Below are 57,671 nucleotides of genomic sequence, written 5' to 3' on the forward strand. Positions count from 1 at the left end.
TGATCATCCCGAACTGACAGACATCGCGCAAGCTTATAACAAATCCGTCGCGCAAATCATTTTACGCTGGGATTTACAGCACGGCATCATCACCATTCCTAAATCAACAAAGGAACATCGAATTAAAGCGAACGCGAACATATTTGATTTTGAATTATCACAGGAAGACATGAACCGTATTGATGCGTTGAATGAAAATCTGCGCGTCGGTCCTGATCCGGACAATTTCGATTTTTAATCACAAAAACACCGTTCATCAATGAACGGTGTTTTGTTATGCCCAGCAGCTGAGAATTTCCTCAAGCTGCTGTTTTGTCTCTTCGAGTGTGCCGCTGTTGTCTATTACGTTATCCGCTCTTGACACTTTTTCCTCTAATGGCATTTGGGAGCGGATCCGGCTAAGCGCTTCTTCTTCCGTTAATTGGTTGCGCTTGATCAGACGCTCAAGCTGAAGCTCTTTTGTCACACTGACCACAATAATTTTATCAACTAAAGACTCCAATTTGCTTTCGAACAATAGCGGGATATCTAATACCACAAATGTCTCCTGATTTGCAATGGACTCATCACGCCGCTTGAGCATTTCCTCTCTGACCGCAGGATGAACAATTGAATTCAAAGCAAGACGCTTCTGTTCATTTGTAAAGACCATTGCTCCAAGCTTTCTTCTGTCTATATCACCATTTTCGAGCAGAATGTCTTCACCAAATTCGTCAATGATCTGCCGGTAGGCCGGCATCCCTTTTTCTACCGCTTGTTTTGCAATGATATCCGCATCTATGACAGTGATTCCTTTATCTATCAGCATATTGGCAACCGTACTTTTGCCGCTTGCTATTCCTCCCGTTAAACCAATGACTAAGGTCAAGAGATCCACTCCTTTTTACAATTTCCAGAGCCCGATCGTGATCAGCAAAAGCCCCGGCAAAAATGCCATTTTATCAATCCATCTCCATTTAGACAGAATATGTCCGGCATTAATGCCGACTGACACAAACAGCGAACTCATAATCGCGACGGTTATGCTCATCGCAATGGGAGAAAAACCGAGAATGGCCGCTCCCATTCCTGCTCCGAAGGCATCAATCGACAGGGCGAATCCCAATAACACCGCTTCAATTCCAGTAATCACACCAGATTTGTCGATATCCGCACTCATCGGTTTTCTCAAAATATGGATCACAATGCCCAATGACCGAACCTCTAAATTAAGCAGTGTTTTTTCATGCAATAGGTATTCTTTGTCTTTTGCCGGCCTGAAAAATTGGTATAAAACCCATACGCCGATTCCAACCAATATTAACCCGCCAAGCTTCTCAGTCACATATACGGGAAAAAACTTGGTGAGAAAGCTTCCGATCAGCATGGAAATAAACATAACAGTGCCGGAACAGAAGGCAATGACGATAATGGCCTTTAGCGGTATCTTCATTTTTCGCAATCCATACGTAAATCCGACTGAAAAACTGTCCAAGCTGACAGCTAACGCCAGCAGCAGTATAGAAACCATTTGCATATTCGTTTCTTCCTTTCTGTTGGTGCTCTTGTATCAGATGTTAAATGCCCGGAGAATCATCACAATCATGTATATGGAAAAGTGATAAATCCGTGTTTCCGAAAAACGGCACTTCCTCTATAACAGAGCTACTGATATATGCACCGACAGCTTGGACGATGAAGCATTATTCTATTTTTTCTGGCACTTGGCGCAAAAATGCGTGCCTCTGCCTCCGACGACAATTTTTGTAATCATTGTTCCGCAATTTTTGCAGGGCTCATCTTTTTTTCCGTACACAAAATGCTGCAGCTGAAACATTCCGATTTCTCCTTGGGAATTGATATACGACCGGACAGTGCTTCCGCCGGCATCAATCGCTTCCTGAAGGGTATTTTTAATTTCAGCATGAAGTTTTTTGATTTTTTGATCTGACAGCTGATTTGCTTTTGTCTCGGGATGAACGCCCGCTCTGAACAGAGCCTCGTCCACATAAATGTTTCCGAGTCCGACGACCGTTTTCTGATCCAGAAGAGCAGTTTTGACAGCTCGGTTTGTTTTCTCCAGCCGCGCTTTCAAATACGCACTCGTAAATTCTTCTGCATCCGGTTCGGGTCCGAGCTGAGAAAGCGGCAGCTCCCCTGCTTCCTCTCCCGGTTTAAATAAATGCATGGTTCCGAATTTCCGAACATCCCTGTAACGCAGCTGGGTTCCGTCCGTCATCGTAAAAATGACATGCACGTGTTTATCGTCCGGCTCCTCCTCTTGGTGAAGGCCGTACTTTCCTTCCATACGAAGGTGGGAGACCATGACATAATGATCCAAGTTAAACAGTAAAAACTTTCCCCGTCTTCCGATGGACTGGATGGTTTCTCCTGCTAAGTTTCGCGCAAATTCCTCCGGTTCGGCAGGCCGTTTGATGATATTCGGCCATCTGATCTCTACCGATTTGATTGTTTTTCCTCTTACAAGCCCGGTCAGAGTGCGCCGGACGGTTTCAACCTCTGGTAATTCCGGCACATCCATCACTTCCTTTATCTCTGTTTATTTCGCATCGTACCAGGATGGGCCTGAAGCAAAGTCCACCTTTAACGGCACATCTAATGCAAGCGCATGCTCCATCACTTCTGGAACAAGCTTTTCAAGTATTTCAATTTCTTCCTTCGGCGCTTCAAAAATCAGTTCATCGTGCACTTGAAGCAGCAACCTTGTCTTCAGCTGCTTTTCTTTCAGCTTGGCTGCCATATCAATCATGGCTTTTTTAATAATATCCGCGGCACTTCCTTGAATTGGTGTATTCATTGCCGTCCGCTCCGCAAAGCTGCGGATATTAAAGTTTCGGCTCGTCAGTTCAGGGATATAGCGGCGGCGATGCAGCAGCGTGGTTACGTAGCCTTTTTGCTTCGCGTCCTGCACCGAGTCCTCCATATACGCTTTGACACCCTTGAAGCTTTCCAAATATCGGTCGATGAATGCCCCGGCTTCTTTCCTCGTAATGCCGAGATTCTGTGAAAGCCCGTAATCACTGATGCCGTATACGATCCCGAAGTTGACCGCTTTCGCCTGGCGTCTCATCGCCGATGTCACTTCATCCTCAGCGACATGGAACACATCCATTGCTGTTTTTGTGTGAATATCCATATCGTTTGTAAAGGCTTCGATCAAATTTTCATCCTTTGAAATGTGGGCAAGCACCCGCAGCTCGATTTGCGAGTAATCAGCCGCAAAAATGAGCCAGTCTTTTTCAGACGGAACAAAGGCCTGGCGGATCTTGCGCCCTTCCTCAAGCCTGATCGGTATGTTTTGCAGGTTTGGATCAGTCGAGCTGAGGCGCCCTGTTTGCGTTAAGGCTTGGTTAAAGCGTGTATGCACCTTGTGTGTATCTTTTTTTGTCACCTTTAAAAGCCCTTCGATGTATGTCGATTGCAGCTTGCCGATTTGTCTGTACTGTAAAATATAGTCGACAATATCATGTTTGTCAGCCAGCTTTTCAAGCACATCAGCAGATGTTGAATAGCCTGTTTTCGTTTTCTTCACAACTGGCAGGCCGATCTTTTCAAACAATATGACACCGAGCTGTTTAGGAGAATTGATATTAAACGGTTCGCCCGCAATCTCATGAATTTTTTCTTCATATTCCTTCAGCTTGGCGCTCAGTTCTTCTCCCATTCGTTTTAAGCGGTCAACATCAACCTTAACGCCTGTTGATTCCATTTCTCCGAGAATAAGCGCCAGCGGCATTTCCAGCTCCTCAAACAGCTCAAGCTGATCGTTGTTGTCCAGCTCCTGAACGAGCTTTTCCCGGAGGCTTTGAATGGCTAAAGCCTTTCTGACGAGATGCTCAGACAGTTCGCCTTCTGCCGGCACAGCGCGTTTTGCTCCCTTGCCGTAAACTGATTCATCACTTGAAACGATATGCAAGCCGTAATCCTTAGCCACACTGGCAACGTCGTCATACGAATTGCCCGGATTAATGATATAAGCGGCAAGAACCGTATCAAACTCCGCACCTTTCAGCTCAATGCCCTGCCAGCGCAAAGCCACGACAGCCCGCTTGCTGTCAAAGACCCATTTTTTCTGATCGTCATTTTCCACCCATTCTTTAAACACATCAGACTCGACAGCAACGTCTTTTGGAATAAAGTAGGCTCCCGTTTCGTTCACTATCGAAAATCCGAGAATTGGCACTTCATGATAATTATCGCCAATCTGTTCAACGACAAATGAAGATGGAGAAACCAATATATCGCTAGTCACGTCGGTGACTGTTTTAACATCAATTTCTTCTAAGGACTGATCTTGCTCCGCCTCTACACCGTCTTCCCCGAGCCGTTCAAGAAGCGTATTGAACCCAAGGTCCTTAAAGATGGCAATGACCTGTTCACGATTAAAGCCTTGATATTCCAGGCCCGAAACGGATACCTCAATCGGCGCATCGGTCATAATTGTCGCCAATTCCTTGCTCATCAAGGCCTGATCCTTAAATTCTTCAAGCTTTTCCTTGAGTTTTTTTCCGCTTACCTCATCAATTGATTCGAGCAGCTTTTCAACAGAATGGAATTGCTTTAACAGCTTAATCGCGGTTTTTTCCCCGACACCCGGCACACCCGGGATGTTGTCAGAGGAATCCCCCATTAAACCCTTCATATCAATAATTTGGTCAGGCGTGAGTCCGTATTTCTCCTGGACGTGCTCTGGTGTGTAAAACTCAACATCGGTAATTCCTTTTCTCGTAATGGCAACCGTCGTCTGATCTGTTGCCAGCTGGGTTAAATCCTTATCTCCCGAGAAAACCTTTACCTCAAAGCCTTCCTTTTCAGCCGATTTCGCGAGTGTGCCGATAATGTCGTCAGCTTCGTATTGTTCCAGTTCGTAGCGGCTGATTTGATAGGCATCAAGCAGCTCGCGGATAAACGGCATTTGTTCTGAAAGCTCAGGCGGGGTTTTCTGTCTTCCGCCTTTATACTCTTTAAATGTGCCGTGACGAAACGTCGTTTTCCCGGCATCAAACGCAACCAGCATATGCGTCGGCTTTTCATCCTCAAGCATTTTCATCAAAATCATCGCAAAACCGTAAACTGCATTTGTATGAATTCCTTTATCATTGCTTAACAGCGGCAATGCGAAAAACGCCCGGTAAGCCAGACTGTTTCCGTCTACAAGCACTAATTTTTTTCGTTCCGTCATTCAATATCCTCCTAAGAAGCAACAGCTCCTGCTTCCATTCATCTTATAATAATAGTCTATAGCTTCTCTTATTTTAACAAAGTTCAATTTGAAAGGAAAATACGCGAACCGATGAGAACACACAAAAAAGGACGGGAACACAAAAAGGTTCCCGCCGTCAAAATTGGCTCCTTGGATGAAGGGGTTCTACTACATCCTACCAGCATAGGTTTAACAGTGCATGAAGATATTGTTAAAGCTTTGTAAACATTAGACAGGCTTTTCAGCAGCCCGCTTCAGCGTCACAGTAAACACAGTACCGCGGCCCGGCTCGCTAGTCACATCGATTTTTCCTTCATGAGCCTCTATTAAATGCTTTACAATTGCAAGACCGAGACCGGTCCCTCCCGAGTTTCTGCTTCTATCTTTATCAACGCGGTAAAACCGTTCAAAGATGCGGGGAATTTCTTCTTTCTGGATGCCGATCCCGGTATCGGAAACTTCAATCTGAATCTCTGTTTCACCAGGCTTGACATTGATAGCTACCGATCCCTTCTCCGGTGTATAGGTTAATGCATTGTTTACGAGATTCAAAAACACCTGTTTTAGCCGGTACGGGTCGCCCGCTACATAGAGAGGGTCTTTCGGAACGTTCAGCTGTAAAGAGATACCTTTCTCCGTCGCTTTATGCTTAAGCAGCGTCTCAATATCAGCCAGCATTTTCGCTGCATCGAACGTTTCGATGCTGAGCGTAAAGTTTTGCTGCTCAATCTTAGAAAGATCTAGCAAATCCTGCACCAATGATTGAAGCCTTTTGCTTTCTTTTAAAATAATCGAGAGAAATTCTGAAAGCGCCTCTTTATCCTCCATCGCCCCGTCTAATAGCGTTTCCGTAAATCCTTTGATCGATGTAATCGGTGTTTTCAGCTCATGAGAAACGTTGGCCACAAAATCTTTTCTCATCTGCTCTAATTTTTTCGTTTCCGTCATGTCATGAAAAACGAGCACGATCCCTTTCCATTCATCATCCGGCCCCATAATAGGAACGCCGTCCACTTCAAAATAACGCCTTTCAATTTTGATCGGAAGTCTTAATAGCTTGCATTTCTTCGTCTCAGTCATAAAAATGTCTTCGACAAGCTGGATCACTTCTTCATGTTCAAATGCATCATGATAAAGACGGCGCAGCATCTGATTCGGATTGACATGAAACTGCTTCGCGTAAGACCTGTTGACGAGATTGATAAAACCTCTTCCATCAATCATAATCAGCCCGGAGCCGATGTTTTCAATCACAGTCAGCAGACGGTCGCGCTGCATTTCCTGCGTCCTCGTCATTTCCATTAGATCAACGGCAAGGCTGTTCATGGCACGGCCAAGTTTGTCAGAACGCCTGATATAACCGCCGTATGTACGGGCATCGTAATTCCCCTTGGACAGCTCTGTTGCCATGTTTGTGGCTGCTTCAATAGATCTTTTGTAGCGAGAGGTCATATTAGAATAAAAGAAAACAATAATTATAAAAGCGGTACAAAGACTGGCTGTCAGCATGCCCCACATCTCGCCATTCAGACCTGAGCTTTCTTCACGGGAAGTAAGCAGCACATACCCCGTTTTTTCGCCTTTGCTCCTAAGCGAAAGCCCATAATAAAGCATATTCTCCTCTTTCGCGAGAACTCCCTCATGACCGGAGACAAGCGCCTGCACCTGCGAAGAATCCGCCGCGCTGCCGCCAGACCCGTACAGCACCTTTCCTTCTGTATCGATTACGGAGGCTTCTACATCAAGCGCACTGCCTGCATCTTTAATGACTTTCTCATTTGCCTGGTCATTCAGATTGCCGGCATCAAGCAGCGAAGCCATGTATTTGGCTTCCTTTTCAATGTGTTCCTCCGATTTTTTTTGATCAGAAGATTCAAAGAGCTGCTGTAAAAACAGCCCGAGTACACTAAACACCACAATCATACAGACAACGAGCACAGAAAAAAGGCGCACACGATATTTAATCATTCATTTTTGGCTCCTCCAATTTATACCCCAATCCCCTAATGGTTTTAATATAGATCGGTTTTTTTGTATTCGTTTCAATTTTGTCTCGAAGATGGCTGATATGCACATCAACAATTCTCGTATCTCCGGCAAAATCGTAATTCCAGACAGCGCTCAAAAGCAGATCTCTCGTCAGCACTCTGCCTTTATGTCTGCCTAAATACAAAAGCAGCTCAAATTCTTTCGGTGTCAGCTCAAGCTGATTTTCTTTAAAATAAGCTTCATAGTGATCGGGCAGGATCTTCAAATCGCCGATAACAATCTGTCCTTCGGTTTCCTCGTTTTTCATGTCATTAGAGGGTGCAGCCATTTCAGAACGCCTTAAAATAGCTTTTACTCTTGCATTGACTTCTCGAGGACTGAAAGGCTTGGTCATATAATCATCAGCACCAAGCTCAAGCCCTAATACTTTGTCAAATTCTTCATCCTTCGCAGTCAGCATTAAAATAGGAAACATGAGTTTTTGCTGTCTCAGCTGCTTGCATACTTCAATTCCATCCAGCTTTGGAAGCATCACATCTAGCACAATCAAATCAGGATTTTCTGTTTCCGCCCTTTTGAGTGCTTCTTCTCCATCCGAAGCAGTAATAACCTCATAGCCTGACCGCTCCAAATTGTACTGCAAAAGTGTAACGATAGATTCTTCATCATCCACAACTAAAATTTTCTTGTTCATGCTGTGCCTCCAGTATCTTAATTCCCCGACATCCTATTTCTCTATTTTATGTCATCTTACCATGTTTCATGATTTTATTTTATCGAAAGCCGGACATTCCGACAATTCGCCTTTTACATCATTTTAAAAGAAAAATACAAGAGGCAGCTGAGGAATAAAGGGAAGCGCTTTCATTTGTAATAAAAAGAGAAAGGCTTCGATTAAATCAGCCTTTCTCTTTTTATTTTAGGATAATACTTTCATCACATTTTTGACAGATTCAACTGATTTATTCAGCTGTTCTTTTTCGTACTCTGTCAATTCAAGCTCAATGATTTGTTCAAGTCCGTTTCCGCCAACAATTGTCGGAACACCAAGGTAAATGCCTTCATAGCCGTATTCCCCTTCAAGATAAGCAATTGTCGGAAGGACGCGGCGCTGATCTTTTAAGATCGCTTCGATCATTTCTGTCAGAGAAGCCGCAGGCGCATAATACGCGCTTCCGTTTCCTAAAAGATTCACGATCTCGCCGCCGCCTTTTCTTGTGCGCTCCACAATGGCGTCAATCCGGTCTTTTGGAATGAGGGTTTCAAGCGGGATACCGCCAGCATAAGAATAACGTACAAGCGGCACCATATCGTCACCGTGTCCGCCGAGAACAAAACCAGTCACATCTTTCACTGACAAGTTTAATTCCTCCGCCACAAACGTTCTGAATCTTGCCGTATCAAGCACACCTGATTGGCCGATTACGCGCTCTTTCGGGAAGCCAGACTCTTTATATACTGCGTATGTCATTGCATCAACAGGGTTTGTCAAAACCACAATGATAGAGTCAGGAGAATATTTCACGATTTCTCGTGTAACGCTTCTCATAATTTTTTCGTTTGTAGAGACTAGATCATCCCTGCTCATACCAGGTTTTCTTGCGATACCGGCTGTAATGACAACAATGTCAGAACCCGCGGTATCCTCATAATTAGATGTACCCGTAATTTTCGCGTCAAAGCCTTGTACCGGGCTGGCTTCCAGCATATCAAGGGCTTTTCCTTTCGTTGGGTTCTCCAATTGCGGGATATCAACGAGAACAACGTCCGCCAGCTCTTTTTGAGCGGTTAAGAAAGCTGTTGTCGCTCCGGTAAAACCTGCTCCGATAACAGAAACTTTTTTACGAGTATTTCCCATGTCTCTCTTCTCCTTTATGGCTAATTTTAGGCTTTTTCCTAGCTTAGTCCATGTTTTTAATTAATTCTTCTCCGAACTCTGAACATTTAACTTCAGTCGCGCCGTCCATTAATCTGGCAAAATCGTAAGTTACGACTTTAGAAGCGATTGTTTTTTCCATAGATGTAATGATTAAATCAGCCGCTTCATTCCATCCTAAATGCTCAAGAAGCAGCACACCTGAAAGAATAACTGAAGATGGGTTTACCTTATCAAGTCCGGCGTATTTAGGAGCCGTTCCATGTGTCGCCTCGAAAATCGCATGTCCTGTTTCGTAGTTGATGTTCGCACCAGGAGCAATACCGATTCCGCCTACTTGCGCCGCAAGAGCGTCAGAAATATAGTCTCCGTTAAGATTCATTGTTGCAACAACATCAAATTCGCTTGGACGTGTCAGGATCTGCTGAAGGAAAATATCAGCAATGCTGTCTTTGATAATGATTTTGCCTGCTGCTTCTGCTTCGCTTTGCGCTTTATTAGCGGCGTCTTTTCCGTCTTTTTCAGCAATGCGGTCATATTCAGCCCATGTGAAGACTTTTTCGCCGTATTCTCTCTCTGCAAGCTCATAGCCCCAGTTTTTGAAGGCGCCTTCCGTGAACTTCATGATGTTTCCTTTGTGTACAAGCGTTACAGACTTGCGGCCGTGCTCAATCGCATAATCAATTGCCGCTCTGACCAGACGGCTTGTTCCTTCTTCAGAAACAGGCTTAATACCGATACCTGACGTTTCAGGGAAACGAATTTTGTTGACATTCAATTCATTTTGCAGGAAACTGATGAGCTTTTGCACTTCTTCAGAGCCTTTTGCGTACTCGATGCCTGCGTAAATATCTTCTGTATTTTCACGGAAGATGACCATGTCAGTATCTTCAGGGCGTTTTACCGGAGACGGCACTCCAGTAAAATATCTTACCGGTCTCAGGCAAACGAATAGGTCAAGCTCTTGTCTTAGCGCTACGTTCAAAGAACGGATCCCGCCGCCGACAGGTGTCGTTAACGGGCCTTTAATCGCGATGAAATATTCGCGGATGACATCTAATGTTTCAGCAGGAAGCCACTCTCCTGTTTTATTATAAGCCTTTTCTCCGGCATAAACTTCTTTCCACGTAATTTTCTTTTCACCTTTATATGCTTTTTCTACTGCAGCTTCCAAAACTTTTGAAGCCGCATTCCAAATATCAGGACCGGTTCCGTCTCCTTCAATAAACGGGATAATCGGGTTGTTTGGTACGTTTAATACTCCATTAGAGACTGTAATTTTTTCACCTTGTGCCACAATAAAAACCTCCCAGTATGTAATTCATATTTAGAAAACATTTTATTTTTCTTATATAGAAAACAAAATGATTTTTCTCAACATTCTAAAGTGTAAACTATCTTTGATGTTCTGAACAAGAGGCTAACTTCATTACCATAAGCCAGCCTCCCATGGTTCTTTAGGCTCTTTCTTCAATCGGAACAAAAGTTTGTTTGTCAGGGCCTGTGTAATCTGCACGCGGGCGGATCAGGCGGTTATTGTCGTACTGCTCAAGGATATGAGCGAGCCAGCCGGACATTCTGCTCACAGCAAAAATCGGTGTAAACAGGTCATGGTCAATTCCGAGGCTGTGATAAACAGAAGCGGAATAAAAATCAACGTTAGGCGGAAGCTTTTTTTCTGATGTCACGATTTCTTCGATGCGAATCGACATGTCATACCATTTGCTTTCGCCGGTCAGGTTGGTCAGGCGTTTACTCATTTCTTTTAAATGTTTGGCGCGTGGATCGCCATGCTTATAAACGCGATGGCCGAAGCCCATTATTTTTTCTTTCTTTTCCATCTTGGCGCGAACGAAAGGCTCGACATTCTCCACTTCGCCAATCTCTGTCAGCATTTTCATGACGCCTTCGTTTGCTCCGCCGTGAAGCGGGCCCTTCAGTGCGCCGATTGCGGCAGTAATGCCTGAATAGATATCAGAAAGTGTTGCGACGCAGACCCTTGCTGTGAACGTTGACGCGTTCAGCTCATGGTCGGCATGTAAAATCAGCGCTTTGTTGAAAGCTTCAACCTCAATTGGCGAAGGCTCTTCACCGTTTAATGTGTAGAGAAAATTCTCGGCAATGCCGTAGTCTTCTCTTGGTTCAACAGGCTCAAGACCTTTGCGGATTCTGGAAAACGCTGCAACCAGACCAGGCACCTTTGCCTGAAGGCGGATCGCCTTTCTGTAGTTGGCTTCCGGGTTCATGGTATCAGCCTCGCTGTCAAGCAGGCCTAGTAAAGAAATCGCTGTCCGAAGAGCAGCCATGGGATGAACATTTTCGAGGGAATAAGATTTGAAGTGCTCAATAATTTCTTGCGGAACGGCAGCTTCTTTTGCTAACTGCTGTTTTAACTCATCAAGCTCTTTTTTGTTTGGCAGCCTTAAGTGCCAAAGTAAGTAAATGATTTCTTCAAAACTCGCATTCTCTGTCAAATCATCGATATCATACCCCACATATGTAAGGGTATCATCAATAATCGAACTAACAGATGATGTTGTTGCTACAACCCCTTCAAGACCGCGTGTCGCTGTCATATATAACATCTCCTTTTCAATAAATTTCCCCTTTAAGAGTGTTGTAAAAACATGAGGCTAACTTAAAAAGCATGTTGTAAGTATTTCTCCCCCCAAAAGAAAATGCTTACATTTTACAGCCTGCTGGTGCTGAAACCCTTTGCTTATGAAAGAACATAACAAATTCTTATAAGCTTTTTTAAGTTTGTGCCTATTCCTATTATAAACAATAATCAGACATTTGTTAAATGTTTACCTATAATTTTTTTTTTCATTTTATGATTTTCCCGAAAAAACGCCTTTATTTGCGGGTTTTCGGCATAAAAAAAAAGCGGCAGCAAGCCGCTTTTTTTTATGAAGTGAACAGTTTTACGAGCTGCATCGCAATATAAGCAATCCCCGCTCCGATCAGCGGACCCACTGCGACTCCGCCAAAAAGCGCGACTGCAAGTATGGTTCCGATGACAAGAGCAGTGGTTATGTGAGGGTCATTTTCCAGCAGGGTCAAGCCATTTTTGGCAATCAGCGCAACGGCAATTCCCGCCCCCAATGCAATCCATGCATAAGAAGAACGCATTGCCTCACCAAGCTGTTTAAATCCAATCTCTCCTGTGGCGATTGGTACAAGAACAGCTATTGTGATAACGGTCACGCCCCAGTTGATGCCTTTTGACTGGATAGTCGGAAAAAATTTTTGGTCAAGTCCTACGATTTTGATGATCAAAAGGACGGATACAGCAAAAAGCAGCGATTGATTTTTTGCGATAAGTGCAATAGCCAAGAGTAATATTAAAAATAAATTCGCTTGTGTAAACATGCGTCATCCCTCCTTTAAAATGAATGTATTCATATTCAGCCGGACCGTGAATAAACATAACAATAGGACATGCTGACGAGAGGAGGATCGTTTTTGTGAATCAATCCTATATCACTATTTTTTTCCGAACCCTCTTTGTCGTGTCGCTTACCGCAGGATCGGCAGCTGCTGTTTATTATTCATTTCCGTTAACATATCCGTTCCTCATTGCCCTTATTCTTTCAACAGCGATTCACCCTGTTGTAGACTACTTGGACAAGGTGACCGGATTCCCGCGAACTTTAAATGTCATCGGCGTGCTTGCCTTTTTTCTGCTGGCAGCGTTCGGTGTGCTGACCATTGTGGTAGCAGAAATTGTTACAGGAACCGCGTATCTTGCAAAAACCCTTCCGCCTCATATCAGCACGTTTATCTCTTATTGTGAAGAGCTGTTTACCACTCATATCCAGCCGCTCTATCACGAACTGACAGTTTTATTTCATGAATTGGAGACCAACCAGCAGGCTTCCATCGTCACGCACATTCAGGCACTTGGAGACTCCGCTGCCAAAAATGCTGGACTGCTGCTGTCTCACATTCTGGAAATGATTCCGAAATTTTTCGCGCTGCTTCCGAATACCGCGGCTGTTTTGATATTTTCACTTCTTGCTACATTTTTTATGACAAAGGATTGGCACAAACTGAAAGCGATGCTCGTATCAGTGCTGCCCGATCGAATAACAGAAAACGGAAAGGCGATCAGCAGCGAGTTAAAAAAAGCAATGACCGGTTTTATTAAAGCGCAGGCTGTTCTTGTACTCCTTACAATGATTATTGTATTCTTTGGTCTTTCTCTCTTAAAGGTTGAGCATGCAGCAACGATTGCTTTTTTAATCGGACTAGTGGATCTTCTCCCGTATTTAGGAGCAGGATCCGTTTTTGTGCCGTGGATTTTGTATTTATCAATTACAGGCCAGCTTCCCCAAGCAATTGGAATTGGTGTTCTGTACCTTGTTGTACTTGTTCAGCGTCAGCTGACAGAGCCGAAAATATTAAGCAAATCAATCGGAATAGACCCGTTGGCAACACTCATTGCCCTTTTCGCCGGATTTAAATTGTTCGGATTTTTAGGATTGATTGCCGGTCCTGCTGTTCTCGTTGTCATACAGGCCTTTATTACAACAGGTGCCTTAAAAGAAATATGGTCCTACATCACGATCCAGCAAAAATAAAACAGCAGCCCATGATGCAGGCTGCCGTTTTTCATTTTATAATGATCCGCTTATTCTTCGACATGCCTCTCAGCCATTTGAACAGGATCGGCTTACACCAGCTGCGGGTGAACGGGATAAGCAGGCATGCGCCGGCCAGGTCTGATAAAAAGCCTGGAAGCATCAGCAAAAGGCCGCCAATAAAGATGCACAGGCCGTCAGCAATCGCTTCACCAGGCATCTTGCCATATTGAAGGTCACGCTGAACCTTGAAGTAAACTTCAGTTCCTTGTTTTTTGGCAGCTGCTGCCCCAATGATCCCGGTCAGAATCATCAAAAGGACTGTCGGAAGAATGCCGATCAGCTTGCCCGAAAATAGAAATATGCCGATTTCAATTGCCGGAAACACAATAAAAAGCAAAAATAAAAACCTCATCTCCAGCCCCCCACATGTGTAAAACGCCTTCGTTCAAAAATAGTGCCAAATAGAGAAAAAGGAAGGGAATACGCCCCCTTCCCTTTTCAGATGTGATTAAAGTACACTCGCACGGCCTTGGTAGACTGCTCCTCTAGAAGCATCAACCGTAATATCCTGGCCTTCTGTCAAAATGGATGTCGCATTTTCCAAACCAACAATAACCGGAATGCCGAGGCTTAATCCGACTACTGCAGCATGGCTTGTCAAGCCGCCCTCTTCTGTAATTAGAGCAGACGCTTTTTCAAGAGACGCGATCATGTCACGGTCAGTGCTAGTTGTAACCAAAACCGCGCCGTCAGTCATTTTTTGTTCGGCTTCTTTCGCGTTTTGCGCAATGACAACCGGACCGTAAGCTGATTTGCGTCCGATACCTTGGCCTTTAGCGATGATATTGCCGACAGTATGAACTTTCATCAAATTCGTTGTTCCTGACTCACCGACAGTGCCTGCTGTAATGACGATCAGATCACCATTTTTCACAATTCCGCTGTGTAATGATTTTTGCACAGCATCTTCCAGCATCTCATCAGTTGAGCTTGCATTTTGACCGCTTTCTGCGAAAACGCCGGATACAAGAGCGAGCTTTCTGGAAACAGACTCATTTACAGTCACAGCGACAATCGGTGCCTGCGGGCGGTATTTAGCAATCATACGCGCTGTATGGCCGCTTTCAGTCGGAGTCACAATCGCAGTAGCATTCAAGTTAATGGCTGTATGTGCAACAGATTGGCCAATTGCATCAGTAATCGTCATGCCTACTTGGTCTCTGCGTTTTGAAAGAATCTCTTTGTAATTCAGCGCCTCTTCAGAACGTGATGCGATATTGTGCATCGTTTGAACCGCTTCAACCGGATAGTTTCCGGCAGCTGTTTCACCAGAAAGCATGATTGCATCTGTGCCGTCGAAAATTGCGTTTGCGACGTCACTCGCTTCCGCACGAGTCGGACGCGGGTTGCGCTGCATGCTATCAAGCATTTGTGTGGCTGTAATAACCGGTTTGCCCAGTGCGTTGCATTTTTTGATCAGTTCTTTTTGCACAAGCGGCACTTCTTCAGCCGGAATCTCCACACCTAAGTCTCCGCGCGCAACCATTAAGCCGTCAGACACTTCGAGAATAGAATCGATGTTGTCTACGCCCTCTTGGTTTTCAATTTTAGGGATAATTTGAATATCCTGAGCGTTATGCTCCTCAAGAAGTTCACGGATTTCAAGCACGTCAGTAGAACGGCGTACAAAAGACGCAGCGATGAAATCTACCCCTTGCTCAATACCGAAAACGATGTCTCTCGCGTCTTTCTCAGTAATACCAGGAAGATTGACGCTGACACCCGGTACGTTAACGCCTTTTTTGTTTTTCAGTGTTCCGTTGTTTAGTACTTTTGTTTTGATTTCGCGTTTAGCGGCATTCACTTCAAGTACCTCAAGACCGATAAGTCCGTCATCTAAAAGAATCGTTGAGCCTTTTTCAACGTCCTCTACTAAACCTTCATACGTCACTGAAATTTTATCAGTTGTTCCAATTACCTCGTCCATTGAAACGATAAGCTCTTTGCCTGTTTCAAGCTCAATAGCACCGTTTTCCATTGTATGTGTACGGATTTCAGGGCCTTTTGTATCAAGCAGGATTCCAACGTTTTTGCCGAGCTTTTTGCTCGCTTCGCGGATATTTTTAATACGTGCTCCGTGCTCCTCAAAATCTCCGTGAGAAAAATTCAAACGAGCCACATTCATTCCTGACTCCATTAATTTCGTAAGCATTTCAATACTTTCACTTGCCGGACCGATGGTACAAACAATTTTTGTTTTTCTCAATTCGTTCACTTCCTTCTAAAATCTTCAGCCTTCTGCTGCAGTCTTAAATAGACAGTTCTTTTGAAAGCTGATACATGTTTTGCTCAACTGTGTGTTTTTTATCCAGTATTTCTATAATATCATGGTCTACAAGCTTATTGTTTTGTATACCTACACAGCGTCCGCCTTTTCCTTCAAGCAGCAGTTCAACCGCATACGCGCCAAGTCGGCTTGCCAGAACACGGTCAGCAGCACTTGGAGAACCGCCGCGCTGGATATGGCCTAATACCGATACCCTAGTTTCAAGATTTGTTTCTTCTTCAATGCGTTTCCCGAATTCAACACCGCTGCCTACCCCTTCGGCAACGATAATAATACTGTGTTTCTTCCCGCGCTCATGACCGCGTTTTAGTCGGGCAATGATTTCGTGCATGTCGTAATCAGCCTCAGGAATCAAGATTGATTCCGCACCGCCTGCAAGTCCGGCCCATAATGCAATATCTCCGGCGTGGCGGCCCATTACTTCGATCACATATGTACGTTCATGAGAAGTCGCTGTATCGCGAATCTTATCAATTGCGTCAATTACTGTATTTAAAGCTGTGTCGAAACCGATTGTAAAATCAGTACCCGGAATGTCATTATCAATTGTACCCGGTACACCTACACATGGAAACCCGTGCTCCGTTAATTTTTTCGCACCCATGTATGAGCCGTCTCCGCCGATAACGACAAGCCCTTCGATACCAAGCTTCTTCAAGTTTTCTATCCCTTTTTCACGGCCTTCAACCGTTTTGAATTCAGGACATCTTGCTGTATAAAGCTTTGTTCCTCCGCGATGAATAATATCACCTACAGAACCGAGCTCTAGCTTTTCAATCTTTCCGTTGATCAATCCTGAGTATCCGTTATAAATGCCGTAAACTTCAACGTCATGATAAATCGCTTTTCTGACAACTGCGCGAACTGCTGCATTCATTCCCGGGGAATCCCCGCCGCTCGTTAATACCCCTATACGTTTCATTCTCCATTCACCTCAGCAAACATATATGATTAAAACATAACATGATCATTGCCCTAAAAACAATGAAAAGGGATCTCCATCCTCCCTATGAAACCTTACCTATTATACAATTAAATAAATTGTTTTTAAATAAAATTTAAGGAATGTCACAAAAAATAAACGTGAGCCAAAGGCTTCACGTTTATTTAGTTTACCCCGATATATTGATCTTCAATCGATACTTTCCCAATTGCTTTGTATTTTTCATAGCGCTGCTGAATTAATTCTTCTTCATTCAGCTTCAGCAAAGTCTTTAACGATTGTGTAAGGGTTTCATCCATGTAGCTTGCCTGCAGCTTAATATCGTGGTGCGCTCCGCCTTTTACTTCTTTTATCATATGATCTATAATTCCTAATTCCTTTAAGTCTGGCGCAGTGATTTTCATGGTTTCCGCTGCTTTTTTGGCAAGACTGGAGTCCTTCCATAAGAGTGCCGCAGCACCTTCAGGAGAAATAACAGAATAAGTAGAGTTTTCTAGCATATGCAAGTGGTTGCCCACACCTAAACCCAGAGCTCCGCCGCTTCCGCCTTCGCCGATGACGATACAAATAACAGGCACTCTCAGGCCGGCCATTTCAAAGAGGTTTTTGGCAATTGCTTCGCTTTGTCCTCTTTCTTCAGCTGCTCGTCCAGGGTATGCCCCCTTCGTGTCAATAAAACAGATAATCGGTCTGTTAAATTTATCAGCCTGTTTCATCAGACGAAGCGCTTTACGATAGCCCTCAGGATGAGGCATTCCAAAGTTGCGGACAAGGTTTTCCTTCGTGTCTTTCCCGCGCTGATGACCGATAACTGTCACAGGCAGGCCGTGAAACTTGGCAATACCGCCGACAATGGCTTCATCGTCTCCGTACGCTCTGTCTCCGTGACATTCAAAAAAGTCTGTAAACAGGTATTGAATATAATCAAGTGTTGTCGGACGGTCCGGCAGACGCGCGATTTGAACCCGGTCCCAAGGCTTCAGATTTTTATAAATATCATCCTGAAGCTTAGCTAGACGGTCTTCGAGCCGTTCGATTTCTGCACTCAGATCCATTTCCGAATCCTGGGTGAATTTCTTCAATTCGGCGATTTTGGTTTGCAACTCAATCACCGGTTTTTCAAATTCTAATCTTGCAGCCACTCAATGTCACCTCCTGTTTGATGCATATCCAGCAGATTTTCTAACGTTTTTTTCATGTCGTCGCGGTGAATAACCGCATCAAGCTGTCCATGTTTTAATAAGAATTCCGCTGTTTGGAAGTCCTCCGGCAGTTTTTCGCCTATTGTCTGTTCGATAATCCTTCTTCCGGCAAAACCGATCAGCGCGCCAGGCTCCGCGAAATTGTAATCGCCAAGAGAAGCAAAGCTTGCAGATACCCCGCCGGTAGTCGGGTGCGTCATGACTGAGATAATGAGACCCTGTTCCTCACTGAATAATTTTAAGGCAGAGCTTGTCTTTGCCATTTGCATAAGGCTTAATATGCCTTCCTGCATCCTTGCACCGCCGGAAGCAGTAAAAATAATAAACGGAACTTTATCCGCTTTTGCTTTTTCAATCGCAAGCGTGATTTTTTCGCCGACGACAGAGCCCATGCTGCCCATTCGGAATGTAGAATCCATTACCGCAACAACAGCAGGAAATCCCCCGATCGTGCCCTTGCCTGTTACAACAGCCTCGTTTAAGGATGTTTTCTCGCGATCCTTTTCAAGCTTTTCCAGATATCCCGGGAAACCGAGCGGGTTTTCCGATAACATCCCCTGATTGAATTCTTCAAAGGACTTTTCATCCATCAAGCTTTCGATACGCTGTTTTGCGTTCATCGGGAAATGATAATCGCAGTTCATGCATACCCGCATATTTTTATCCAACTCTTTAGTGAGCATGATTTTTTTACACTTAGGACATTTTGTCATAATGCCTTCCGGAACATCGTGCTTCGCTTGTTCTGACGGTACGGAAGCATACTTTTTCTTTTTAGTGAATATATCCTTTAACAAATGATTACCTCCCTTTTGTGAAGGGTTCTCTTCACCGCATGCCATCCAGACAGATAGACTTGCTAATAACTTTACCGAAACTATTGTACTTTTTTTGTCAAACGCTGTCATCCTCAATTCGACAACTTTCTATCCGCAGAGGTGTGCGAACAGCTCATGGTAAACCTAAGAAGTCGTTGAAACAGCAAGGTTGGTAACGTATTCATAATTCATGTTAAACTCGGCTGAAATTTTTTTAAGACCTGACCCCAAAAAAATTTCAGCCGCAAGTTTAACTTGAGAACAGCGCGCCGGTCTCCGCCAACGCGCTGCCATTTTTGGAATGAATTAAAATTATTCGCCAATAATCGTAAGTTTCCTGGTTTTTTCTGCAACTTCTTCAGGATCTACAGTAATTCTTGCCACTCCTGTTTCCATCGCCGCTTTTGCCACAGCCTTAGCCACAGCAGGCGCAACACGTTTATCAAACGGTGCAGGGATGACGTACTCAGGGCTAAGCTCATCTTCTGATACGAGTGAAGCAATGGCTTCAACCGCTGCAATCTTCATTTCTTCGTTAATGTGAGTTGCGCGCACGTCAAGTGCTCCGCGGAAAATGCCCGGGAAGGCAAGCACATTGTTTACTTGGTTCGGGAAATCTGAACGGCCTGTTCCGATAACGCTCGCACCAGCTTCACGCGCATCTTCCGGCATAATTTCCGGATTCGGGTTTGCCATTGCGAAAATGATCGGATCTTTAGCCATGCTTTGTACCATTTCTTTTGTTAGTGCGCCTTCGACAGACACACCGATAAATACGTCAGCACCAGCGATCACATCTTTCAAAGAGCCGTCTTTACGGTCTTGGTTTGTGAATTTCGCCACTTCGTTTTTAACATCGTTCATACCGTTCGGACGCCCTTCATAAATGGCTCCTTTTGAATCGCACATCACGATGTCGCGCACGCCGAAATGGTAAAGAAGCTTGATGATCGCAATACCTGCAGCACCGGCTCCGTTAGCCACAACTTTAATGGAAGACATGGATTTTCCAGACAATTTCAGCGCGTTTACAAGGCCCGCTACTGTTACAATCGCTGTGCCGTGCTGATCATCATGGAAAACCGGGATGTTCGTTTCTTTTTTCAGACGCTCTTCAATGATGAAGCAGTTTGGCGCCGCAATATCTTCAAGGTTGACACCGCCAAATGTCGGTTCAAGCAATTTAACGGTTTCAACGATTTTATCAACATCATTTGTGCCCAAAGCAATTGGGAACGCGTCTACGCCGGCAAAGCTTTTGAAAAGAACGGCTTTACCTTCCATTACAGGGAGTGCGGCTTCAGGGCCGATATTTCCAAGGCCGAGCACAGCTGTACCGTCTGTCACAACTGCTACCATGTTCCCCTTCATTGTATAATCATATACTTTGTTAATGTCTTCATGAATATCCTTACATGGTTCTGCTACGCCCGGGGAATAAGCAAGACTTAAATCTTTCGCATTTTTAACCTCTACTTTAGATTTGGATTCGAGTTTTCCCTGGTTCACTTTATGCAGATGTAATGCTTCTTCTCTTAATGACATTCTCCTAAACACTCCTTAATGAAATTTTTTGATTCGTATGCTGCTGCATTGATTGCTGCATTCTGCGGAGTTGATCTATCAGAATATTTAAACAGAGTAACATAATTGCTCCAATTGTATAACAAAAAGAGAATGGTTACCACTGTTTTAAAACGACGTTTTTTTGCCCTAACAGCTCTTTTAAGCGGTATAATACCTGGTGATCCGCCTCGATATGGAACTCCTCAGGAAGCTTTATCGTCTGTTTTTGCCTTTCATAATAGAGATAAACGCCGGTTTCCCCCTTATGCTCCAGCAAAATGCGCTTTATCTTTGTCAGGATCTCCTGACTGTGCTGACTGCTTTCTATTTTAATATAAACCGATGGCGCTTTTTCAGCATTCATATTTTCCAGCAATTCCGCTCTGGACATAATAAACTGGGCTTTTTCCTGCCTGATTTCACATTTCCCTGCTGTGAACAATAGAGCGCCCTCTCTTAAAACGGGAGAAAGCTGTCTGAATTGTTCAGGGAACACAACGGCTTCCATCTCACCGGTCTCATCGCTTAACGTTAAAAACGCCATGTTTTGACCTGTTTTTGTCCGAATCGTTTTGATTTTCGTCAGCAGGACACCGAGTGAAACCTGCTTTTTAACAGTCTGCTGAGCCTGCTGAATGGATACCGCTCCGCGCGCTGTCAGCTGGTTTCGGAAGGCAGAGAGCGGATGATTTGAAAAATAAATACCGAGCGTTTCTTTTTCAAATGCAAGAATATCCACAAGCGGGAGCTCCTCGGTCTCCACATACTTCGGTTTAATGGAAAACGATTCATCTAAAAACAATCCCATTTGGTCATCGTCCGCGGCGAAAAGCTCGGCATGCTCTAACGCAACGTCAATCGATGCGAGCAGTGTGGCCCGGTTTTGAGCGAATTCATCCATTGCACCAGAAAATATGAGCGCTTCAAGCGTTTTGCGGTTTACGCTTTTTGACGGCACACGAAAGCAGAAATCGAAAAGATCTTCGAATGGTTTCTCTTTTCTGGCTTTATATATATCTTTGACTGCTGAGACGCCTACACTTTTTATCGCACGGAGGCTGTACCTGACAGCTCCGCCTTCAACTGTAAACGGATAACTGCTTTTGTTCACTGACGGAGGAAGGATACGAATCCCGCTCCCCTTCGCTTCGTATAGATATTGAGCTATTTTATCCTCATTGCCAATGACGCTTGTAAGCAATCCGCACATAAAATATAAAGGATAATGAGCCTTCAAATAAGCAAGCTGGCAGCCGATCATGCTGTATGCCACCGCATGGCTTCTGTTGAAGCCATAGTTTGCGAATTTGACGATTAAATCGTAGACTTCATTTGCAGTGTCTACAGAATACTCCTTTTTTAAGCACCCTTCAACAAAATGGCTTCGCTCTCGGTCAAGAATGTCTTTCTTTTTTTTGCTGACTGCACGTCTGAGCAGGTCCGCCTCTCCTAAAGAAAATCCTGCCATACGTGACGCAATCACCATAATTTGCTCTTGATAAACGATGACGCCATACGTATCTTCCAATATCTCTCTTAAATCCTCATGGGGATAATGGACCGGCACCCGCCCATGCTTACGGTCGATAAATAACGGAATGTTTTCCATCGGACCGGGCCGGTACAGCGCGTTTACCGCGACAATATCTTCTAATCCTGAGGGCTTAAGCCTTTTCAGAACGCTTCTCATTCCTGAGGATTCAAGCTGAAAAATCCCTGTCGTATCCCCTTTTGACAGCAGAGAGAATGTTTTTTCGTCTTGATAAGAAATACTCGAAAGATCTATTTTCATATTTTTTTCTTTTTCAATCATTGAAGTGATGGACTCGATGAGTGTCAGGTTGCGCAAGCCTAAGAAATCCATTTTCAAAAGGCCCAGATCTTCGAGGTGATCCATCGCGTATTGCGTTAAATAGATCCCTTCATGTCCTTCCTGAAGCGGGACAACATCTGTTAACGGTTCCTCACTCAGGACAACGCCGGCCGCGTGGGTTGACGTATGCCTCGGAAGACCTTCTATTTTTCTGGCAATCGTAAAGACTTGCTGAAGCAGACTTGACTCACTGAGACGCTTATTCAGCTCCGGTGATTGTTTTCTCGCATCATCCAAGGTCATGCCCGGCCTTGAAGGAATGAGCTTCGCAAGCTGATCCGCTTCCTTCGGACTTACACCGAATACCCTTCCGACGTCCCGAAGCGCTGCTTTTGCCGCCAGCGTCCCGAAGGTAATAATCTGGGCGACGTGCATGGCGCCATATTTCTGCTGAACGTACTGAATGACCTCGTCCCTTCTCGTATCCGGAAAGTCGATATCAATATCCGGCATACTGATTCGCTCCGGGTTTAAAAACCTCTCAAATAACAGGTGATGCTTGATCGGGTCAACGTCCGTGATATAGAGAACATAAGCCACGAGCGATCCCGCCGCAGAACCCCTTCCCGGTCCTGTCACAATCCCGTTTTCGTGGGCGTGCTTCATAAAATCCCATACGATCAGAAAATAATCGCTGAACTTCATTCGCTTGATGACATCAAGCTCATATTGAAGTCGTCGAATATACCGTTCGTCAGGTGTATCAAAGCGGCTGCGGAGCCCTGTCATACAAACATCCGTCAAATAATCATCCGCGGATGAACCGTCTGGAGTCGGAAATGACGGCAGGCGGGTCTGTCCGAGGCTGACGTCAACCCGGCATTGTTCTGCAATCTCAACAGATGCTTGCAATGCCTCAGGATGCTCTTGATATAGAACACGCATTTCATCAATGGATTTCAAATCGAGATCCGGCATCTCTTCGTTTGATGCCTCAGTGAGTTTTTCACCTGACTTTATCGCTTTCAAACAGCGATAGGCAGCCTGATCTTCTTTCCTTATGTAATGAACATCGCCTGTCGCCGTGACCGGAATTCCCGTTTCTTCAGACAGCCGGAGAATTTGCTCAGATAAGAATTTATTTTCTTTAAACGGCTGAAAGGATAAATAAAAAGCGCCTTTCCCGAATATAGACTGAAAATGAAGCGCTGCTTGAGCGGCTTGGTCAAACAGACCTCCTTCGAGCAGCATTTCAATATAGCCCTTCTCACCAGGGGTAATTGCGATAATACCTTTGCGATAGCTGTTAAGCCATTTTGGCTTCAGGCCGTTTTTTGATTTCGATTGCAGGACGCTGCTGATCTTCAGCAGGTTTTGATAGCCTGTATTTGATTTTGCCAGCAGGACGAGCGGGTAGGCTTCGAGCTCGTCATCATCTGTGAAAACAGAAGCCGTCAAGCCGATAATCGGGTTAATCCCCCTCGCCTTGCATGCTTTATAAAATTGAATAGCTCCGTACATGACATGATCATCTGTCAGCGCCAAAGACCCATATCCGAGCCTGTCAGCTTCACTGACGAGCTCTTCCACAGACGCGGCGCTGTTTAGCAGGCTGTACCCGCTATGCACTTGCAGGTGAACAAAAGACATGCTATCACCTCTTTCTCCATTACGATCCATTTCTTTCTTCATTATAAGTCGGGTTTTCAAAAGAAACAAATGTTCTTTTTCGAGTCCTCATCATACTTGTCCCGAAAGCTCAATATGATATAAAAGGTGAGGTGATTAAGATGGATCAGGAAGCTGGCTTTATGGTAAATTTTATCAACAGTTATTTTATCGCATTAGGGGTGCTGATCGGAGGCGCACTCATCGGAGGCCTTGGAGCATATTTGGCAGGCGAAGCCCCGCTTACGGTTATTTCAAAGCTTGCGAACAGATTAAAAATTTGGGCGCTGGTCGCCGCAATCGGAGGTACATTTGATGCGGTATACAGCTTTGAACGGGGTATTCTTGAAGGCAATACGAGAGATTTATTCAAGCAGATTCTTCTCATTATCTCGGCCATGGGCGGGGCGCAAAGCGGCTGGCTTATTATTTCATGGCTGACGCAGGAGCATATTTCTTCATGAGGGTGCCGCAGCATTACAAAAAACCGGGATGGCAGCGTTTTTTTGCTGGTATGATGTGCGGAGCCGTGATCAGCTGGTTTTTTTTCCTGTTTACATACGGAACATTCCAAGAGGAGCAGGTTTCCCTCATCGAAAAACAAAAAGAGCACGTCAAAGACTTGAACAACCAAATTTCCATCTATCAGGAAGACCTCCACAAACTAAATGAAGACAATAAAAGAAAACTGCTTATTCAAAGCGTCGATGTAAAATTATTAAATGGAGAAAAATACAAAATCTCGCAGCCGGATAAAACAAAATTCGAGGAGCATGTGAAGGATGATATTTCAGAGGTCATTACAAAGGATATAGAAAGCGTCTATAAAACGAAGGAGCTTTTAAAACGGACAATTGAAAATAAAGTCTATACGATCAATGAAAAAAAATATGAGGCAGCTGTCAAGGAATTAATTATTTACACAAGGCTTTCTGTAGAAATTGAAATATCATTCGCGACGTAAATATGGAATTTTCTTAAATTTTTCAAACTCCTGTCGCTTTTTCCCATTCTTTTTTATAAACTATAAATGAGGCTTAATAGCGAAAGGAGGAGGAAGGGAAATGGAGGTTTACAGTGACCGTCAATTAGCAAAAGATCAAGCAGCCCGACTCAGACAAGGTTTTTCTGCATATGCCGAAACAAACTCACTCGCTTCCCTCATCAAAAAAGAACTTCAATCTCATAATCTCCAAGTCTACGAGGACCTTACTGAGTTCGGCTGCTGGTTCATCCCCGTCACAGATGAACACTAAGAGAGAGGGTCTCCCCTCTACTTGTGTTCTTTACATAACGTCTCCAGATCAGCTAAAATCTGTTCCGCTTCATCCCAGCTGTAAATGGAGGCGCCTGAAGCCAGAGGATGCCCTCCGCCGTTATATTTCCGGGCGAGTCCGTTAATAACAGGCCCCTTTGAACGGAATCTGACTCTGATTTGATCGTCTTCTTCTATGAAAAACACCCATGCGCGAATGCCTGAGATATTTCCAAGCGTCCCGACAAGCTGCGACGCTTCAGAAGCTGTTGTGTTGAACATTTCCAGAGTGTCCTTTTTGATGAAAACAGAAGCAGCGCCATTTTCAGACAAAGACACATTTTGAAAGATATAGCCGTTAAGCTTCACCACATTCAGTTTTGTTTCATACAATTGATTAAACAGCTCTGAAGAAGAGAACGGATACTTAATAAGCTCGCCTGCATATTGTAATGTTTTTTCCGTTGTATTGGGAAATAAGAAGCGTCCGGTATCACTGACAATGCCGGCATAGATCAGCTTTGCGGCTTTTGTATTCAGCTTCCAGCCGTGCTCTTTTCCTTCTAAATACAGTTCGTAAATCATTTCACTTACTGAGCTTGCATTCGTATCGACCCACAGAAGATCGCCGTAAGGATCTTCGTTCGGATGGTGGTCGATTTTCATTAGTTTGGCGCCTGATAAATAACGCTGATCGTCGACTCTTTCCTGATTTGCCGTATCGCAGACGATCACAAGGGCGCCTTTATATGTTTCATCGTCCACCTCATCGAGGGTATATAAGAAAGAGAGGGACGGTTCTGGCGTGCCGACCGCAAAAATATTTTTTTCAGGATACGTTTCACGCAGGATTTCCGTAAGTCCGCACTGAGATCCGTAGGCATCCGGGTCAGGGCGCACATGTCTATGTAAGATAATCGTGTCATATAATGATATGGTTATGATCAATTCTGTTTTCATTTGATACTCCTTTATTGTTTTTTTTCATTAAATCACATTCTCTGCCGACGGAAAAGAAAAATAACATCAAAACCAAGCCCGTTTTTGTATAGAATGGGTTTGTAAACTTTTACGATGGAGGATTTCATTTATGCTGGTTCTTGTTTTTTTGATTGGGCTTTCAGCCTGCTTTTATGTGTACTATAAAGTAAAAGGCGTACGGACAAAGCAATCTTTGGAAAAAGAAATCTTTTCAGCAAAATCCAGCATGGCATTAGGATCGCTGGTGCTGTTTTACGGACTCAATCAAATGATATTATTCCATTCAGTTTTAACGTTAGTAATCGGCGGGATCTTTATCGTCATCGGAGCCGGAAGCGCATGGGCAGGTTATAAAGCCTACAGCCATTACAATCCCCTTCACGCCAAAGAAGCTGAAAGAGATCACGCGTAAGGGGCGCCTGAGACGTCCCTTAGCTTCTTTCCATCAGCTGAACCATCAGCATTGCTTTAGACACGATATGGCCTTGGCTGTGCACTTCAACTTCCATTTTTCCGAACTTTCTTCCAGCCTCTAAAATGCGCGGCTTGACTTCGATGACCGACTCCATCTGCACAGGCTTCAAAAAGAAAATGGTGATGCTTTCTATCACTAGTTCGCCGCGTTTTTTCGAGCGCAAAAACCGATTGGCCGCTTGCGTCAAAATGGTCGTAAACACGCCATAAGAAATCGTCCCCAGCTGATTTGTCATTTGCGGTGTTACTTCATACTGATAAACAATCTGATCCTGTTTATCATCATCCTCATCTTTAAATCCTCTTGAGACAATATCATCAAGCTTTTCCCCGACTTGAGGCTGCTTTTGAATCATTTGAAGAGCTTTCAGCACGTCTTGGCGGCTGATCATGCCAATCAGCTTTTGGTGTCCGTCAGTGACGGGGAGCACTTCGATCCCTTCCCATACCATCATTTGCGCCGCTGAGGCGACAGACGTTTTTCCAATAACCGTAACCGGATTTTTTGTCATGACTTTTTCAATGGGTGCATTCCGGTCGTGACCTGCGATATCTTTCGAAGTCAAGATCCCGTGGATTTTCATTTGTTCGTCGACAACCGGGAACCGCCCATGGCCCGTTTCAAAATTTTTCTCGTACCATTTTTCAAGTTTATCCTTAGGTGAAAGATATATCGTACGGTCAGCGGGCGTTAAAATGTCCTCCACCAGAACGATTTCTTTTTTGATCAGCTGGTCATAAATCGCCCGGTTAATCATAGCGGCGACTGTAAAGGTGTCATAGCTCGTGGATAAAATCGGCAGCTCAAGCTCATCTGCCAGCTGCACGATGCTGTCATCTGTGTTAAATCCGCCCGTTACGAGTACAGCGGCGCCTGCCTCAAGCGCCTGTCTGTGTGCATTGATTCGATTTCCGACAATCAAAAGATTCCCGGCTGCCGTATACCGCATCATCGCGTCCAGCTCCATTGCGCCTATGACAAATTTATTCAATGTCTTATGGAGCCCCGCCCGGCCTCCGAGCACTTGTCCGTCTATGACGTTTACAACCTCAGCATATGTAAGCTTTTCGATATTTTCTTTTTTCTTTTGTTCAATTCTGATTGTTCCGACACGTTCAATCGTACTGACAAAGCCTTTATTCTCTGCTTCCTTGATCGCTCTGTACGCCGTGCCTTCGCTTACTTTCATTTCCTTTGCGATTCTCCGCACAGAGATTTTTTCACCTACGGGCAGCGAATCAATATATGTTAAAATTTGTTCATGCTTAGTTGCCAAACCTTTCACCTCTAAGGGACAGTCTTCTGCTTTTATTATAAGGGCTCGGATGATTGATTCGCAATGAGGCAGGAAAATAAAAAGCATCTCCTGATTTTCAGGAGATGCTTTTAGCGATTAAAGCTCAATCGTTTCACCGACGGCCATGACTTTTCCGACTCCGCCCGGCAGGCTGTCTGCAAATGCTTCCGGGTCTTGCTCGATGACCGGGAATGTATTGTAATGAACCGGTACAACTTGTTTTGCACGCAGCCATTCTGCAGCTAGCTTGGCGTCTTCAGGCCCCATCGTAAAGTTGTCGCCAATCGGCAAGAAGGCAAGATCAATATGGTTCAGTTCCCCGATCAGTTTCATGTCAGAGAAAAGAGCCGTATCGCCGGCGTGGAAGATCGTTTTGCCCTCAACAGTCAGCAGAATACCGGATGGCATGCCTGTGTAAGTGATCGTTTTATTTTCTTCGTCAGTGATGGCAGATCCATGAAAGGCCTGTGTAAGCTTCACTTTCCCAAAATCAAACTGATGGGAGCCGCCGATGTGCATGGGGTGAACATTTAACCCTTTCCATCCCAAATATACAGCCAGCTCATTCGGTGCCACAACCAGTGCGTTATTTTGCTTTGCGATTTGCTCAGTGTCGCCCACGTGGTCATTGTGGCCGTGAGTCAATAAGATAGCGTCCGCTTTTGCATCCTCAGGTTTTAAATCGGTTAACGAATTTCCTGTCAAAAACGGGTCAAATAAAATATGATGATTATTCGTTTCTACTGCAACTACAGAATGTCCGTGATACGTTACTTTCATTTCTTTCACCTCGTCACTTTGTATTTGGTGATTTCATTTTCCCTTTTTAAGATGCTGAAAAACTTATGTGGATTGATTCTTGTTAATGACATTGAGGCCCCCGGTTGCTTCAATCACAGTTCCTGTCACCAGGTCTGAGTTCTCTTCGCACAAAAAGGCAATGATTCTGGCGATATCTTCACCGGTGCCGGATCTTCCTATCGGCGTTTTTTCTTTGCCGATACGCTGTCTGGCTTCCTCTATTGACGCTTCCTTCATGTCGCCGACAATGTCGCCCGGGCAAACCATATTAGCGGTTATGCCCGATTCAGCTTCTTCGATCGCAATTGTTTTTGTTAAAGAAGCCAACCCCACTTTTGCGGCGCCGAAAGCGGAGCGGTGAAGCCAGCCCGGTGCGTGTGCCGCGCCTTGAAATCCGTACGTGATGATACGCCCGAATTGCTGTTTTCTCATGACCGGAATAACTGCTTTGAATAAATGAAAGACAGCGCTTAAATTTCCTTCCAGCATACCGTACCATTCGTCATCGGTATAATCGGCTAACTTTTTTCGTTCAAATATGTATGGCCCCGCGTTGTTAATCAAAAAGTCGATTCTCCCGAAACGGTCCAAGGCAGCGTCTGCTATGCGCAGCAAATCCTCTTTTTTGGTGACATCACCTTTTACAAATTGCAGCCGGTCAAGATAGTCAGGACAGGCTTCCTTCAGGCGGCTGACAGCCTCTTCATCCTGCCTGTAATTCACTGTTACTGAATACCCCTTTGCAAGCAATGTTTCAGTCACTTTGCGGCCTAATCCCTTCGAACCGGCAGTAATTAAAGCATGTCGCACATCAATACCTCCCAAAGCAACGTCGCCGCTTTTCAATAAAGTGTTTCTTCTTCTACTTTACTATAAAAGACCGTTAATATCACTTTTTACACTTTGCCATACAAAAAAAGCTGCCTATAATAGACAGCTTATTCCGCAGAAGATGAAGGCTCTTGATCCGGGATATCCACATAACCGCTTTGATATGCTTCGGAAATGAGCCTTGTTGTCTCCTGGCTTTCTTGTTCATCATAAATATAGCGTTCCGGTTCTTTTTTCATCCTTCTGCCTCCCATCATTATAGAGGTAGGTTGGCTGTTATGACGGGATTTTATGAAGGAAATTTTAACAAACTCCGGCTGCCACGCAAGCTTTCGCTTTTACAAGTGCCTGCTCAACTTGTTTGAAGCCCGTGCCTCCTGCGCTCATTCTTTTTTCGACCGCATGATAAGGGTCCAAAACAGTATATATATCATCCTCGAAAAGATCGCTCGCCTTCTGAAAATCGTCAAACGGCATGTCACTTAAATAGATTCCTTTTTCGATGCATGTGTACACAAGCTTTCCGACCACTTCGTGCGCTTCTCTGAATGGCATTCCTTTCTTCGCTAAATAATCAGCCAGTTCGGTCGCATTTGAAAAGTCTTGTTTTGTCGCTTGCTTCATGACGTCTTTGTTAACAGTCATTGTTTGAATCATACCTGTGAAGATTTGCAGGCTGCCTTCGACCGTTTTCACCGTGTCAAACATGCCTTCTTTATCTTCCTGCAGGTCTTTGTTATAAGCGAGCGGAAGGCCTTTCATGATCGTAAACAGCCCCATCATGTCACCGTATACGCGCCCCGTTTTGCCCCGAATCAGCTCAGCCATATCCGGGTTTTTCTTCTGCGGCATCATGCTGCTTCCTGTTGCATACGTATCGTCTAGCTCGATGAATTTAAACTCCTGGGAGCACCACAGAATGATTTCTTCAGAGAAACGGGAAAGGTGCATCATCAGCATGCTGCTGTTGCTTAAAAATTCCAAAATGAAATCTCTGTCGCTGACGCCGTCGAGGCTGTTTTCATAAATGGAATCAAAGCCGAGCAGCTCTGCTGAATACTCACGATCGATCGGGAAGGTGGTACCCGCGAGCGCTCCGCAGCCGAGCGGAGATTTGTTGATCCGCTTCATTGAATCCTGAAAACGTTCCTTGTCGCGCTCCAGCATCCAGAAATACGCAAGCAGATGGTGAGCGAATGAAATCGGCTGGGCGCGCTGAAGATGAGTGTAGCCCGGCAGAATGGTTTCAACATTTGCTTCTGCTTTATCAATGAGCGCACCTTGGAATGCCTCTATCAGCTCGATAATATGGGCGACATGGTTATTCAGGTACAAATGCATGTCAGTTGCCACCTGGTCATTCCGGCTTCTTCCGGTATGCAGCTTGCCGCCGAGAGGGCCGATTTCGTCAATGAGCATTTTCTCAATGTTTAAATGAATATCTTCATAATCAACTGAGAACTCTAATGCCCCGTCTTCTGCTTTTTGCAAAAGGGTTTTCAGTCCCTCACGGATTTTCATCTCTTCTTCTTCTGTCAGGATACCGCATTTTTTCAGCATGGCAGCATGTGCGAGAGACCCTGTAATGTCTTCAGTGACTAAATGTTGGTCAAATGATATGGACGCGCCGAATTCGTCGACCCATTTTTCAGGTGTTTTTTGGAATCGGCCTCCCCAAAGCTTCTTCATGCTTTAATCTGCTCCTTCTTTTTCACGATGCTGTTCACTTTTGTCGGAAGTCCCCAGAGCTCGATAAATCCGATTGCCGCATGGTGGTCAAACGCATCGTCTTTAGTATATGTTGCAAGTTTTTCATCATATAGAGAGTATTCTGATTTACGCCCCTCTACAATGGCATGGCCTTTAAACAGCTTCACGCGAACGATGCCTGTAACGTGTTTTTGCGTTTCTTTTAAGAAAGCGTGCAGCGCGTCTTTTAAAGGGGAGAACCATAAGCCGTTGTAAATGATTTCTGACAGCTTTTGTTCGATGGCCGGTTTAAAGTGCGCGACCTCTTTCACTAATGTCAAATCTTCCAGTTCCTTGTGTGCTTTGATAAGTGTTATCGCACCCGGGCATTCATATACTTCACGGGATTTAATGCCGACAAGGCGGTTTTCCACGTGATCGATACGTCCGACCCCATGCGCGCCTGCAATTTCGTTCAGTTTTAAAATTAATTCAGAAAGGGAGTAAGAGACGCCGTCGATGGATACAGGCACACCTTGTTCAAATGCGATTTCAATGACTTCCGGTGTATCCGGTGTTTTTTCCAGCGGCGCTGTAAGGTCGTATGCTCCTTCTGGCGGAGCGGCCCACGGATCTTCTAAAATGCCGCACTCATTTGCGCGTCCCCAAAGATTTTGGTCAATGGAATACGGGCTGTCAAGATTGATCGGAATCGGAATGCCGCGGCTTGCCGCATATTCGATTTCTTCTTCACGAGACCATTGCCATTCCCGAACTGGGGCGATGACTTCAAGGTCAGGATTCAAAGATTTAATTGATACCTCAAAACGCACCTGGTCATTTCCTTTTCCTGTGCATCCGTGCGCAATCGCCTGTGCCTCTTCTTTTTCTGCGATCTCGACTAATTTTTTTGCAATAAGCGGACGAGACAATGCGGACACGAGCGGATATTTTCCTTCATACATCGTGTGAGCCTGCAAAGATAACAGCGCGTAATCCTGGGCGAATTCTTCTTTTGCATCAATCACGTAAGAATTTGTTGCGCCGACTTCCAACGCTTTTTGCTGAACAAACGCCAAATCCTTGCCTTCGCCGACGTCCAGGCAGCAGGCGATAACATTATACCCTTGCTCTTGAAGCCATTTTATCGCGACGGAAGTATCAAGACCCCCTGAGTATGCTAATACGACTTTTTTCTGTTCTGCCATCATAAAAATCTCCTCTCAACCCTGTTTCTTTTGTATAAAAATAAATTATATTTAATAAAAATACATTTTGTATGTATACACTTTAACAAGTAAGCTCCTTTTTTTCAAGCCTTTTATTAAAAAAACTTCACCCATTTTTCAGGTGAAGTTTCGTAGTATTTATTCATTTACTTGTCTTTTCTGATTTCTCTGACCACATGGGCGAGCTCCGGAATAATCAGCTTATTCATTGCCAGCTTTACCGCACCGCTGGAGCCTGGCGTTGAAAAAACGGCTGTATGTTGGATAACGCCGGCTGTGGCTCTCGACATGATTGCACTGGAGCCGATGTCTTCTGTATAACTGAGCATCCTGAATATTTCTCCAAAGCCGGGCAGCTCTTTCGAAAACAGCGGCGTAATGGCTTCAATGGTGACGTCCCGATTTGCTATGCCTGTCCCTCCGTTTAAGAGAACCGCGTCCGTCTGATCATCCATGCAGCCCGCAAGCACAGCCCGCTGCAGGGCATCCTTTTCGTCTTTTACAATTTCATATGTAGCAATCTGATGGCCGGCTTCTTCTAAAAATGAGATCATCAGCCTGCCGCTTTTATCCGTTTCTTCCGTTCTCGTATCACTGACCGTAATCACTTTGCACCGGACAATACCGGGTGCCTCTTGTTTATGCTCTTGAACACTCATTGGCTCACCTCTTTGTATTTTTGTCTACCTTTATCATGCTTCAACAAAAAAGCACATTCAAGAGAATGTGCTTTTTTGCATTATTTAGCTAAACGAACAACGTCGCGTGCAATCATGACTTCTTCATCAGTCGGAATGATCATAACTTTTACTGGAGAATGAGGGTAGCTGATGAACGCTTCCTCACCGCGTACGTTATTAAGCGCAGGATCCCAGTATACGCCCATAAATTCCAGACCGCGAAGAACGCGTTCTCTGACTTCTACGCTGTTTTCACCGATACCGGCAGTAAAGATGATCGCATCAACACCGCTCATTCTGGCAGCGTAAGAACCGATGTATTTGTGGATACGGCTCGCGAAGACTTCAAGCGCAGTTTCCGCGCGCTCATTACCTTGTTTCGTTGCTTCAACGATGTCACGAAGATCGCTTGAGAAACCGGAGATGCCAAGCAGTCCGCTTTTTTTGTTTAATGTATTCAGTACTTCGTCAGCGGTTTGGCCCGTTTTCTCCATAATGTATGGGATCAGGGCAGGGTCGATGTTTCCAGAGCGTGTACCCATTGCCACACCCGCAAGCGGCGTGAAGCCCATAGATGTATCAATTGATTTTCCGCCTTCAACAGCCGCAATACTTGCACCGTTGCCAAGGTGGCAGGAAATCAGGCGTAAATCTTTTAACGGACGGCCGAGAAGCTCTGCCGCACGCTCCGTCACATATTTATGTGAAGTGCCGTGGAAGCCGTATTTACGGATACCGAATTTTTCATAGTATTCGTATGGCAGGCTGTACAGGTAAGACTGCTCAGGCATTGTTTGGTGGAATGCCGTATCAAAAACAGCAACCGCAGGAACATTTGGAAGCACTTCTTTGAAGGCTTTAATTCCAACGATATTTGCCGGGTTATGCAGCGGCGCCAATTCAGAAATATCTTCGATCTCCTGAATTGTTTCGTCCGTTAATAAAACGGAATCGCTGAATTTTTCTCCGCCGTGTACCACGCGGTGTCCAATTCCGTCAATTTCATTTAAATCTTTGATAATGCCGAATTCTGTCAGCTTATTCAGCAGCATTTTAACCGCTACCGCATGATCAGGTATATCAGTTACTTCTGTATTTTTTTCGCCGTTTACAGAAATCGTGAACACACTGTCGGCGATACCGATTCGTTCAACTAAGCCCTTCGTTAAAACTTTTTCTGAAGGCATTTCGAAAAGCTGAAATTTCAAAGACGAGCTTCCTGCGTTAATTGCAATAATTTTGGACATGATTGACGCTCCTTTTTACTCTGTATCAACATCTTCGTTTTTCGTACTTTTTTCCCGGTGAAATCATCAATTTCTCCCGAAAAATATCTGACTTTTCCATTTAAACATTGTCATGTCGGCTTTTCAAGTCAACTTGCGTATTGATAACGCTTACAAAAAGAAGTCGTTATTTTCAGACACATTACCTATGCGCTAAACATTGATTAACGCTTTCATCCTGCAGTTTCTCCTTTCGTATTTTGTGTGTTGAAACCCTATTCAATTCGTCTATCTTTCCTCTGATGTTCATACAAAAAAACAGCTTAAGCTTCCTCAGACGGAGCTCAAACTGTTTTCATTTTTCTATTTTTCCTTTGTAAACCATGCATCTATTTGTGCCATCATGTCGAGCATCGCCTTCTGATTGGAGAAGGACGGCAGATTCGCAAGCAGAATTTGGTTCGGCGCTTTCGTCTCTTCACCTGTTTTCTGAAGCACAAGAATACTTTTGGCATGGGCTTCATCTTTAAAAATTGATTTTGGCAGCTGCAATAGTGCATTAATATGAACCTTGTCCTTGAAAAACTGCTTCAGCTTGTCGCTTTGAGAGCTTTCAAACAAATGATTCGGAATCATAAAGAACAGGTAGCCGCCGGGTTTCGTATGCTTGACGCTTTGCTCAATAAACAAATGATGAGCGAAGGAATGGCCTTCATCCGCTTTCAGTTCAAAGGCTTTTGCCCCCTCGTCATTCGGATAATAGCCAACCGGCAGATCGCATATCACTGTGTCAACCGGATCGATAAACAGCGGCTCGAGGCTGTCCTGATGGAACAGTTCCAGCTCTTTTTTCAGAAGGTTCGCCTGGTCATAGGCAATTTTCAAAAGCACGTCATCTATTTCTACGCCATAGCTTTTCGCCGTATTCTCTGACAGCTGGTTTAACACGGTGAACAGAAGATTTCCCGTTCCAACAGCCGGATCAAGAAGTGTTACATCCTTTTTCCCTGCCATAAACTTATTTACCAAGTAACTGATAAACAGTCCGATAGTGTCCGGCGTCATTTGTCTGTTTGGATGGGATATATCCTTTAATCCCTTTAAGACGGCAAGCTGGAATGCTTTTCGCACCCACTCGTGCTCATATGTGTCAAATTTGGCTTTTTCAAGCAGCGCTTTAAGCTTTTCAGCCTTCTCATTCGGCAGCTTCAGCTGATCCGTTTTTTGAAGAAAATACATTTCTCCCGCTTCGGCAAGCGCTTCTATATATGAAATCTGCAATTCATTTTTTATGATAATCGCGGCATCATCCAGCAGCTCGTATACCGCACCTACATGATCGTTTTGCATAATGTGTTCCTCCTTGCCATGAAAAAAGCTCCGGCGGCAGCCTGGAGCTTTTTTCACCTGCTTACTTCAATAATGCCTTGGCAGCCTCAATCGGCTCTTCATAATTCGGGTGGTTCGTTGCTTCGCTTACATATTCAGCGTAAACGACTTTTCCGTTCTCATCAAGCACAAATACGGAACGCGCAAGCAGACGAAGTTCTTTTATATATACACCGAACGCTTCGCCAAATGACATGTCTTTGTGGTCTGACAGAGTTTCCACTTTGTCAATCCCGTTTGCTCCGCACCAGCGCGCCTGTGCAAATGGAAGATCCGCACTGATTGTATAAACGTTAACATCTCCAAGCTTTGCAGCCTCTTCGTTAAAGCGGCGGGTTTGCGCATCGCAAACGCCTGTGTCAATTGAAGGGATAACAGAAATAATCGTTACTTTTCCTTTCATGTCAGCTAACGATTTTTCTTCAAGGCTGTTAGTCAGCACTGTGAAATCAGGGGCTTGATCTCCTACTTTCACTTCTTGTCCGACAAGCGTAACCGGACCGCCTTTGAATGTAATTTCAGCCATTATAATTCCTCCCTTTTGTATGTATGTCTCTATCATAGTAAAGTTTCTTGCAAACTGCAAAGTATATGCCAAAAAAAAGTTAACTGCGGCCGCCGCAGTTAACCCTTCTTTAATAATTCATATTGTTCATTTGGTTTTGATTTTGGCCTTGGTTTTGATTCTTGTTATTTTTCTTAAACATTTGCTGTATGCGCTCCAGTGTTTGAGGGGCTGCGTCCAGAATTTTCTCAATCAAATGAGTATTTTCATCTAAATGAAGCATTCTGATGCCAGTCGAACCAACAATTAAAAACGCGATCGGCGTAATAGACACACCGCCCCCGCTTCCGCCTCCGAAAGGTAGTTTCTGCTCTCTTGTTTCATCGTCTTCCGATTTTTTCACAGCCGGTTTCCCGCCAAACTCACTGCCGCCTGCGGCGAATCCGAATCCAACTTTAGAAACGGTTAAAATCACGCTTCCATCCGGTGTTTCAACCGGATCTCCGATGATTGTGTTAACATCAATCATTTCCTTCAAGTTTTCCATTGCTGTTTTCATTAAACCTTGGATGGGATGGTCTGCCATATACGCTTCCTCCTTAAACTGATGAATCTTTCTTTGAAGTCATTCGAGCTGACGGATTCTTCTTTAATACAGAAAGCTCCCGTCCGTACTTAACGAATTTGAAAGCTGCAAGCATAGCATGTCCAAAGCGAAAAAAGAATATACACTGAAAATGGGTCTTGGAAACAGGGACTTGAAACGATGGAATCACGTCATAAACAGGCTTATTCACAAAGTCTAAATGGTCATGAAGCATAGCTGCAATACCGCCTTTGACTCCCCATACGGCACCTGTTAACACACCTGTCACCGCGGCGTCATGAATCCCGACGACTGTGACCCATTCAAGTTTTGTAATATGCAAATGCGCCATAAAAGAAGCGCTGATTTTTTTTAACTTAGTGACATGATGCAGAAACATTTCAATTTTATTGATGCTCTGCTGCACATCATCAAACGTGATTTTTTTCTTACTGCTGCTCTTTTTCACTTTCGATTTTGTGTTCTGTCTGATATCGACTGTTCCGTCATCTTTGTTCACCTTAATCGCCGGAATTGTTTTTTTAATCCGAACCAGGCCAAACAGCGCAGTAATTTTCAAGGTCAGTTTGTCATTATCATCAGCATGAAGATACTCCGCGGCAACATAAATTTTCATTCTGAGAAGCAGCACGATACCTATAAGAATAAGAATGGCTGACAGCACATATACCATATTCTTCACTTCCTCTAGGAAGCATTATCGCCCATTCAGCAAAAAATAAACCCGGACGGGGTCCGGGTTTATCTGTTATTTACGATATAATTTTTCGTGCACCACAGTTGTATCAGCAATATAATCATGAATCCCCTGTTTTTTAGGAGAAAAAGCGATGACGATATATAAAATCCAAATTTTATCAATATACCGCCCGACCACTTCACGGAAAATCACAGTGCTCCATGTCAGCTTATGGCCCTGCTTGACAGAAATTACTTTGAGGCCGAACACCATTTTTCCGAGCGTTTGCCTGAAGTATTTGGTCATCAGCGCAAAATATGCCAGATAAACGAAAAGCGTTGTAATACTGTAGGCTGAGATGGTAAACATGCCGGACGTTTTCGGCAGATCCAGTAAAGTAAAGATGGGAGAAACGATTAAATGGTTTAACCCCCACACAACGAGCCAATCAAGCAGGAAAGCCCAAAAACGGACCCAAAAGCCCGCATATGCGTGTGTGAGCTGTTCCGCTTGATCCGGGCCTGCAATGTCGCTGCGCTCTAACTCTTCATATGTCGCATCCATTATTGATCCCTCCTACTTCGCATAGAGATACATCATTCTCGGCGAACCGGATTGTGAAAGAACTTCTCTCATATTCAGAAAATCAATTTCACTTTTAAACATTTTGTTCGCTCCCATGGAAAACAGAGAGCCTAATCCGAAGCTTTCCTCGTAAGAGACGACAGAAGCGTTTTTCAAGTTTTTATGGTCCTTTATCATGGCCGCAATTGTATCATCATAAAATCCAAGTTCATCCACAAGGTTCAGTTTTTTCGCCTGCCGCCCGTCATACACGCGGCCGTCCGCGATTTTCTTTACCTGTGCTTTCGATAGGCCGCGGCCTTCTGAAATGACATCGACAAAGCCTTCATAAGAGTTATCAACCATAGATTGCATGATATTTTTTTCTTCTTTTGTCATCTCACGGGAAGGAGACATAATATCCTTGTGAGCCCCGCTTTTAATGGTCTCAAAAGAGATGCCGAGCTTATCAGCCAGCTTTGAGTAATTCACGCTTTCCATGATAACCCCAAGAGATCCTGTCAGGGTTTCCGGTGTCGCAAAAATTTTATCCGCAGCTGTTGAGATATAATACCCGCCGGAAGCTGCCATCGATCCCATTGACACATAGATTGGTTTTTTTGTTTCTTTTTTTACTTCTTCCAGTTTTTTATGTATTTCGGCACTTTCATACACTCCGCCTCCCGGAGAGTTTACCTTGAGTACGATCCCTTTAACTGCATCATCTTCTTTTGCCTGCTCAAGGTTTTTCAAGAATGTTCGGTGGTTATACCCTTCTGAACCGAGCAGACTGCTTGAATCACCATTATCCTGAATGGTGCCGCTGACCTCCAAAACAGCGATTTTGCTGGAAAGGCTTCCGTTTTCAAGCGTCACTTCCTGGGATTCATCTGTCAGTGACGTAAGGTCTGTTTGAGCACCCTTAACACTTTCAAAGAAACTCATTGAGATACTGACGATGATGGACACGCCAAAAATTCCAAGGGCGATCACTAATGCGATCCATCTTTTTGCATTCATTTTTTCTCCTCCTTTTCCCCAAACTCTCTCATTATACGATTGAAATGAAAAAATGTTTCATTAATGAGAAAGCTCCGGCTTAACGGGCTGCCGGCAAACATGGTACACTTATGACCAAAGGTATTTTATCACAAATACTGGATGGCAGAAAAACTTAAATATGACAGCAAAGGGGAAATGGGATATGACCGATCATCGCCGTAATGTTTATTTTTTTCACAAACAGGACCAGGAAACAAACAAACAAGTCAGTTCCTTAACACAATTGGCTGAAGAGAACGGATTTACTGTTGTCAATCAGCCTTCTGACGCCAATATTATTGCCAGTGTAGGCGGAGACGGTACATTTTTGCAGGCGGTCAGAAAGACGAATTTCCGTGACGACTGCTTATACGTCGGCATTACCAAAAAGGGGAAAGCTCATTTATACTGTGATTTTAACAGTGATGAGCATGAAAAAATGGTGGATGCGATGACATTTGAACAAATTGAGGTCAGAAAATACCCGCTGATTGAAGTGACAGTGGATCACACCAGTCCTTTTCATTGTTTAAACGAAGTTTCCATTCGATCGAGCATTATTAAAACCTTTGTGATGGATGTGCTGATTGACGATCTGCACTTCGAAACGTTCAGAGGAGACGGAATGATTATTTCCACGCCTACAGGCAGTACAGCTTATAATAAGTCTGTGGCCGGAGCCGTCGTTGATCCGCTGCTTCCCTGCATGCAGGTGACGGAGCTTGCTTCATTGAACAATAATACCTACCGCACTCTAGGCTCTCCGTTTGTCCTCAGCTCTGAGCGAAAGCTGACGCTTCGTGTGGTGCAAGCCGGAAATGAACACCCGATTATCGGTTTGGACAATGAAGCACTCAGCACAAGAAACGTGAAAACGATTGAAATCAAGCTGTCTGATAAAAAAATAAAAACAGTGAAACTAAAGGACAATTCTTTTTGGGAGAAAGTAAAACGGACATTTTTATAGAAAATGAAAAGGACAGGCTATTCCCCTGTCCTTTTTTATTGGTGATTCTCATATACAATCTGACCGTTGATAACGGTTTTTTCTATCTTTAAAAGATGAAGTTGTTTCGGGTCAGTTGTAAACGGATCTTCGCTGAGAATGGTGAAATCCGCGTCATACCCTTCAGCTATTTTCCCCCGTGTCTGCTCTTTGTATATGATCTCAGCACTTCCTGCTGTATAAAGCCTGATAGCTTCATATACTGTTAAACACTCGCTTTCGTTATAGGTCGGGCCGTTTTGTTCGCGGCTGCTTGTCCGGAGCACCGCAGACTGAATGCCGAGAAGCGGCTCAACAGGCTCAATCGGAGCATCAGAACCCCCCGCACATAAAATGCCTTTAGAGATCAGTGTTTTCCAAGCGAAGGCTGTTTTCATCCGTGCTTCTCCAAGACGGTCAATCACCCACGGAAAATCACTGGCGACGAAATGAGGCTGAAGATCAAGAGCGATCGGCATCCTTGCTGCTTTTTCAATCAACTCATCATTCAGCACCTGAGCATGAATCAGACGATCATGCCGGCCTCTTTTTGGCGGATGCTGCTCGACAGCCTGCAGCACTTTTTCAAAGGCAAGGTCGCCGATCGCATGAACGGCAACCTCCATTCCTTTCTCTCTCGCTTTTTGAACGAGGCGGCTGAGTGTTTCATCATCATGAACTTGAACACCGTTTGTGGAAGGATCGTCATGATACGGCTCTTTTAACAAAGCTGTTCTCCCGCCAAGCGCTCCATCAGAAAATATTTTCATGGCACCGAATTCAACGTACGGGCCAGACGGCTTCTTCATTTGCTCCCACCGATCAACCGCTGCATGATGAACGAGCAAATGACAGCGAAACGGATACTTCCCGCTTGCCGCGGCCGTCTCATAAGCTTTCATCGGAACGGACACATCGCCGTAATAGGACAAATCTTCCGAATGGCCGCCTGTCAGGCCTTTTGTCCAGCAATCCTGAATGGCCGCTGTAAGCGCCTGATCAACATAGTGCTGAGATACAGGCGGAACGGCTTGCAGGATCAGATCCTGTGCCTTATCAAACAGAAGCCCCGTCGGCTCGCCGTCTGCATCTCTTTCAATCACGCCGCCATCGGGATCAGGAGTGGCTTTTGAAATCCCTGCGGCTTGCAGCGCCGCAGAATTAACCGCTATTGCATGCCTGCATACCCGCTTGAGCAAGACAGGCCTGCCTGGGAATAAAGGATCAAGGTCATGCTTCGTCAAATAAGCCGGCTTCTCGAATCGATTTTCATTCCAGCCCTCTCCAATGAGCCAATCGTCTTTAGACAGGCTCTCTTCTCTTGCCTTCGCAGCCTGCAGCACAGCTTCTTTAGATGTATAAGAAGATAAATCAAGCTGGAGCTGTTTTTCTCCGTGCCCGATCAGATGCAAATGGCTGTCCACAAACCCCGGAAACATGACTGCTCCATTCAAACTGATATCTTGTGTTTCCGGTGAACTGTATTTATTCTTCAGACTCTCATAGCTGCCGGTGCCTTTTATGACACCATCCTCTACATAAACAGCCTCCGTTTGGCGGCCTTCTTCGAGCATCGTATAAATGAAACCGCCGTGCCATATCGCCTTCATTCACGTTCACTCTCTTTCTTTACGCCTTTTTATTGGCTTTGAGCTGTTCTTCACGTTTTCTTAATTCCACTCGTCTGATTTTGGCAGAAGCCGTTTTCGGCAGGCTTTCCACAAATTCAATCTCTCTTGGATATTTGTATGGAGCAGTAATGGTCTTCACATGATTTTGCAAAACTTTGACAAGCTCATCACTGCGTTTTCCGTGATCTTGGAGGACAACGTATGCTTTAACGATGGAGCCCCTGATTTCATCCGGGCTTGCGACGACAGCACATTCTTTGACTTCAGGGTGCTTCACGAGCGCATCTTCCACTTCGAATGGCCCGATCGTGTAGCCAGAGCTGATAATGATATCGTCATTTCGGCTTTCAAACCAGAAGTAACCATCCTCATCTTTTCTTGCTCTGTCTCCTGTTAGGAAATAATCGCCGCGAATTTGTGTTTTCATTCTTTCCGGATCTTTAAAATATTCTTTAAAAAGCGCCGGGGTGCTGAGGTGAACGGCGATATCGCCAACCTCACCCGTTTTGCAGATTTCACCGTCTTCATTGATGATCTCCACCTGATTTCCCGGTGTCGGTTTTCCCATGCTTCCCGGTTTAATATCCATATCCTTTAAGACACCGACTAAAAGCGTGCTTTCTGTTTGGCCGTATCCGTCCCGCACCTTAATGCCGAAGTGCTTTTGAAACACATCAATGACTTCACGGTTGAGCGGCTCGCCTGCGGAAACGGCACTGTGCAGGGCAGAAAGATCATAGCGGTCCAAGCCTTCAACCTTCGCCATTAAGCGGTATTCCGTCGGCGTACAGCAGAAGACATTGATTTTGTAGCGGTTTAAAAGTTCTAAATATTTTTCGGCTTTGAATCTGCCTTGATACACAAAACCTGTTGCTCCGCTTCCGAGTACCGCCAACAACGGACTCCACACCCATTTTTGCCAGCCTGGCGCAGCAGTCGCCCATACGGTATCCTGTTCAGAAATATCAAGCCAAGCGCCAGCTGATGTTTTTAAATGAGCAAATGCCCATCCATGTGTATGTACAACACCTTTCGGCTGTCCCGTTGTTCCGGAAGTATAAGACAAGAATGCCATATCTTCTCTTGTTGTATCAGCAGTTTGAAAACGGCTTCCATCCGCATCAATCGTTAATAGATTTTTCCATCCGGCATCATTTTCGCCAATAGACAGCTTAATCAGGCGGTCTGCAGTACTGACATCACGAAAAGCGCCAATAAATTCTGAATACACGATTGCACCTTTTACCTCAGCGTGTTCAATCCGATACTCAAGATCTTTCGCGCGAAGCATTTCTGAACAAGGAATCACGACCATCCCCGATTTCAGGATAGCCAGATAAACGGCATAGGCTTCCAGCACACGCGGCACCATTACAATCAGCTTGTCTCCTTTTTTAAATCCAAGATCCGCCAGAGCCGCACCGATTTTATTTGTTTCTTCCATAAGCTTTTCATACGACCATGCGTTTTGTTTGCCTGATTCATCCTCCCATAATAGGGCGGTTTTTTGTCCAGTTGCACTGAACTTTTCGATTTCATTAACTAAATTGTATTCCATTGGGGCAATTAAATCTTCTCGTTTCAACACGAACAACTCCTCACTTTCTCCACCCATTATACATAAATACATGCCGTTTCCGTAAGGATATGCCTAAAAACAAGCTCTATAAACATAGGTTTTTATAGGCCGCTGGTCCTTTTTTATAAAAAAACGAAAAAGAGTGGGGAAAAGCCCCACTCTTAAGCCATTATGTGAAATTGTCAATTAGAATTGTCCTCCGCCCATGTTTTGTTGAGCAAAAGATACAAGACGTTTTGTGATCTCTCCTCCAACAGAACCGTTAGCGCGAGAAGTTGTTTCTGCTCCAAGGTTTACACCGAATTCAGAAGCGATTTCTAATTTCATTTGGTCGATGGCTTGAGCAGCTCCTGGTACTAGGAGTTGGTTACTGCTGTTACCGTTTTGACTGTTTTGTGCCATGTGTCTCACCTCCTTGTGAGTATAGAATGTGTCAAAACACATGGCTTCATACAGAAAATCTTTGGTAATTGTATACAGGAGCCGGCTCTTAGTTAAAAGAGTTCTGCGAATGTATCGTTTGCTTCTTGTTCGCTATATAATGTCATCGTTTCAATGTGATCAACCGCCTCTTGAATCAACGGTTCAAAATCCACAAAGCTCTCAAAGTGTTCGATTTTTTCTTTTTTCGGGCGTGTTTTCGGGCTTGGCGGCGTAAAGATCGTGCAGCAATCTTCAAATGGCTGGATGCTTGTTTCGTATGTGCCGATTTCCCGTGATTTTTCGATGATTTCTGTTTTATCCATGGCGATTAACGGACGCAGAATCGGTGTAGACGTAACCGCATTAATCGCGTACATGCTTTCAAGCGTCTGGCTCGCTACCTGCCCGAGGCTTTCCCCCGTAATAATCGCGAGCCCGTTTCTTTTTTCTCTGATTCTGTCGGCAATTTGAAGCATTAAGCGGCGGGTTGCCGTCATCGTATAGTTTTCAGGAATTTGTTTTTGGATCAGCTCTTGCGTCTTTGTAAACGGGACGATATGAAGCGTCATGCTTCCCCCGAAGCGAGACAGACACTTCGCTAAGTCCATCACTTTTTGTTTTGCACGTTCGCTTGTGTATGGCGGGCTGAAGAAATGGACAGCTTCTACTGACAGTCCTCTTTTCATTGCGTAAAAACCGGCTACGGGGCTGTCAAAGCCGCCGGAAAGCATCAGCATTGCTTTCCCCGCTGAACCGACCGGAAGACCGCCGGCGCCTTTTTCATTGCGAATCGTCAAAAAGGTTGCTTCCTCCCTGATTTCAATTCTGAGCGGAATGTCTGGATTGCGGACATCAACTGTCAGACCTTCTGTATTTCGCAAAATATGGCCGCCGATTTCCGCGTTCATTTCATTTGTATCTAATTCAAACTGTTTATGCGCTCTCTTTGTCGCGACTTTAAACGTATCTCCAGGCTGATATTGATCCTTGATCGCCTGCAGGGCAGTTGTCTTAATATCATCAAGACGGCTCTCACACTTAATAGCCAGGCTGAAGCTTTGAATACCAAACACTTGTTTCAAGTGAGGAAAAAGAGCCTCAGGGTCCACCCCATTTAATGTAATCGTCATACGATCCCGATTAGAAAAGTATTTTAATGTTGGATAGTCTTTCAGGACAAGCCTGACGTTTTGCTTTAAGCGTTCAATAAAGCTTTTTCTGTTTTTCCCTTTGGTTGATATCTCCCCAAAACGAATTAATATATGATCGTAATTCATGTTCTACCTCATCATTTTTTTTAGTTTTTTGATGCCAGGCACAAGCGCGTTCATAAATGGCTCTGTCACATCGCTTGTCTGGCTGTAGTTTAAGCTGATTCTGATGCTGCTTCCGGCAATCTGCTCTCCCTTGCCCATCTGTAACAGGACTTTGCTCGGTTTATGTTCCTTTGCCGAGCAGGCTGATGTCGTTGAAACGAATATATCCTTTTCCTCCAGCATGTGCAAAAGCACCTCCGCTTTTATGCCCGGCACAGAAAAATTAATGATATGCGGGGCGCTATTGCTTTGAGGAGTATTTAAGACAACACCGTCTGAATCACTCAGCTTTTTCATAAACAATTCCTTTGCGGCCACCATTCTTTCAAGGTGATGATGATAATCATCAGACGCAAGATTGATGGCTTTGGCCAGTGAAACCGCACCTGCTGTATGCTCGGTTCCTGCACGTATGCCTTTTTGCTGAGTGCCGCCTGTTATCAGCGGGATAAGTCGCGTTCCTTCCTTTACAAAAAGTGCACCTGTCCCCTTCAGTCCGTGGAATTTATGGCCGGATATTGAACAAAGATCAATGCCGGCATTCTCGATCGCCAAAGGAACTTTAAAGATGCCTTGCACATAATCAACGTGAAACAGAATGTTCGGATACTGCTTCAGCACTTCCCCGGCCTCTTCAATCGGCTGCACGGAGCCAACTTCATTGTTTACATGCATCATGCTGACAAGCACGGTATCCGGCCGAATCGCATCTTTCAGATCCTTAATGGAAACAAATCCATCTTCATTTACTGAAAGATAAGTTACTTCAAATCCGAATAGCTCTGTCAGCTGCTCCAAAGATTCAGTAACGGACGGATGTTCAATAGAAGTGGCAATGATATGTTTGCCTGTTTTTATCTTTGACAAAGCGGCTCCTTTTAAAGCCACATTATTAGCTTCTGTAGCACCTGATGTAAATACAATATCATAATTCTTTAGGCCCAAGGCTCTTTTTATTTGATTTTTGGCTGCCTGAAGCAGCTGTTCTGTTTCGGCTCCATACCGGTGCAAAGATGAAGGATTGCCAAAATATCGGCTGCTAGTCTGTTCATAAACGTTCAAGACTTCATGATTAGGTTTGGTCGTTGAACTATTATCTAAATATATCATCTTTTTTTACTCCTTTATGAAAGCGGTACAAGGTATGATATTTATGTTACCATAACAAAATTTAATAGAAAATTACAAAAAGCTAGTATTGACTTCTAAATTTTTTACCATATAATAAGATTTGTTCGTTTCGTCATATTATCTGACAATTAATTGACAGAATATTTTAACATAATTACTAGGAGGATTTTCATGAAACACTCACTGCCTGTCAAAGATACCATTATTATTGGTTTCATGCTATTTGCGCTATTCTTTGGAGCAGGAAATATGATTTATCCGCCGGAACTTGGACAAGCAGCCGGACACAATGTCTGGAAAGCCATCGGCGGATTTTTACTGACCGGGGTAGGCCTGCCTCTTCTCGGAATTATTGCTATTGCATTAACCGGTAAGGATGCTAAAGGACTTGCTGATAAAGCTCACCCTGCATTCGGTACAGTATTTACCGTTGTGCTTTATTTATCAATCGGACCATTATTCGCCATCCCAAGAACAGGAACCGTTTCTTATGAAATTGGTGCAGTTCCGTTTCTGACTGGCGTTCCTGAAAGATTGTCTTTATTAATTTTTACACTTATCTTTTTCGGCATTACTTACTATTTAGCGCTAAACCCAACCAAAGTCGTGGATCGAATTGGAAAAATTCTCACGCCTATTAAATTTACAATTATCTTAGTGATTGTTCTCAAAGCGATTATCACGCCAATGGGCGGTTTGGGTGCAGTTACAGAAGCATATACAGGTACACCGGTATTTAAAGGATTTTTGGAAGGCTACAAAACAATGGACGCGCTTGCTTCCATCGTATTTGGTGTTGTCGTTGTAAATGCTGTGAAAAGCAGAGGCGTTACACAATCAAAAGCTCTTGCCGCAGCCTGTATTAAAGCCGGAATAATTGCTGCATTAGGGCTGACATTCATTTATGTTTCTCTGGCTTACCTAGGTGCAACAAGCACGAACGCAATCGGACCTGTCGGTGAAGGAGCTAAAATACTATCAGCGTCGTCCCATTATTTATTCGGTTCATTGGGAAATATCGTACTTGGGTCAGCTATCACAGTCGCGTGTTTAACTACAAGCGTTGGGCTTGTCACTTCCTGCGGCACGTATTTTTCAAAGCTCATCCCTGCACTATCATATAAAGTTGTCGTTACCATTGTCACTTTATTCAGCCTGATTATCTCTAATTTCGGGCTTGCTCAAATTATCGCTTTTTCAGTTCCTATTTTATCAGCTATTTATCCGCTTGCCATTGTCATTATCGTTCTTTCATTTATTGATAAGCTCTTTAAAGAAAGACGTGAAGTTTACATTGCATGCTTAATCGGCACAGGATTATTCAGTATTTTAGACGGTATTAAAGCAGCCGGCTTTTCGCTCGGAGCTCTAAATACGTTTTTAAATGAGAATCTCCCGCTATACAGCCTTGGTATTGGGTGGGTAATTCCTGGAATTATCGGAGCAATTATCGGCTATATTCTTACCTTTTTCATCGGTACACCCAAACAACAGCTTAAAGAAATAAGTTAATATCATGGTCGCCTGCGTTACTGCGCAGGCGTTTTTTTAATAAAAAAGAGCCCGCTCATCAACTGCGGGCTCTTTTTACGATCTGAATGTTAAGCGGATAAATCAGCTTTTATTTTTTTTACAGCGCCTGGCGCAGCTTTCTCTACAGCTGCAGCCGCAATTTCATAGGACTGTTCATAATCATAAGCGTAAAACCGTCTTTCCGCTTCTTTCAGCTGTTCAGATAAAATATGGTTCTGGCTTCTGAATCGGTTTCCGAACTGAATGATTTTTTCAATCAGCATAACCTGCTCTACCAATTCCTCTGATTCCCGGCTTGCCCTGTTCACGATATCTTCCGCTTCTTTCAGATGGGCTCCGGCTTCTTCCATATTTAAAGGAATTTCGTTTAATTGATTGACCGTCTCTTGAATGTGATGATGCGCGTTTTCCAGCATCTCTTGAATATGGCTCGGGATGCCCGGGATGTTGCTTATCTTCAGCAGTCTTGCAGTTTCAGAAATGGTTTTTTTCAGATTGCTGAGCGTCTCTCTCGCCTGCAGTTCTTCTTTTCTAAGAGCCTGCAGCTTTTCACGATAATCCGCATGGTCTTTTTTCACTTCTTCAATTTGCTTCTCAATTGATGCGACCTCTTCAACTAAAAGAGAGTAGGCGACATGCTCTGCATCCAGCTTATCTTTTACTGACGCAAGCAGCTTACCGACTTCATCAATGCGCTTTTCAAAGGCCTGCTGTTTGCCTAGCTCACCTGCTGTCAGTCTATAGCTTTCCTTCACCAGTTCAGTTTCCGCCTTTGTCTGCTCCTTCTCTTCTTTCAGCTTATCGTAAGCAATGATCAGCTCAGGCATTTTGCTTAACACAGATTGGCCTGCTTCAACTTCACCCTCGAGCTGCTGGTAAACAGATTGAATATTTTCGTCTATGAGCTGCAGTATGGCAGAGGCTTCATCAATATCCAGCTCAGTCATCAAAACATGTTCTGCCCGTTTCAGCTGATTTGACAGGTTTTCCAGTTCCTTATCAATCTGGATATGCTCAAGCTTATACCCTTTCTCTTTCATTTCGCGATATCCGTCTTTGAGCTTTGCAATCTGGCCCGGCAACGTCTGCTTGCAGTCGGCTAACAGTTTCGGCACATCATCTATGTACGACTGAAGCCTTTCAAGATTGCGATCCTGCTCAAGGAGAACTTTTCTTGCAGTAATGTAGTTCCCGCCCTCTGTCTCTTCTTCAAACTGTTTGATCCCGCTCCAGATCTCGTCAAGATCTGCTTCAAGGCTGTCATAAAGCTCTCCGTAAAGGTGGCTGTATGCCAGCAAGTTTTTTCGGGACTTTGAGTAGCGTTCTCTTACCTGTTCAATCTCTTCGCGGCTCTTTTCTTCACTTGTGACGAGATTGCTGATTTCCCGGAGTATCTTTTCAATGTTCGATTCCGCCGCTGTCAGGAGATCGTCGATATGAACGAGCACTTGATTGGCTTTTTTAAACCGGTATTTGTCCGCGCATTCTTCGGCATCATAAAGGAGCTCTTCAACTTTCGGCATATGGGCAGTGACAATCTCATCCCATTCTTCACGCCATTTCTCAAAGAACTCTTCTGTCTGCCCCGTCATTTTCAGATGTTTAATTTTGGACATTTCTTCCACTATCGATCGATTGAGAATTTCAATCTTCCAAGATTCCAAACGATCAATTTCCGTGTAGATTTTTTTCCTGAAAAAGTAGCCCGCTGCAAACAGCGCGAGCAGTACAATTAATAATCCAATGACAAACTCCATAATGAGCCCCCTTGCTGTTAACCTTAATCTGTCAGGGTGTTTTATTTATTCAGAAAGATTTCAGGATATGTATTGAGAAAAACTGTCGTTTTCATTGTTATTATGATACCATGTAACCAACATTTTTTGAGCAGAAATCAAAAACTTTTTGTGCAAAATCGGCAGGATTTGACTATTTTTTCACGGGGTGACACCAATGCTAAAGCGAGACGGACATATTCACACACCATTTTGCCCTCACGGAACAACAGACACACTCAGGCAATATGCGGAGGAAGCGATAAAAAAAGGCTTTCAATCGATTACGTTTACAGAGCACGCTCCTTTGCCTCCCTCTTTTACCGACCCGACACCGCAAAAAGACAGCGCGATGGCGCAAGCCTCTTTGGAACACTATATTAATGAAATTTCCGGTTTAAAAAGAGAATATCGCGGACAGCTTGACATACGGACCGGGCTCGAGGTCGACTATATCGCTGAATACGAAGGTGAAATCAAATCGTTTCTGGATGCATACGGCCCATTTTTAGATGACAGCATCTTATCCGTTCATTTTTTGCGCACGGGCTCGTCCTATCTGTGCCTCGACTATGATGAGCATACATTTAAAGAGCTGATCTCAGAGTGCGGAAACATCGAAGCTGTATATGAACTGTATTACCGCAGCATTTATTCTTCTATTGTAGCATCTCTCGGCACCTATAAGCCAAAAAGAGTCGGTCACATCACACTCGTCAAAAAATTCATCAGGCTGTTTCCTTATAAAATGTCCGATCATATTCGCAGACTTGTTTCTGAGTGCCTGAACGCTGTCGAGGAAAATGGCATGGAACTTGACTTTAATACATCAGGTCTAAGAAAAACATACGCGGGGGATATTTATCTGGAGGACTGGATGATTGAGGCGGCGAAGCAAAAAAATATCCCGCTTGTGTTCGGGTCTGATGCCCATCAAGCGGGTGATGTCGGATACGCATATGTGAAGTTTACTGAACTGCGCTAATTTGTGACCGCATGTCTCCTGTCCGGAATACGCTTCTGATCCAAATCTTAATTTCTTCAAAATACATTTTATAAAAGTACGGCTCGTGCGGCTGCATATAGAGCACTTCTGAAATGTATTGAGGCTGGAGATAGGGCATCATCAAGAGAGATTTTAATTGAAGAATAAAATGAGGCAGCGGCAGCGTTAAATGTTCTCGCTGTTTTTCTCCTTCCTCAATAATCAGCTGGAAGATATACTTTTCCTTCATCAGGTACGTCGACATAATCTCTCTTATTAAAGTCGAATCAATGGTGACTTCCCGGTAGACAAACCGAGTTAATTGACGATTGTTATGCTGATAGGATAAAATATCGAAAACCAATTGGAGAAGCTGTTCCTGCGTGCTTTGAAAAGAGATGTTGCCTGCCGCTGTTTCAAGTGTTTTATTGTAGCCTTCGTAAAACTCTGAAACTAAGTGTTCCATCAAGCCTCCTTTGCCTTTAAAATAGTAGGAGATGTGCGCAACATTTACATCAGCTGACTTTGCGATTTCACGGACAGATGTGCCAGAAAATCCTTTTTGGTTAAAGAGCATGACAGCAGATTCAATAATTTTGTCTTTGGTGCTTACTTTCATACCGGCTCACTCCTTCCTCTTGTTACAAATTCAAGGAGAAGACCGGCTGTTCCTGTAAGAACTTATCGACAAATGCCGGCAGAAAAGCCGGGATTTTGTTTTATATTATAGAAAAAGTGAGGGTTTTCCATGTTTCATGTCGAACAACAATCCGGAGATAAAGAAAAAGACTATCAGCTTCTTCTAAAACAGCTCGAAGCCATAACAGAAGATGAAACAGATCAAATTGCAAACTACGCAAATGCGTCAGCACTGCTTTATCATTCATTGCCTGAGGTCAACTGGGCCGGTTTCTATTTTGCAAAGGAAGGGGAAGGACAGCTTGTGTTAGGGCCGTTTCAAGGTCTGCCGGCATGTGTCCGTATTCCTTTCGGTAAAGGCGTTTGCGGAACAGCATACGCAAATGGAAAAGTGGAGCGAGTTGCAGATGTAAACGCATTTCCGGGACATATTGCCTGTGATGCAGCATCTCAATCAGAAATTGTGCTTCCGATTCATGTAGACGGGAACCTAGTCGGCGTCTTGGACATTGACAGCCCTGTCAAGAACCGATTTGATGAGATCGATGAAAAGTATCTTTCACAATTTGTAAAAACCCTTGAAAAAGCTTTAGTGTAATGCATACAACAAAAGCCCAAAACATGTAGCGTTTTGGGCTTTTTTCATTTTTTTATCGACTCGTGAATCATCAAACGGTTTTTCCCGCTGCGTTTTGCGGTGTAAAGCGCTTCGTCTGCCTGGTGAACAAGTTCCTTCAAGGACTTTTTCGATTCTGAATCCCAGCAAGAGATCCCGCATGAAATCGTCACCTCAGGCTTTGTGCTTTTTCTCACTGCACAAACAAGCCTTTCGGTAATCCGTTTCCCGACGGCTACTGTCACATTCGGAAGGTAAACCGCCAGCTCCTCGCCCCCCCAGCGGGCGCCAACATCATGTTTTCGGATATTGCTTTTGATGACAGAAGCGACCTGTATTAAAATCTCGTCCCCTGTCTGATGTCCGTACGTATCATTTACATTTTTAAAATTATCAATATCAACAAGAATAAACACGCCTTTTTGATGAATTTTCATGCTGTATTGAATTTTTTCATCTAAATAGACTCTTGAATACAGCTCTGTCAGCTGATCCGTTTTCACAAGATGCTCAAGGCGGTCGCGAAGCATCGAATTGGTCACAGCCAGCGTGGCGTGATGAATCAGCGCTTGGAACAGCTTGTACATTTCAAAGGTAAAAGCGTACATTTCCTTTTTCAGCAAAACGGCAAATCCCAGGAGCTGGTCATTCTCAATCATCGGAACAGCCATAAGCGAACCGTATCCGGCTTTTCCGAAAACAGACTGTCCATTTCCGATAAAAACACCCTTTTCTCCTTCGTACAGTTTTTCCTTTATTTCATTATATATATCAGACGACTTCGTTTCTTTAAAAAATGCTGTGCTCCCGGGAAGCAGTGTCTGCTGTTCAAAATGGTCAATATGGAAAAAACCCACTTCTTCAGCATGAAATGATTCAGCCATTCTCACAGCAAGATCGTTCATCGTATCCGTCAGCGTCAGCCGCTGGTTAAGACGGCGCGTTGTTTCATTAATTAATTCCAAGTTTGCAATACTTGTTTTGGATTGTTCATAGAGCTGGGCATTTTCAAACGCCTTTCCCGCCGCATTTGCTATCAGTGACATTTCATCAAGGTACGCGTCGGTAAGAGGGCTGTCTCCCGCCCCATCTGCCATCAGAACGCCGTACGTTCCCTGCTGCCCTTTAATTGGAATGTAAGCGGTCGTTTCATTTTTCCGCAAAATGTCCCCGGATAGATAGACTTTAAGCGCAAAGGAATCGGCATCCTCCCCTTCCATATACAGCTCTGTTGCAGGAACACCTAAACATTGGTCCTGATCATGGGAAATAAACAGAGAAAATTGAAACAGGGGAAACGTGGTGTGTAAGCTTTCAAGAAGCTTCTTCAGCACTTCCGTCTGATCGAGCAGCGAATGGAACAGTTCGGTCATCTTGTATATCTTTTTTTGATAGACTGTTTTGATATAAAGTCTTTCCTGTTTCATTGACTGATTCAAAAAAGAAGAAATCAAATCCGGAAGCTCTTCCGGAAACACTCCGTCCTGCCTGCATGTTAAATGAAAGCTCCTGCCGGAGACATGATCTTCAATAACAAAAAATGACGCATTTATTTTCAATGCGGAAAAATGCACTTCATCCTGTGCCATTTGTGCCATGTGATCAGATGGAGAAGGTAAAAGGGATACGCAAAGTGATGGAAAATATGTTTGAATAGCCGAAGTCAGCCATAAAAGAGAGTCGGTGAATGAGACCTTTTCAGATTTGGCTAATAAAAAATCGAGCATATGATAACGAAAGGCGGGTAATTGATCTTTTGTTTCTTCTATCATGTTTTATCACCTAAAAAGTTTACCACTAATTTTTGTTTATTATATCACAACAGCGAAGCAATAATGAACGAATGGTTGACTTCAAAACAAATAAATTATATAATGACCTTTGTGTGAAATATTGCAGCCTTTTTGTTCAGCTTCTATGTTTTCATTTTGTTCCTTATCAATAAGGTGTATCGTGTAACTCTCTGCTGCTGGAGCGAGGATACATGAAAACAAAATGTGCATGGTCGAATAGAACAGACGGTTTTTATTTTCCACAAAATAAAACCAAAGGAGGAGTCACATTATGGCTCGCTATACAGGTCCATCTTGGAAACTGTCCCGCCGTCTAGGAATCTCTCTTAGCGGAACAGGAAAAGAATTAGAAAAACGCCCTTACGCTCCAGGTCCACACGGCCCAGGACAACGTAAAAAATTATCAGAATACGGTTTGCAATTGCAAGAAAAGCAAAAGCTTCGTCACATGTACGGTGTAAACGAACGTCAATTCCGCACACTGTTTGACAAAGCTGGCAAACTAGCTGGTAAACACGGTGAAAACTTCATGATTCTTTTAGATTCCCGTCTTGATAACGTTGTGTACAAGCTAGGTTTAGCGCGTACTCGCCGTCAAGCTCGCCAATTGGTTAACCACGGTCACATTACTGTAGACGGAAGCCGCGTTGACATCCCGTCTTACCAAGTAAAAGCTGGTCAAACAATCGGTGTTCGCGAAAAATCAAGAAACCTTTCAATCATCAAAGAATCAGTTGAAGTAAACAACTTCGTTCCTGAATACCTTACTTTCGATGCTGAAAAGCTTGAAGGTACATTCACTCGTCTTCCAGAGCGTTCTGAACTTGCTCCGGAAATTAACGAAGCGCTTATCGTTGAGTTCTACTCTCGTTAATCGTTTAAAAACCCCCTGCCGCTATGCGGTCGGGGGGTTTTTTTCGTCTGCTTCTTCTACCGTTTCCTGCTGGACAACACTTTCTTTGGCCTGCTGCTCCCAATAATCCCGCTGCATTCTTTCTTTGGCGATCGTACACATGAGATTCACGGTGAGCTCTCCCTCCTATTGAAAAGGTGGTGAATGGTCGTGTTTGCCCTATCTAATATACTCTTTCCCTCAAATTCCTATGCACTAAACCAAAAACATCCTTTGCCAATTAAGCAAAGGATGTTTTTTTCTTATTTATACGTGACAAGGAAGTATTTTTTCTTTCCGCGGCGAAGCACAGTAAACTGATCTTCAATGCGGTCTTCAGTAGATAAGATATAGTCAATTTCTGTCTGGCGTTCACCGTTAATGTAAACGGCTCCGTTTTTAATATCTTCACGGGCTTGTCGTTTAGACGGTGACAGTTTCGATTCAACCAGCACATCTACGAGTGACAGTTCTTCAGCGCTGTCTTTTTCTAGAGAAGGCACATCTTTAAAACCGATTTTTACGTCTTGGGCAGAAAGCTCTTTAATATTGCCGCTGAACAATGCTTGGGAAATATTAATCGCTTGCTCCAGTGCCTCGCGTCCGTGAACGAGCGCTGTCACTTCTTCTGCCAGGCGTTTTTGCGCTTCACGCTTTTCAGGCGCTGTTTCAGTTTTTTCAGCGTATTCTTCGATTTCTTCTTTTGAAAGGAACGTAAAATATTTTAAGTATTTCACAACATCACGGTCATCTGTATTGATCCAGAATTGGTAGAATTCATATGGAGACGTTTTTTCTTTATCTAGCCAAATTGCGCCGCCTTCGGTTTTTCCGAATTTTGTGCCGTCCGCTTTCGTTACAAGCGGAATGGTAAGACCAAACGCTTTTGCTCCTTCTTCTTCAGATTTTCTGATCAGCTCAAGGCCAGCTGTGATGTTGCCCCATTGATCGCTTCCGCCGATTTGCAGCTTACAGTTTTTCTCTCTGTACAGGTTTAAGAAATCATAAGATTGAAGAATCATGTAGCTGAATTCTGTGTAAGAGATGCCGGATTCGATTCTGGAGCTGACTGTATCTTTTGCCAGCATGTAATTGATGCCGAAGTTTTTGCCGACGTCACGAAGGAAGTCAATCACATTCATGTTTCCGATCCAGTCGTAGTTATTTGCCATAACAGCCGGGTTTTCTGCTGAATCAAAATCAAGAAATCTTGAAAGCTGATGTTTGATTTTTTGCGACCATTCGACAACGATATCAGCCGTGTTTAACGTACGCTCTGCTTTTTTTCCGCTCGGATCGCCGATTAAACCCGTCGCGCCGCCCACAAGCGCAATCGGATGGTGCCCCGCAAGCTGAAAACGGCGGAGTGTTAAAATTGGCAGCAGGTGCCCGATATGCAAGCTGTCCGCTGTCGGATCAAAGCCTGAGTACAGGCGGATCTTTTCTTCGTTCAGCTGTTTGTTCAGTCCTTCTTCATCCGTCATTTGCTGAATCAATCCGCGGAAGGATAAGTCTTCAAGTAAGTTTGTCATGAGATAAGGCTCCTTTTTAAATAAAATAAAAACGCCCCTTCGTGTAAACGAAGGGACGATTGATTATCGCGGTACCACCCTACTAATAAGAGCATACATACAGCTTTTTGCTCTTATCACTTTGCCTGATAACGGATCAGGTCCGTTCTTTCACTACTGAAAGCCTGTGCGGCTTTGTTTGCAAAAGCGGTTCATGAGTGTATTCGATATATCCGTCTGTGCTGATTTTCACCGGCCATCAGCTCTCTGGAACGTAAGGATATTCTACTTGTCTCAATCTTTACCTTTTCATATGAAGCTATATCATTTTTAACATAAATAAAATCCCGTGTCAACGGCGCCTTTTAATCCTCCATCGTTGACAGGTCTCCGGCCGGAAGATTCAGCTCCCATGCCTTCAGCACACGTCTCATGATCTTACCGCTCCGTGTTTTTGGAAGCTTATCCTTAAATTCAATTTCACGCGGAGCGGCATGGGCTGCAAGACCTTGTTTGACAAATTGGCGGATGTCTTCCTTCAGTTTATCAGACGGCTCAAACCCTTCTCTGAGAGCGATAAAGGCTTTAATGATCTCCCCGCGCACCGGATCAGGTTTACCAATGACCCCCGCCTCCGCAATTGCCGGATGTTCGACAAGCTTACTTTCCACTTCAAATGGCCCGACGCGCTCACCGGAGGTCATGATGACATCGTCCACTCTGCCTTGGAACCAAAAGTACCCTTCATCATCCATGTAGGCAGAATCGCCCGACACATACCATCCGCCCGGCATAAAATAAGATTCGTATTTTTCAGGGTTGTTCCAAATCGTGTGCATCATAGATGGCCAGCCCTTTTTAATGGCGAGGTTCCCCATTCGATACGGCGGAAGCTCGTTCCCCTGATTATCAACGATTGCTGCTTCTACACCGGGAATCGGTTTTCCCATCGAGCCTGGTTTTATATCCAGGCAAGGATAGTTGCAGATTAGCTGTCCGCCCGTTTCTGTCATCCACCATGTATCATGAATCCGTTGGTTAAAGACTTTATGCCCCCATCTGATCACTTCCGGATTTAAAGGTTCACCGACACTCAGCACATGGCGGAGTGAAGTCAGATCATATTTGGCAGCCATATCATCTCCGGCTCCCATCAGCATTCGAAAGGCAGTCGGCGCGCTGTACCAGACGTTTACACCAAGCTGCTCAATCGTGCCATACCAGCTTTCCGGGCTGAATCGTCCGCCGACAATCACATTTGTCGCTCCGTTCAGCCACGGCGCAAAAATCCCGTACACCGTTCCAGTCACCCAGCCTGGGTCGGCCGTGCACCAATAAATGTCCTCTTCCTTTAAATCAAGGACCCATTTTCCTGTCTGATACTGCTGAACCATTGCCTCATGGACATGAAGCACACCCTTTGGCGTACCCGTAGATCCTGATGTATAGTGAAGCAAATAGCCGTCTTTTTTGTCCATCCATTCAATGTCCAGTCTTGTGCTCTCATGTTTAGCCACTTCATCATAATGAATGATGTTTGTTCCGCTCTTTTCAGTCTGGCCGCCGACTATGAATATACGCTGTAAATCAGGGAGCTTGTCA

Annotated in this window: 53 protein-coding genes, 1 pseudogene and 1 other annotated feature (2 of these 55 only partly in view); of the genes and pseudogenes, 11 read left to right on the forward strand and 43 right to left on the reverse strand. The window is 44.2% G+C overall.

Annotation, left to right across the window (positions count from 1 at the left end; all coding sequences use genetic code 11):
* Positions 1–238 carry the final stretch of a glyoxal/methylglyoxal reductase gene (locus HC660_RS14600; RefSeq protein WP_168748504.1) on the forward strand. It extends 605 nt beyond the left edge of the window, so 238 of the gene's 843 nt are visible here — the last part of the coding sequence; its start codon lies beyond the left edge, outside the window; the stop codon is at positions 236–238.
* A 36-nt stretch (positions 239–274) separates the two neighbouring features.
* Here the strand turns inward: HC660_RS14600 and coaE are convergent, their stop codons facing one another.
* From coaE to HC660_RS14650, 10 genes and pseudogenes are all read right to left on the reverse strand, one after another.
* On the reverse strand, positions 275–868 hold the full coding sequence (gene coaE, locus HC660_RS14605; RefSeq protein ID WP_168748505.1) for a dephospho-CoA kinase: 594 nt from the start codon (positions 866–868) through the stop codon (positions 275–277).
* Positions 869–883: 15 nt separating this feature from the next.
* Positions 884–1,534: pseudogene (gene ytaF, locus HC660_RS14610) on the reverse strand (sporulation membrane protein YtaF); the annotation flags it as partial.
* A gap of 153 nt (positions 1,535–1,687) precedes the next feature.
* Positions 1,688–2,515 (reverse strand): DNA-formamidopyrimidine glycosylase, encoded by an 828-nt coding sequence (gene mutM / locus HC660_RS14615; RefSeq protein WP_010335266.1) that lies wholly within the window; start codon positions 2,513–2,515, stop codon positions 1,688–1,690.
* A gap of 24 nt (positions 2,516–2,539) precedes the next feature.
* Positions 2,540–5,182, reverse strand: coding sequence for a DNA polymerase I (polA, locus tag HC660_RS14620; RefSeq protein WP_168748507.1), 2,643 nt, complete (start codon positions 5,180–5,182; stop codon positions 2,540–2,542).
* A 249-nt stretch (positions 5,183–5,431) separates the two neighbouring features.
* A complete protein-coding gene (gene pnpS / locus HC660_RS14625; RefSeq protein WP_168748508.1) occupies positions 5,432–7,171 on the reverse strand; it encodes a two-component system histidine kinase PnpS in 1,740 nt (579 codons plus the stop codon).
* Positions 7,164–7,886 carry a two-component system response regulator PhoP gene (phoP, locus tag HC660_RS14630; protein WP_010335269.1) on the reverse strand — a complete coding sequence of 241 codons (723 nt, stop codon included), beginning with the start codon at positions 7,884–7,886 and terminating at the stop codon, positions 7,164–7,166. Before phoP ends, pnpS begins: the two co-directional genes overlap by 8 nt.
* A 225-nt stretch (positions 7,887–8,111) precedes the next feature.
* Positions 8,112–9,050, reverse strand: coding sequence for a malate dehydrogenase (gene mdh / locus HC660_RS14635; protein WP_010335270.1), 939 nt, complete (start codon positions 9,048–9,050; stop codon positions 8,112–8,114).
* A gap of 43 nt (positions 9,051–9,093) precedes the next feature.
* Complete coding sequence (icd, locus tag HC660_RS14640; RefSeq protein WP_010335271.1) at positions 9,094–10,365, reverse strand: NADP-dependent isocitrate dehydrogenase; 1,272 nt, start codon at positions 10,363–10,365, stop codon at positions 9,094–9,096.
* A gap of 160 nt (positions 10,366–10,525) precedes the next feature.
* Positions 10,526–11,644 (reverse strand): citrate synthase, encoded by a 1,119-nt coding sequence (citZ, locus tag HC660_RS14645; RefSeq protein WP_010335272.1) that lies wholly within the window; start codon positions 11,642–11,644, stop codon positions 10,526–10,528.
* Positions 11,645–11,975: 331 nt separating this feature from the next.
* Positions 11,976–12,440, reverse strand: coding sequence for a DUF441 domain-containing protein (locus HC660_RS14650; protein ID WP_010335274.1), 465 nt, complete (start codon positions 12,438–12,440; stop codon positions 11,976–11,978).
* 95 nt (positions 12,441–12,535) lie between these two features.
* On the opposite strand from HC660_RS14650, the gene ytvI reads away from it, so the two are divergent.
* On the forward strand, positions 12,536–13,651 hold the full coding sequence (ytvI, locus tag HC660_RS14655; protein WP_168748509.1) for a sporulation integral membrane protein YtvI: 1,116 nt from the start codon (positions 12,536–12,538) through the stop codon (positions 13,649–13,651).
* A 31-nt stretch (positions 13,652–13,682) separates the two neighbouring features.
* Here the strand turns inward: ytvI and HC660_RS14660 are convergent, their stop codons facing one another.
* From HC660_RS14660 to dnaE, 7 genes are all read right to left on the reverse strand, one after another.
* Positions 13,683–14,066, reverse strand: a complete 384-nt coding sequence (locus HC660_RS14660) for an FxsA family protein (protein ID WP_024122457.1) — start codon at positions 14,064–14,066, stop codon at positions 13,683–13,685.
* 96 nt (positions 14,067–14,162) lie between these two features.
* Complete coding sequence (gene pyk, locus HC660_RS14665) at positions 14,163–15,920, reverse strand: pyruvate kinase (protein WP_010335277.1); 1,758 nt, start codon at positions 15,918–15,920, stop codon at positions 14,163–14,165.
* A gap of 43 nt (positions 15,921–15,963) precedes the next feature.
* Positions 15,964–16,923: a 6-phosphofructokinase gene (gene pfkA / locus HC660_RS14670; RefSeq protein WP_010335278.1), complete on the reverse strand. Its 960-nt coding sequence runs from the start codon at positions 16,921–16,923 to the stop codon at positions 15,964–15,966.
* Between the two features lie 185 nt (positions 16,924–17,108).
* Positions 17,109–18,086: an acetyl-CoA carboxylase carboxyl transferase subunit alpha gene (gene accA / locus HC660_RS14675; protein ID WP_010335279.1), complete on the reverse strand. Its 978-nt coding sequence runs from the start codon at positions 18,084–18,086 to the stop codon at positions 17,109–17,111.
* On the reverse strand, positions 18,071–18,943 hold the full coding sequence (gene accD / locus HC660_RS14680; protein WP_010335280.1) for an acetyl-CoA carboxylase, carboxyltransferase subunit beta: 873 nt from the start codon (positions 18,941–18,943) through the stop codon (positions 18,071–18,073). Before accD ends, accA begins: the two co-directional genes overlap by 16 nt.
* A 333-nt stretch (positions 18,944–19,276) precedes the next feature.
* Entirely contained in the window at positions 19,277–20,509 is a 1,233-nt protein-coding gene (gene ystJ, locus HC660_RS14685) for an NADP-dependent malic enzyme (RefSeq protein ID WP_168748510.1), read from the reverse strand.
* 136 nt (positions 20,510–20,645) lie between these two features.
* Positions 20,646–23,993 (reverse strand): DNA polymerase III subunit alpha, encoded by a 3,348-nt coding sequence (gene dnaE / locus HC660_RS14690; RefSeq protein WP_168748511.1) that lies wholly within the window; start codon positions 23,991–23,993, stop codon positions 20,646–20,648.
* A 140-nt stretch (positions 23,994–24,133) separates the two neighbouring features.
* On the opposite strand from dnaE, the gene ytrH reads away from it, so the two are divergent.
* The 3 genes from ytrH to HC660_RS14705 all read left to right on the forward strand — a co-directional run bounded on the left by ytrH (position 24,134) and on the right by HC660_RS14705 (position 25,267).
* Entirely contained in the window at positions 24,134–24,475 is a 342-nt protein-coding gene (ytrH, locus tag HC660_RS14695) for a sporulation membrane protein YtrH (protein WP_010335282.1), read from the forward strand.
* Positions 24,472–24,975, forward strand: coding sequence for a sporulation membrane protein YtrI (gene ytrI, locus HC660_RS14700; RefSeq protein ID WP_010335283.1), 504 nt, complete (start codon positions 24,472–24,474; stop codon positions 24,973–24,975). The genes ytrH and ytrI overlap by 4 nt, the downstream gene beginning before the upstream one ends.
* 100 nt (positions 24,976–25,075) lie before the next feature.
* The gene (locus HC660_RS14705; RefSeq protein WP_010335284.1) at positions 25,076–25,267 is read left to right on the forward strand and encodes a YtzJ family protein; all 192 of its coding nucleotides are present in this window, start codon (positions 25,076–25,078) and stop codon (positions 25,265–25,267) included.
* A 17-nt stretch (positions 25,268–25,284) separates the two neighbouring features.
* On the opposite strand, the gene nrnA is transcribed toward HC660_RS14705, so the two are convergent.
* Positions 25,285–26,226, reverse strand: coding sequence for a bifunctional oligoribonuclease/PAP phosphatase NrnA (nrnA, locus tag HC660_RS14710; RefSeq protein WP_168748512.1), 942 nt, complete (start codon positions 26,224–26,226; stop codon positions 25,285–25,287).
* Between the two features lie 130 nt (positions 26,227–26,356).
* On the opposite strand from nrnA, the gene HC660_RS14715 reads away from it, so the two are divergent.
* A complete protein-coding gene (locus HC660_RS14715) occupies positions 26,357–26,659 on the forward strand; it encodes a YtpI family protein (RefSeq protein WP_010335286.1) in 303 nt (100 codons plus the stop codon).
* Positions 26,660–26,678: 19 nt separating this feature from the next.
* Here HC660_RS14715 and HC660_RS14720 read toward each other — a convergent pair whose 3' ends face one another.
* The 14 genes from HC660_RS14720 to sppA form a co-directional block, all read right to left on the reverse strand.
* Positions 26,679–27,998: a CBS domain-containing protein gene (locus HC660_RS14720; RefSeq protein WP_168748513.1), complete on the reverse strand. Its 1,320-nt coding sequence runs from the start codon at positions 27,996–27,998 to the stop codon at positions 26,679–26,681.
* A 117-nt stretch (positions 27,999–28,115) separates the two neighbouring features.
* Entirely contained in the window at positions 28,116–28,799 is a 684-nt protein-coding gene (locus HC660_RS14725; RefSeq protein ID WP_010335288.1) for a metal-dependent hydrolase, read from the reverse strand.
* Positions 28,800–28,862: 63 nt separating this feature from the next.
* Complete coding sequence (locus HC660_RS14730) at positions 28,863–29,630, reverse strand: SDR family oxidoreductase (RefSeq protein WP_010335289.1); 768 nt, start codon at positions 29,628–29,630, stop codon at positions 28,863–28,865.
* A gap of 128 nt (positions 29,631–29,758) precedes the next feature.
* Positions 29,759–29,890: a hypothetical protein gene (locus tag HC660_RS21245; RefSeq protein WP_010335290.1), complete on the reverse strand. Its 132-nt coding sequence runs from the start codon at positions 29,888–29,890 to the stop codon at positions 29,759–29,761.
* Between the two features lie 64 nt (positions 29,891–29,954).
* Positions 29,955–31,340 (reverse strand): argininosuccinate lyase, encoded by a 1,386-nt coding sequence (gene argH / locus HC660_RS14735; protein ID WP_168748514.1) that lies wholly within the window; start codon positions 31,338–31,340, stop codon positions 29,955–29,957.
* Entirely contained in the window at positions 31,337–32,548 is a 1,212-nt protein-coding gene (locus HC660_RS14740) for an argininosuccinate synthase (RefSeq protein ID WP_010335293.1), read from the reverse strand. The genes argH and HC660_RS14740 overlap by 4 nt, the downstream gene beginning before the upstream one ends.
* Before the next feature lie 167 nt (positions 32,549–32,715).
* The gene (locus HC660_RS14745; RefSeq protein ID WP_168748515.1) at positions 32,716–33,228 is read right to left on the reverse strand and encodes a MogA/MoaB family molybdenum cofactor biosynthesis protein; all 513 of its coding nucleotides are present in this window, start codon (positions 33,226–33,228) and stop codon (positions 32,716–32,718) included.
* Positions 33,229–33,308: 80 nt separating this feature from the next.
* Positions 33,309–34,496 (reverse strand): acetate kinase, encoded by a 1,188-nt coding sequence (locus tag HC660_RS14750; protein ID WP_010335295.1) that lies wholly within the window; start codon positions 34,494–34,496, stop codon positions 33,309–33,311.
* A gap of 342 nt (positions 34,497–34,838) precedes the next feature.
* Positions 34,839–35,825: a class I SAM-dependent methyltransferase gene (locus HC660_RS14755; RefSeq protein ID WP_029441388.1), complete on the reverse strand. Its 987-nt coding sequence runs from the start codon at positions 35,823–35,825 to the stop codon at positions 34,839–34,841.
* Positions 35,826–35,886: 61 nt separating this feature from the next.
* Positions 35,887–36,390: a thiol peroxidase gene (tpx, locus tag HC660_RS14760; RefSeq protein WP_010335298.1), complete on the reverse strand. Its 504-nt coding sequence runs from the start codon at positions 36,388–36,390 to the stop codon at positions 35,887–35,889.
* Positions 36,391–36,499: 109 nt separating this feature from the next.
* Entirely contained in the window at positions 36,500–36,955 is a 456-nt protein-coding gene (gene ytfJ / locus HC660_RS14765; RefSeq protein WP_168748516.1) for a GerW family sporulation protein, read from the reverse strand.
* Positions 36,956–36,968: 13 nt separating this feature from the next.
* Complete coding sequence (locus HC660_RS14770; protein WP_168748517.1) at positions 36,969–37,649, reverse strand: DUF2953 domain-containing protein; 681 nt, start codon at positions 37,647–37,649, stop codon at positions 36,969–36,971.
* A 75-nt stretch (positions 37,650–37,724) separates the two neighbouring features.
* On the reverse strand, positions 37,725–38,219 hold the full coding sequence (locus tag HC660_RS14775) for an RDD family protein (protein WP_044153850.1): 495 nt from the start codon (positions 38,217–38,219) through the stop codon (positions 37,725–37,727).
* A 12-nt stretch (positions 38,220–38,231) separates the two neighbouring features.
* On the reverse strand, positions 38,232–39,239 hold the full coding sequence (gene sppA / locus HC660_RS14780; protein WP_168748518.1) for a signal peptide peptidase SppA: 1,008 nt from the start codon (positions 39,237–39,239) through the stop codon (positions 38,232–38,234).
* A 184-nt stretch (positions 39,240–39,423) separates the two neighbouring features.
* On the opposite strand from sppA, the gene HC660_RS14785 reads away from it, so the two are divergent.
* Entirely contained in the window at positions 39,424–40,227 is an 804-nt protein-coding gene (locus tag HC660_RS14785; RefSeq protein ID WP_010335303.1) for an NAD kinase, read from the forward strand.
* Positions 40,228–40,262: 35 nt separating this feature from the next.
* Here the strand turns inward: HC660_RS14785 and HC660_RS14790 are convergent, their stop codons facing one another.
* The 5 genes from HC660_RS14790 to HC660_RS14810 all read right to left on the reverse strand — a co-directional run bounded on the left by HC660_RS14790 (position 40,263) and on the right by HC660_RS14810 (position 46,304).
* Positions 40,263–41,855: an amidohydrolase gene (locus HC660_RS14790; RefSeq protein ID WP_168748519.1), complete on the reverse strand. Its 1,593-nt coding sequence runs from the start codon at positions 41,853–41,855 to the stop codon at positions 40,263–40,265.
* A 19-nt stretch (positions 41,856–41,874) separates the two neighbouring features.
* Positions 41,875–43,464 (reverse strand): acyl-CoA synthetase MbcS, encoded by a 1,590-nt coding sequence (mbcS, locus tag HC660_RS14795; protein WP_168748520.1) that lies wholly within the window; start codon positions 43,462–43,464, stop codon positions 41,875–41,877.
* Between the two features lie 177 nt (positions 43,465–43,641).
* A complete protein-coding gene (locus HC660_RS14800) occupies positions 43,642–43,857 on the reverse strand; it encodes an alpha/beta-type small acid-soluble spore protein (RefSeq protein WP_010335306.1) in 216 nt (71 codons plus the stop codon).
* A gap of 92 nt (positions 43,858–43,949) precedes the next feature.
* A complete protein-coding gene (gene thiI, locus HC660_RS14805; protein ID WP_168748521.1) occupies positions 43,950–45,155 on the reverse strand; it encodes a tRNA uracil 4-sulfurtransferase ThiI in 1,206 nt (401 codons plus the stop codon).
* Positions 45,156–45,158: 3 nt separating this feature from the next.
* Entirely contained in the window at positions 45,159–46,304 is a 1,146-nt protein-coding gene (locus tag HC660_RS14810; RefSeq protein ID WP_168748522.1) for a cysteine desulfurase family protein, read from the reverse strand.
* A 192-nt stretch (positions 46,305–46,496) separates the two neighbouring features.
* Here HC660_RS14810 and brnQ point away from each other — a divergent pair, with 192 nt between their 5' ends.
* Positions 46,497–47,837 carry a branched-chain amino acid transport system II carrier protein gene (gene brnQ / locus HC660_RS14815; RefSeq protein WP_168748523.1) on the forward strand — a complete coding sequence of 447 codons (1,341 nt, stop codon included), beginning with the start codon at positions 46,497–46,499 and terminating at the stop codon, positions 47,835–47,837.
* An 89-nt stretch (positions 47,838–47,926) separates the two neighbouring features.
* Here the strand turns inward: brnQ and ezrA are convergent, their stop codons facing one another.
* Positions 47,927–49,615: a septation ring formation regulator EzrA gene (ezrA, locus tag HC660_RS14820; protein ID WP_168748524.1), complete on the reverse strand. Its 1,689-nt coding sequence runs from the start codon at positions 49,613–49,615 to the stop codon at positions 47,927–47,929.
* 196 nt (positions 49,616–49,811) lie between these two features.
* Between ezrA and hisJ the strand changes: the two genes are divergently transcribed.
* On the forward strand, positions 49,812–50,618 hold the full coding sequence (gene hisJ, locus HC660_RS14825) for a histidinol-phosphatase HisJ (protein WP_168748525.1): 807 nt from the start codon (positions 49,812–49,814) through the stop codon (positions 50,616–50,618).
* On the opposite strand, the gene refZ is transcribed toward hisJ, so the two are convergent.
* The gene (refZ, locus tag HC660_RS14830) at positions 50,602–51,237 is read right to left on the reverse strand and encodes a transcriptional regulator RefZ (RefSeq protein ID WP_010335311.1); all 636 of its coding nucleotides are present in this window, start codon (positions 51,235–51,237) and stop codon (positions 50,602–50,604) included. The genes hisJ and refZ overlap by 17 nt on opposite strands.
* 129 nt (positions 51,238–51,366) lie before the next feature.
* On the opposite strand from refZ, the gene HC660_RS14835 reads away from it, so the two are divergent.
* Positions 51,367–51,855: a free L-methionine (R)-S-oxide reductase MsrC gene (locus HC660_RS14835; RefSeq protein WP_168748526.1), complete on the forward strand. Its 489-nt coding sequence runs from the start codon at positions 51,367–51,369 to the stop codon at positions 51,853–51,855.
* Between the two features lie 44 nt (positions 51,856–51,899).
* Here the strand turns inward: HC660_RS14835 and HC660_RS14840 are convergent, their stop codons facing one another.
* The gene (locus tag HC660_RS14840; protein WP_168748527.1) at positions 51,900–53,645 is read right to left on the reverse strand and encodes a diguanylate cyclase domain-containing protein; all 1,746 of its coding nucleotides are present in this window, start codon (positions 53,643–53,645) and stop codon (positions 51,900–51,902) included.
* Positions 53,646–53,937: 292 nt separating this feature from the next.
* On the opposite strand from HC660_RS14840, the gene rpsD reads away from it, so the two are divergent.
* A complete protein-coding gene (gene rpsD, locus HC660_RS14850) occupies positions 53,938–54,540 on the forward strand; it encodes a 30S ribosomal protein S4 (RefSeq protein WP_010335313.1) in 603 nt (200 codons plus the stop codon).
* A 21-nt stretch (positions 54,541–54,561) separates the two neighbouring features.
* Here rpsD and sr7p read toward each other — a convergent pair whose 3' ends face one another.
* The 3 genes from sr7p to acsA all read right to left on the reverse strand — a co-directional run.
* Positions 54,562–54,690 carry a small protein SR7P gene (gene sr7p, locus HC660_RS21250; RefSeq protein ID WP_268448336.1) on the reverse strand — a complete coding sequence of 43 codons (129 nt, stop codon included), beginning with the start codon at positions 54,688–54,690 and terminating at the stop codon, positions 54,562–54,564.
* A gap of 131 nt (positions 54,691–54,821) precedes the next feature.
* Entirely contained in the window at positions 54,822–56,090 is a 1,269-nt protein-coding gene (gene tyrS, locus HC660_RS14855) for a tyrosine--tRNA ligase (protein ID WP_168748528.1), read from the reverse strand.
* Between the two features lie 48 nt (positions 56,091–56,138).
* Positions 56,139–56,380 (reverse strand) — a binding site (T-box leader).
* Between the two features lie 54 nt (positions 56,381–56,434).
* Positions 56,435–57,671, reverse strand: the 3' portion of a protein-coding gene (gene acsA / locus HC660_RS14860; protein ID WP_168748529.1) for an acetate--CoA ligase. 485 nt of this gene lie beyond the right edge of the window; only the last 1,237 of its 1,722 coding nucleotides appear in the window; the start codon falls outside the window, past its right edge; its stop codon occupies positions 56,435–56,437.

Source organism: Bacillus mojavensis, assembly GCF_012648005.1.
In the GTDB taxonomy this organism is placed as follows: Bacteria; Bacillota; Bacilli; order Bacillales; family Bacillaceae; genus Bacillus; species Bacillus mojavensis.

Excerpts from the sequence above, each read along its gene's own strand:
- nrnA (WP_168748512.1), bottom strand. The coding sequence starts at position 26,226 with ATGAAAACAGAATTGATCATAACCATATCATTATATGACACGATTATC.
- polA (WP_168748507.1), bottom strand. The coding sequence starts at position 5,182 with ATGACGGAACGAAAAAAATTAGTGCTTGTAGACGGAAACAGTCTGGCT.
- HC660_RS14775 (WP_044153850.1), bottom strand. The coding sequence starts at position 38,219 with ATGGATGCGACATATGAAGAGTTAGAGCGCAGCGACATTGCAGGCCCG.
- HC660_RS14750 (WP_010335295.1), bottom strand. The coding sequence starts at position 34,496 with ATGTCCAAAATTATTGCAATTAACGCAGGAAGCTCGTCTTTGAAATTT.
- ezrA (WP_168748524.1), bottom strand. The coding sequence starts at position 49,615 with ATGGAGTTTGTCATTGGATTATTAATTGTACTGCTCGCGCTGTTTGCA.
- HC660_RS14785 (WP_010335303.1), top strand. The coding sequence starts at position 39,424 with ATGACCGATCATCGCCGTAATGTTTATTTTTTTCACAAACAGGACCAG.
- HC660_RS14835 (WP_168748526.1), top strand. The coding sequence starts at position 51,367 with ATGTTTCATGTCGAACAACAATCCGGAGATAAAGAAAAAGACTATCAG.
- HC660_RS14650 (WP_010335274.1), bottom strand. The coding sequence starts at position 12,440 with ATGTTTACACAAGCGAATTTATTTTTAATATTACTCTTGGCTATTGCA.
- ytfJ (WP_168748516.1), bottom strand. The coding sequence starts at position 36,955 with ATGGCAGACCATCCCATCCAAGGTTTAATGAAAACAGCAATGGAAAAC.
- HC660_RS14770 (WP_168748517.1), bottom strand. The coding sequence starts at position 37,649 with ATGGTATATGTGCTGTCAGCCATTCTTATTCTTATAGGTATCGTGCTG.
- HC660_RS14810 (WP_168748522.1), bottom strand. The coding sequence starts at position 46,304 with ATGATATATTTAGATAATAGTTCAACGACCAAACCTAATCATGAAGTC.
- pnpS (WP_168748508.1), bottom strand. The coding sequence starts at position 7,171 with ATGATTAAATATCGTGTGCGCCTTTTTTCTGTGCTCGTTGTCTGTATG.
- HC660_RS14740 (WP_010335293.1), bottom strand. The coding sequence starts at position 32,548 with ATGGCAGAACAGAAAAAAGTCGTATTAGCATACTCAGGGGGTCTTGAT.
- HC660_RS14790 (WP_168748519.1), bottom strand. The coding sequence starts at position 41,855 with ATGAAGGCGATATGGCACGGCGGTTTCATTTATACGATGCTCGAAGAA.
- brnQ (WP_168748523.1), top strand. The coding sequence starts at position 46,497 with ATGAAACACTCACTGCCTGTCAAAGATACCATTATTATTGGTTTCATG.
- ytrI (WP_010335283.1), top strand. The coding sequence starts at position 24,472 with ATGAGGGTGCCGCAGCATTACAAAAAACCGGGATGGCAGCGTTTTTTT.
- HC660_RS14745 (WP_168748515.1), bottom strand. The coding sequence starts at position 33,228 with ATGAGTGTTCAAGAGCATAAACAAGAGGCACCCGGTATTGTCCGGTGC.
- HC660_RS14800 (WP_010335306.1), bottom strand. The coding sequence starts at position 43,857 with ATGGCACAAAACAGTCAAAACGGTAACAGCAGTAACCAACTCCTAGTA.
- refZ (WP_010335311.1), bottom strand. The coding sequence starts at position 51,237 with ATGAAAGTAAGCACCAAAGACAAAATTATTGAATCTGCTGTCATGCTC.
- thiI (WP_168748521.1), bottom strand. The coding sequence starts at position 45,155 with ATGAATTACGATCATATATTAATTCGTTTTGGGGAGATATCAACCAAA.
- argH (WP_168748514.1), bottom strand. The coding sequence starts at position 31,340 with ATGAAGAAGCTTTGGGGAGGCCGATTCCAAAAAACACCTGAAAAATGG.
- HC660_RS14840 (WP_168748527.1), bottom strand. The coding sequence starts at position 53,645 with ATGATAGAAGAAACAAAAGATCAATTACCCGCCTTTCGTTATCATATG.
- tyrS (WP_168748528.1), bottom strand. The coding sequence starts at position 56,090 with ATGACAAACTTACTTGAAGACTTATCCTTCCGCGGATTGATTCAGCAA.
- ystJ (WP_168748510.1), bottom strand. The coding sequence starts at position 20,509 with ATGTCATTAAGAGAAGAAGCATTACATCTGCATAAAGTGAACCAGGGA.
- sppA (WP_168748518.1), bottom strand. The coding sequence starts at position 39,239 with ATGAATGCAAAAAGATGGATCGCATTAGTGATCGCCCTTGGAATTTTT.
- HC660_RS14660 (WP_024122457.1), bottom strand. The coding sequence starts at position 14,066 with ATGAGGTTTTTATTTTTGCTTTTTATTGTGTTTCCGGCAATTGAAATC.
- HC660_RS14715 (WP_010335286.1), top strand. The coding sequence starts at position 26,357 with ATGCTGGTTCTTGTTTTTTTGATTGGGCTTTCAGCCTGCTTTTATGTG.
- HC660_RS21245 (WP_010335290.1), bottom strand. The coding sequence starts at position 29,890 with ATGAAAAAAGAACCGGAACGCTATATTTATGATGAACAAGAAAGCCAG.
- rpsD (WP_010335313.1), top strand. The coding sequence starts at position 53,938 with ATGGCTCGCTATACAGGTCCATCTTGGAAACTGTCCCGCCGTCTAGGA.
- pfkA (WP_010335278.1), bottom strand. The coding sequence starts at position 16,923 with ATGAAACGTATAGGGGTATTAACGAGCGGCGGGGATTCCCCGGGAATG.
- tpx (WP_010335298.1), bottom strand. The coding sequence starts at position 36,390 with ATGGCTGAAATTACATTCAAAGGCGGTCCGGTTACGCTTGTCGGACAA.
- HC660_RS14725 (WP_010335288.1), bottom strand. The coding sequence starts at position 28,799 with ATGAAAGTAACGTATCACGGACATTCTGTAGTTGCAGTAGAAACGAAT.
- phoP (WP_010335269.1), bottom strand. The coding sequence starts at position 7,886 with ATGAACAAGAAAATTTTAGTTGTGGATGATGAAGAATCTATCGTTACA.
- HC660_RS14705 (WP_010335284.1), top strand. The coding sequence starts at position 25,076 with ATGGAGGTTTACAGTGACCGTCAATTAGCAAAAGATCAAGCAGCCCGA.
- hisJ (WP_168748525.1), top strand. The coding sequence starts at position 49,812 with ATGCTAAAGCGAGACGGACATATTCACACACCATTTTGCCCTCACGGA.
- HC660_RS14755 (WP_029441388.1), bottom strand. The coding sequence starts at position 35,825 with ATGCAAAACGATCATGTAGGTGCGGTATACGAGCTGCTGGATGATGCC.
- dnaE (WP_168748511.1), bottom strand. The coding sequence starts at position 23,993 with ATGTCTTTTGTTCACCTGCAAGTGCATAGCGGGTACAGCCTGCTAAAC.
- ytrH (WP_010335282.1), top strand. The coding sequence starts at position 24,134 with ATGGATCAGGAAGCTGGCTTTATGGTAAATTTTATCAACAGTTATTTT.
- mdh (WP_010335270.1), bottom strand. The coding sequence starts at position 9,050 with ATGGGAAATACTCGTAAAAAAGTTTCTGTTATCGGAGCAGGTTTTACC.
- citZ (WP_010335272.1), bottom strand. The coding sequence starts at position 11,644 with ATGACAGCGACACGCGGTCTTGAAGGGGTTGTAGCAACAACATCATCT.